The sequence below is a fragment of the Pseudomonas sp. B19(2017) genome (assembly GCF_002113165.1).
Taxonomy (GTDB): domain Bacteria; phylum Pseudomonadota; class Gammaproteobacteria; order Pseudomonadales; family Pseudomonadaceae; genus Aquipseudomonas.
Genome location: NZ_NEJR01000013.1, coordinates 1 through 57,671, shown reverse-complemented (window position 1 = coordinate 57,671; position 57,671 = coordinate 1). Strand labels below are relative to the sequence as shown.

General features: G+C 63.1%; 44 protein-coding genes and 1 pseudogene (1 of these 45 running past the window's edge). 16 read left to right on the top strand and 29 right to left on the bottom strand.

The genetic code is table 11. The annotated features are described in order from the left end of the window. The 4 genes from CAF70_RS17855 to CAF70_RS17845 form a co-directional block, all read left to right on the top strand. A protein-coding gene (locus CAF70_RS17855; protein ID WP_085626213.1) for a TonB-dependent siderophore receptor crosses the window boundary here: on the top strand, positions 1-693 show its 3' end. It extends 1,749 nt beyond the left edge of the window; 693 of the gene's 2,442 nt are visible here — the last part of the coding sequence; the start codon falls outside the window, past its left edge; the stop codon is at positions 691-693. A gap of 157 nt (positions 694-850) precedes the next feature. Beyond that, the gene (locus tag CAF70_RS17850) at positions 851-1,963 is read left to right on the top strand and encodes a PepSY domain-containing protein (protein ID WP_085626212.1); all 1,113 of its coding nucleotides are present in this window, start codon (positions 851-853) and stop codon (positions 1,961-1,963) included. Then, complete coding sequence (locus tag CAF70_RS27725) at positions 1,960-2,136, top strand: hypothetical protein (protein ID WP_178076397.1); 177 nt, start codon at positions 1,960-1,962, stop codon at positions 2,134-2,136. Before CAF70_RS17850 ends, CAF70_RS27725 begins: the two co-directional genes overlap by 4 nt. A gap of 71 nt (positions 2,137-2,207) precedes the next feature. Then, positions 2,208-5,231, top strand: coding sequence for a dermonecrotic toxin domain-containing protein (locus CAF70_RS17845; RefSeq protein ID WP_085626211.1), 3,024 nt, complete (start codon positions 2,208-2,210; stop codon positions 5,229-5,231). Here CAF70_RS17845 and CAF70_RS17840 read toward each other — a convergent pair. The 8 genes from CAF70_RS17840 to glnE form a co-directional block, all read right to left on the bottom strand. Next, positions 5,192-6,634 (bottom strand): lipopolysaccharide kinase InaA family protein, encoded by a 1,443-nt coding sequence (locus CAF70_RS17840; protein ID WP_085626210.1) that lies wholly within the window; start codon positions 6,632-6,634, stop codon positions 5,192-5,194. The two genes, CAF70_RS17845 and CAF70_RS17840, sit on opposite strands and share 40 nt — an antisense overlap. Beyond that, positions 6,634-7,386, bottom strand: a complete 753-nt coding sequence (locus CAF70_RS17835; RefSeq protein WP_085626209.1) for a lipopolysaccharide kinase InaA family protein — start codon at positions 7,384-7,386, stop codon at positions 6,634-6,636. Before CAF70_RS17835 ends, CAF70_RS17840 begins: the two co-directional genes overlap by 1 nt. Beyond that, entirely contained in the window at positions 7,383-8,117 is a 735-nt protein-coding gene (locus CAF70_RS17830) for a lipopolysaccharide kinase InaA family protein (RefSeq protein WP_085626208.1), read from the bottom strand. The genes CAF70_RS17835 and CAF70_RS17830 overlap by 4 nt, the downstream gene beginning before the upstream one ends. After that, on the bottom strand, positions 8,117-8,923 hold the full coding sequence (gene rfaP / locus CAF70_RS17825; RefSeq protein ID WP_085626207.1) for a lipopolysaccharide core heptose(I) kinase RfaP: 807 nt from the start codon (positions 8,921-8,923) through the stop codon (positions 8,117-8,119). Before rfaP ends, CAF70_RS17830 begins: the two co-directional genes overlap by 1 nt. Continuing rightward, positions 8,920-10,044: a glycosyltransferase family 4 protein gene (locus tag CAF70_RS17820; RefSeq protein WP_085626206.1), complete on the bottom strand. Its 1,125-nt coding sequence runs from the start codon at positions 10,042-10,044 to the stop codon at positions 8,920-8,922. The genes rfaP and CAF70_RS17820 overlap by 4 nt, the downstream gene beginning before the upstream one ends. Beyond that, positions 10,044-11,102 (bottom strand): lipopolysaccharide heptosyltransferase I, encoded by a 1,059-nt coding sequence (gene waaC, locus CAF70_RS17815; protein WP_085626205.1) that lies wholly within the window; start codon positions 11,100-11,102, stop codon positions 10,044-10,046. Before waaC ends, CAF70_RS17820 begins: the two co-directional genes overlap by 1 nt. Then, on the bottom strand, positions 11,103-12,152 hold the full coding sequence (gene waaF / locus CAF70_RS17810; RefSeq protein WP_085626204.1) for a lipopolysaccharide heptosyltransferase II: 1,050 nt from the start codon (positions 12,150-12,152) through the stop codon (positions 11,103-11,105). Positions 12,153-12,354: 202 nt separating this feature from the next. After that, complete coding sequence (glnE, locus tag CAF70_RS17805; protein WP_085626203.1) at positions 12,355-15,288, bottom strand: bifunctional [glutamate--ammonia ligase]-adenylyl-L-tyrosine phosphorylase/[glutamate--ammonia-ligase] adenylyltransferase; 2,934 nt, start codon at positions 15,286-15,288, stop codon at positions 12,355-12,357. A 383-nt stretch (positions 15,289-15,671) separates the two neighbouring features. Here glnE and aceE point away from each other — a divergent pair, with 383 nt between their 5' ends. From aceE to CAF70_RS17775, 5 genes are all read left to right on the top strand, one after another. Continuing rightward, on the top strand, positions 15,672-18,317 hold the full coding sequence (gene aceE, locus CAF70_RS17800; protein WP_046614465.1) for a pyruvate dehydrogenase (acetyl-transferring), homodimeric type: 2,646 nt from the start codon (positions 15,672-15,674) through the stop codon (positions 18,315-18,317). A 13-nt stretch (positions 18,318-18,330) separates the two neighbouring features. After that, entirely contained in the window at positions 18,331-19,968 is a 1,638-nt protein-coding gene (aceF, locus tag CAF70_RS17795; protein ID WP_085626202.1) for a dihydrolipoyllysine-residue acetyltransferase, read from the top strand. 381 nt (positions 19,969-20,349) lie between these two features. After that, on the top strand, positions 20,350-23,040 hold the full coding sequence (locus CAF70_RS17785) for a bifunctional diguanylate cyclase/phosphodiesterase (RefSeq protein ID WP_085626200.1): 2,691 nt from the start codon (positions 20,350-20,352) through the stop codon (positions 23,038-23,040). 165 nt (positions 23,041-23,205) lie between these two features. After that, positions 23,206-23,874: a peptide-methionine (S)-S-oxide reductase MsrA gene (gene msrA / locus CAF70_RS17780; RefSeq protein WP_085626199.1), complete on the top strand. Its 669-nt coding sequence runs from the start codon at positions 23,206-23,208 to the stop codon at positions 23,872-23,874. Positions 23,875-23,877: 3 nt separating this feature from the next. Beyond that, the gene (locus tag CAF70_RS17775; protein ID WP_085626198.1) at positions 23,878-24,501 is read left to right on the top strand and encodes a glutathione S-transferase; all 624 of its coding nucleotides are present in this window, start codon (positions 23,878-23,880) and stop codon (positions 24,499-24,501) included. A gap of 96 nt (positions 24,502-24,597) precedes the next feature. Here CAF70_RS17775 and CAF70_RS17770 read toward each other — a convergent pair whose 3' ends face one another. Next, positions 24,598-25,098, bottom strand: coding sequence for an ATP-dependent zinc protease (locus tag CAF70_RS17770; RefSeq protein ID WP_085626197.1), 501 nt, complete (start codon positions 25,096-25,098; stop codon positions 24,598-24,600). A gap of 182 nt (positions 25,099-25,280) precedes the next feature. Between CAF70_RS17770 and CAF70_RS17765 the strand changes: the two genes are divergently transcribed. Then, positions 25,281-26,168 (top strand): acyltransferase, encoded by an 888-nt coding sequence (locus tag CAF70_RS17765; protein ID WP_085626196.1) that lies wholly within the window; start codon positions 25,281-25,283, stop codon positions 26,166-26,168. 245 nt (positions 26,169-26,413) lie between these two features. After that, the gene (locus CAF70_RS17760) at positions 26,414-27,763 is read left to right on the top strand and encodes an APC family permease (RefSeq protein WP_085626195.1); all 1,350 of its coding nucleotides are present in this window, start codon (positions 26,414-26,416) and stop codon (positions 27,761-27,763) included. Between the two features lie 247 nt (positions 27,764-28,010). Here CAF70_RS17760 and CAF70_RS17755 read toward each other — a convergent pair whose 3' ends face one another. Then, positions 28,011-28,592, bottom strand: a complete 582-nt coding sequence (locus CAF70_RS17755) for a DUF2780 domain-containing protein (RefSeq protein WP_085626194.1) — start codon at positions 28,590-28,592, stop codon at positions 28,011-28,013. Positions 28,593-28,754: 162 nt separating this feature from the next. On the opposite strand from CAF70_RS17755, the gene CAF70_RS17750 reads away from it, so the two are divergent. Continuing rightward, positions 28,755-29,708 carry an RHS repeat-associated core domain-containing protein gene (locus CAF70_RS17750; protein ID WP_085626193.1) on the top strand — a complete coding sequence of 318 codons (954 nt, stop codon included), beginning with the start codon at positions 28,755-28,757 and terminating at the stop codon, positions 29,706-29,708. Positions 29,709-29,794: 86 nt separating this feature from the next. On the opposite strand, the gene fdhA is transcribed toward CAF70_RS17750, so the two are convergent. The 7 genes from fdhA to CAF70_RS17715 form a co-directional block, all read right to left on the bottom strand. Then, positions 29,795-30,994 carry a formaldehyde dehydrogenase, glutathione-independent gene (gene fdhA, locus CAF70_RS17745; RefSeq protein ID WP_085626192.1) on the bottom strand — a complete coding sequence of 400 codons (1,200 nt, stop codon included), beginning with the start codon at positions 30,992-30,994 and terminating at the stop codon, positions 29,795-29,797. 269 nt (positions 30,995-31,263) lie between these two features. Further along, entirely contained in the window at positions 31,264-32,121 is an 858-nt protein-coding gene (gene purU / locus CAF70_RS17740; RefSeq protein WP_085626191.1) for a formyltetrahydrofolate deformylase, read from the bottom strand. Between the two features lie 11 nt (positions 32,122-32,132). Then, positions 32,133-32,765 carry a sarcosine oxidase subunit gamma gene (locus CAF70_RS17735; RefSeq protein WP_013970521.1) on the bottom strand — a complete coding sequence of 211 codons (633 nt, stop codon included), beginning with the start codon at positions 32,763-32,765 and terminating at the stop codon, positions 32,133-32,135. Positions 32,766-32,935: 170 nt separating this feature from the next. Continuing rightward, positions 32,936-35,953, bottom strand: a complete 3,018-nt coding sequence (locus tag CAF70_RS17730) for a sarcosine oxidase subunit alpha (RefSeq protein WP_085626190.1) — start codon at positions 35,951-35,953, stop codon at positions 32,936-32,938. Continuing rightward, positions 35,950-36,285 (bottom strand): sarcosine oxidase subunit delta, encoded by a 336-nt coding sequence (locus tag CAF70_RS17725; protein ID WP_039613194.1) that lies wholly within the window; start codon positions 36,283-36,285, stop codon positions 35,950-35,952. The genes CAF70_RS17730 and CAF70_RS17725 overlap by 4 nt, the downstream gene beginning before the upstream one ends. A gap of 14 nt (positions 36,286-36,299) precedes the next feature. Continuing rightward, positions 36,300-37,550: a sarcosine oxidase subunit beta family protein gene (locus CAF70_RS17720; protein WP_085626189.1), complete on the bottom strand. Its 1,251-nt coding sequence runs from the start codon at positions 37,548-37,550 to the stop codon at positions 36,300-36,302. 15 nt (positions 37,551-37,565) lie between these two features. Next, positions 37,566-38,819 carry a serine hydroxymethyltransferase gene (locus CAF70_RS17715; RefSeq protein ID WP_085626188.1) on the bottom strand — a complete coding sequence of 418 codons (1,254 nt, stop codon included), beginning with the start codon at positions 38,817-38,819 and terminating at the stop codon, positions 37,566-37,568. A gap of 312 nt (positions 38,820-39,131) precedes the next feature. Here CAF70_RS17715 and CAF70_RS17710 point away from each other — a divergent pair, with 312 nt between their 5' ends. Further along, entirely contained in the window at positions 39,132-40,172 is a 1,041-nt protein-coding gene (locus CAF70_RS17710; protein ID WP_085626187.1) for a low specificity L-threonine aldolase, read from the top strand. A 106-nt stretch (positions 40,173-40,278) separates the two neighbouring features. On the opposite strand, the gene CAF70_RS28205 is transcribed toward CAF70_RS17710, so the two are convergent. The 4 genes and pseudogenes from CAF70_RS28205 to CAF70_RS17695 form a co-directional block, all read right to left on the bottom strand. Next, positions 40,279-41,007, bottom strand: coding sequence for a methyl-accepting chemotaxis protein (locus tag CAF70_RS28205; protein WP_371915958.1), 729 nt, complete (start codon positions 41,005-41,007; stop codon positions 40,279-40,281). A 135-nt stretch (positions 41,008-41,142) separates the two neighbouring features. Beyond that, positions 41,143-42,171, bottom strand: a pseudogene (locus tag CAF70_RS28200) (cache domain-containing protein); the annotation flags it as partial. A gap of 224 nt (positions 42,172-42,395) precedes the next feature. After that, entirely contained in the window at positions 42,396-42,698 is a 303-nt protein-coding gene (locus CAF70_RS17700) for a cell division protein ZapA (RefSeq protein WP_003257516.1), read from the bottom strand. Then, a complete protein-coding gene (locus CAF70_RS17695) occupies positions 42,695-42,925 on the bottom strand; it encodes a hypothetical protein (RefSeq protein ID WP_085626185.1) in 231 nt (76 codons plus the stop codon). The genes CAF70_RS17700 and CAF70_RS17695 overlap by 4 nt, the downstream gene beginning before the upstream one ends. Positions 42,926-43,200: 275 nt before the next feature. On the opposite strand from CAF70_RS17695, the gene CAF70_RS17690 reads away from it, so the two are divergent. Continuing rightward, complete coding sequence (locus CAF70_RS17690) at positions 43,201-44,826, top strand: methyl-accepting chemotaxis protein (RefSeq protein ID WP_085626184.1); 1,626 nt, start codon at positions 43,201-43,203, stop codon at positions 44,824-44,826. Positions 44,827-44,952: 126 nt separating this feature from the next. Here CAF70_RS17690 and gbcB read toward each other — a convergent pair whose 3' ends face one another. Beyond that, positions 44,953-46,053, bottom strand: a complete 1,101-nt coding sequence (gbcB, locus tag CAF70_RS17685) for a glycine-betaine demethylase subunit GbcB (RefSeq protein WP_085626183.1) — start codon at positions 46,051-46,053, stop codon at positions 44,953-44,955. 294 nt (positions 46,054-46,347) lie between these two features. Between gbcB and gbcA the strand changes: the two genes are divergently transcribed. Continuing rightward, positions 46,348-47,640 (top strand): glycine-betaine demethylase subunit GbcA, encoded by a 1,293-nt coding sequence (gene gbcA / locus CAF70_RS17675; protein ID WP_085626181.1) that lies wholly within the window; start codon positions 46,348-46,350, stop codon positions 47,638-47,640. A gap of 13 nt (positions 47,641-47,653) precedes the next feature. Here the strand turns inward: gbcA and CAF70_RS17670 are convergent, their stop codons facing one another. The 7 genes from CAF70_RS17670 to CAF70_RS17640 form a co-directional block, all read right to left on the bottom strand. Next, positions 47,654-48,478 (bottom strand): RHS repeat-associated core domain-containing protein, encoded by an 825-nt coding sequence (locus tag CAF70_RS17670; protein ID WP_085626180.1) that lies wholly within the window; start codon positions 48,476-48,478, stop codon positions 47,654-47,656. A 679-nt stretch (positions 48,479-49,157) separates the two neighbouring features. Next, the gene (locus CAF70_RS17665; protein WP_003257512.1) at positions 49,158-49,928 is read right to left on the bottom strand and encodes an electron transfer flavoprotein subunit beta; all 771 of its coding nucleotides are present in this window, start codon (positions 49,926-49,928) and stop codon (positions 49,158-49,160) included. 10 nt (positions 49,929-49,938) lie between these two features. Next, entirely contained in the window at positions 49,939-51,171 is a 1,233-nt protein-coding gene (locus CAF70_RS17660) for an electron transfer flavoprotein subunit alpha/FixB family protein (RefSeq protein WP_085626179.1), read from the bottom strand. Beyond that, positions 51,171-53,123 (bottom strand): dimethylglycine demethylation protein DgcB, encoded by a 1,953-nt coding sequence (dgcB, locus tag CAF70_RS17655; RefSeq protein ID WP_085626178.1) that lies wholly within the window; start codon positions 53,121-53,123, stop codon positions 51,171-51,173. Before dgcB ends, CAF70_RS17660 begins: the two co-directional genes overlap by 1 nt. A 173-nt stretch (positions 53,124-53,296) precedes the next feature. Next, on the bottom strand, positions 53,297-55,357 hold the full coding sequence (dgcA, locus tag CAF70_RS17650) for a dimethylglycine demethylation protein DgcA (RefSeq protein ID WP_025337383.1): 2,061 nt from the start codon (positions 55,355-55,357) through the stop codon (positions 53,297-53,299). 15 nt (positions 55,358-55,372) lie between these two features. Then, positions 55,373-55,903 (bottom strand): DUF5943 domain-containing protein, encoded by a 531-nt coding sequence (locus tag CAF70_RS17645; protein WP_046614486.1) that lies wholly within the window; start codon positions 55,901-55,903, stop codon positions 55,373-55,375. A 78-nt stretch (positions 55,904-55,981) separates the two neighbouring features. Continuing rightward, positions 55,982-56,959 carry a dipeptidase gene (locus tag CAF70_RS17640; protein WP_085626177.1) on the bottom strand — a complete coding sequence of 326 codons (978 nt, stop codon included), beginning with the start codon at positions 56,957-56,959 and terminating at the stop codon, positions 55,982-55,984. Between the two features lie 285 nt (positions 56,960-57,244). Between CAF70_RS17640 and CAF70_RS17635 the strand changes: the two genes are divergently transcribed. Further along, positions 57,245-57,646: a lysozyme inhibitor LprI family protein gene (locus tag CAF70_RS17635; protein ID WP_085626176.1), complete on the top strand. Its 402-nt coding sequence runs from the start codon at positions 57,245-57,247 to the stop codon at positions 57,644-57,646. Positions 57,647-57,671: the final 25 nt, after the last annotated feature.

Genomic DNA, 57,671 nt, shown 5'->3' with positions numbered 1-57,671 from the left:
GGCTTTGTGCCCTACCTGTCCTATGCCGAGTCGTTCCAGCCCGCCAGCAAGGCCGACGCAGATCCGACGAACTCGTTCAAGCCAACCGAGGGCAAGCAGTGGGAACTGGGTATCAAGTACCAGCCGCCAGGCTCCAGCACGCTGCTTTCGGCTGCGGTGTATGACCTGACCCAGAAGAACGTACTGGTCACCAGCAACGATGGAAACACCAGTGTCACCAGCCAGACCGGCGAAGTGAAAGTCCGTGGTCTGGAGCTTGAAGCAGTTTCCGATGTAACCGAAAACCTGAAGGTAATCGCCGCCTACACCCTGGCCAAGTCAGAAGTGCAGGATGGCCAGTTCAAAGGCAACCGCCTGCAGCTGATGCCGAACCAGCAGGCATCGGTGTGGGGCGACTACACCTGGCACTCTGGCGTGCTCGACGGCTTCGGCATTGGCCTGGGTGCGCGCTATACCGGCAATACCTATGGTGACCAGGCCAATACCTACCTGGGCAAGGCCAATGCCTATACGGTGTTCGATGCAGCAGTGCACTACGATCTGGGTCGCCTGAGTGGCAGCCTCGAGGGGGCGTCGGTCGCGGTCAACGCAACCAACTTGCTGAACAAGGATTACCTCTCAACGTGTGACTCGTACTACTGCTATTACGGCGACGAGCGCAGCGTTGTGGCCAGCGCCACCTACAAGTTCTGAGTGAGCAAAGGCTGCTTCGCAGCCCAATCGCCGGCAAGCCGGCTCCCACAGATTCAGCGCATTGCCCGAGACCTGCGCTGGCCTTGTGGGAGCTGGCTTGCCGGCGATTGGGCCGCACTGCGGCCCCAGGTTCCAACAGGCAAACACCGGTACCGTGATGAAAAGCCCAACCATTCGCCGCTGGTCCAAAATCCACACCTGGAGCAGCCTGGTCTGCACCCTGTTCCTGCTGTTGCTGGCAGTCACCGGCCTGCCGCTGATCTTCCACCACGAACTCGAACACCTGCTCGGCGACGCGCCCGAACTGCGCGAAATGCCGGCAGGCACCCCACACCTCGACCTGCAGCAGCTGGTGATCAAGGCTGAACAGCACCGCCCCGGCGAAGTCCTGCAGTACTTCGGCTATGACGAAGACGAACCAGACGGCGTGGTCGCCATCACCGCCGCCACCGCCGGCACCGACCCCAACTTGTCGCACACCTTCATGCTCGACGCACGCACCGGCGAAGCCGTGGCCATGCCGGCCGCCAACGGCGGCTTCATGATGCTGATGCTGCGCCTGCACGTGGACATGTTCGCCGGCCTGCCAGGCAAGCTGCTGCTGGCCTTCATGGGCGTGCTGTTCGTCGTGGCGATCATCTCCGGCACCGTGCTCTATGCGCCGTTCATGCGTCGCCTGGACTTCGCCACGGTACGCCACGGCAAATCCCGCCGCCTGCGCTGGCTCGACCTGCACAATCTGATCGGCGTGGTCACCCTGGCCTGGGCCTTGACGGTGGGCATAACCGGTGTGATCAGCGCGCTGTCCGACCTGGTCATCGCCGCCTGGCGCAACGACAGCCTGGCCGCCATGGTCGCGCCTTACCGCGACGCGCCACCGCTCACCCAGCGTGCAACAGCCACTCGCCTGCTGGAGATTGCCGAACAGGCCGCCCCGGGCATGCGCCCGGACTTCATCGCTTTTCCAGGTACGCGCTTTTCCAGCGAACACCACTATGCAGTGTTCATGAACGGCGCCACGCACTTGAGTTCGCACCTGTTCACACCCGTGCTGATCGACGCCCGTACCCTGCAAGTGACTGCAGTCGGTGAACGCCCCTGGTACATGGATGCCATGGGCCTGTCGCAACCGCTGCACTTCGGCGATTACGGAGGCCGACCGATGCAGATCCTCTGGGCAATTCTCGACGTGCTGACCATCATCGTGCTCGCCAGTGGCCTGTATCTGTGGTGGGGCAAACAGCGCAAAGCCAAGGAGGCGCGCGCATGAGCCACAAGTCACGACCCGCTTGGCGCATTTTCGCCTGGCCGGCGCTTATTGCATTGCTGGGAGCCCTGGGGCTGTTCGCCGCCTTGCTCGGAGATGGCTGGTGGGATGGGCTGGCCTGGCTAGGTCTGGGCCTGCCCGCGTGGTTTTCGCTACGGGGCCTGTGGCGCCGCTGAGGTAGCCCGCTAACACAGTAGCCCTGGCGCCTTGGCGCAGCATGGTCCGCCCCTGCTACAGGAGACTGACCATGCCGATCCCCCCCCTTTTCCAGACTCTGGATAACCAGCTTGATGCACTGCTCCCACCTATCGAGGGGGTCGAGCACAACCTGGACCTGACGCTTGCGCGACTTTTCCCAGGCCTTTCCCTCAACGCCGGCACGCTGTACTTTGGGTCCCAGCCACTGTTGCAGCTAATGGGTTTCCATCTGTTCGATGGCGGCACCTTCCGCCTGCCCGCAGGCAGTCCGATCAGGCATGCCGACTACCCGGCGCTCACCCTGCCAGTCGATTTCAACGGCCATATCGACAGCTTTTGCAAAACCATTCGTCAGACGCTTCATGCCCGCCTGGCCGCGTACTGGCTGGAGCCGGACAACAAAGGCCTGACCCGTACCGTGCGCCTTGCCGTGCTGTACCGTGAGCAACTGGATGCGGAGATCCGCCTGCGCACCACCGATCAGACCCTGTCAGCGGCGCATGTGCAAATATTGAGAACCTACCTGGAACTGCCGCAGCCCTGGCAACGTCGCCACTTGCCGACCACCGCGCGTCCCCAGGCCTATCGCCTGTTGCTCGACAGTACGGCGCCTAACTGGCGCGGCCACGTGCCAGGTTTCCTGGTGCTCACCGAATACGGCGCCGAAGGGCGAATGCTCGATAACCTTGAGCAGGTTGGCCGGGTACTGCTGTGCAGTGCCGCACACGGCATCGAGGCCTTCGACAACCTGGCCGACCTGCACACGGAGGTATGCGAGCGCCTGGAAGACCCGCAGCAGAGCGAACACTTGCTGCAACTGATGATTGACCCCGACAACCAGCAAACCGCCCGTCGTTCAGAGCGCCTGCGCTACGACTGGTATACAGAAGACCTGGCCGAATACCTCGCCTCGACCCTGCGCGATGCCCAGGCCAGGCAACTGAGCTACAGCTGGCAACAGGCCTGGAAGCTCGGCAAACAGCGCGATATCGAGCAGCTGGATCTGGCCCTTGCTGCGGCACTCGACATACGGCGCTCCGTCGGAAGCCGCGGTCCGCTAGCCAACCGCTACGGCCTGCTACTCGAAAAGCATCTACCCAACTGGTTACGCACCACTTCGCAGCAGGGCGTCGCCCACATCATGCAGACCCTGCAGGAGCTGATCGTGGCCATCGAAGCGGCCAGCGCTCCCGGCATCCTCAGCCTGGAACAGTTCAACCACAGGCATTCCCTGCTGAACTGGGTCAACCTTCGCCTGCGCGAATACCTGCAACGCGAACCGGGCCTGGACTGCGACCCGCGTGACATTACCATCAGTGTGACCCTGGCTCGACAGGTCGGGCCGATCATCAACCCGCTACCCCTGGGAAGTACCACGGGCTACGTTCCGGTAGCCAGCCGGCGCCAGGCAGGCGATACCATCGAGTTGGTCAGGCATACCTACCGGCTGGATGAGCTGGCATTGCTGAACATCGCCTGGTTCGACGTGGACTACTGGCTGACCGCGCATGTCCACCTGCACGGTGAAGCGCTGCCAGCGCTGACACCCCTGCGGGTTAAACAGATCGTGCGACGCCTGAATGCGGGCAGTGGCTATCAGGCTTACCTGCGCACCCAGCTGCTCGATTCGCCCGAAGGCCGTTGGCGCCAGACGGCCCATGCACAGATCACCCGCGCACGGATGAATGCCGAAGCAGTGAAAGCACGCTATGTCGGCCACTTTCTCACCGACACACTCGAACAGGGCTATGGCTGGGCCAGCACGGTCATCAGCGCCCCGGACAGCCGCGCCCGCCCCTATTTCAACGAGCAGCGCGTGACAGTCCAGCAGCTACTGGTGCAGGGCGACACGCTGATGGGCGTATTGCTGCTGGTTTCGCCAGACCACTCGAAACGTATCGTCGTCTACTGCCCCGACGTTCCGGACCGGCGCTACTGGCGCGAATACAGTGATACCAAGGCGCTGATCCGAGCCATTCGCAGTGACCCAGCATTGCAAGACTACCTGGTCCAGCGCCTGCCACGGGCCAGCGGGAAAAAACTCAACGAACGGTTGCAGAAAGGCCGGCTGGGCGCGTTGATCACTCGCGATGCCATAACCGGCAATCTGTATCAGGCGCTTTACCGCGCCGAGGTGCAAAGCCTGATGGCCCACACCGATACCGTCACCCGCAGCAATGAAGAACTACTGGGCGAATTCTCGGTCAACGTGCTCAGGCTCGTGCTGGACATAGTCACGTTCATACTGCCGCAACGGGCATTGATCACCCTGGCATTCGGCCGCATGGCGATCTCCATATGGGACGGCTTCGAGGCCTACGAGCAGGACGACCACGCAAGCGCCTTGCACCATGCTGTCGCTGCCCTTGGCCATGCCACCGCCGGGCTGAACGAAATGGCAGGCTCCAGCCTGATGCGCCGTGCCTTGCGAGGGCTGCCCAAACCACCACCGGTGCCGCTGCCAGGCCATTACGAAACAGCGCCAGTCGCTGCCAGGCTGCGCTACCGGATCGATTCGGCGCATGGCGAGGCCGTCTATGAACAACCGTCAACTTCCCCGGGGCTGAGCCAATACTTTGTACGGGATAGCCTGGGCCGTTACTTCAATGTCAGTTTTGACGGCGCGCGCTGGCGCGCCACCGACCCCGACCAGCCTTACGCCTACCTGAAGCTGCCGATCAGGCGTAACCAGGATGGCAACCTGGTCGTTGATTCTCCGCTGCTCTGGCACGACGGCTTGCCAGACATCGCGCACCTGCTCGAGCAGTGCCGGCTGAAAACACTGCTTGAGGGCGCTGCGGATGGCACGGACAACAACTTGTTCAGCTACAACGGCACGTACTACCTGCAGCTGCACAACCAGCAACTGCCGGTGCGGCGCCATCTGCTGGCCGGGCATTATCACCTGATTCTCCCCGACGCCTTGTCTGGCGCAGTACCCGCCTGGGCGGTGCTGCGTCATCAGGACGGCGAATGGCGCATCCGGGTCCGCCAGACCGGCCGCGGCAGCGACTGGCTGGCATTACCCGCGGATTATTCGGCCAGCCTGGGCAGCAGCCGGTCCAGCCGCTGATGCAAGGCACTGCCACTTGGCCAGTTGCGCAGCAACCGCGCCCGGTCACGGGCGTAGGCCGGGGCGAAGCTGAGCTGGGTGGCGTGCTGGCACATGGCATCGAGGTCGATCAGCGACCACTGGCCGTTGTGCCAGAACAGGTTGTGGCCCTTGAAGTCGCCGTGGCTGATGCGTTCGCGGATCAGTTGCTGCATCAAATGGACCAGCGCGTCCACCTGCTCTTCCGGTGCTTCACCATTTTCCACATAGGGCGCGAAGCACTCGGCCAGGTCCGGGCCATCGACATACTCGGTGACCAGGTAGGCACGGCTGCGCAGGCCCATCACCCGCTGCTCAAGCACCGCCAACGGGCGCGGCGTTGCGATGTCGAGGAATTCCAGGCGGTGGCCCTCGATCCATGAATGCCAGGCCCGGCTCGGCCGCCAGAAGCGCTTGAACCAGTGCGCGGTGTTCTTGATGTTGTAGCGTTTGAGCACCAGCGAGCGGCCACCCACTTCAATACGCGCCACACTGGCCGCGCCACCGGTCTTGTACAGGTGGCCCTGGTCGATCAACGCGTCGGCCTGCTCCAGCACCGGCAGCATGGCTTCGACCTCGTTGCGGCGGACCGCCCGTAAGCCGGAAAGGCTGCGCTCGACACTGAACAGGCTGCATTCACGGCCAGCCTTTTCCAGGTAGTCCTTCTGGCGCCAGCTGCGCACCTTGTCCACTTGCTTCTGCAAGGCCTCCAGCGGCAGCGCATGTTCGGCGTTGGCCAGCAGGTAATGCACCAGCAGCTCTTCGATGAACGGTTCCAGGCGCTTGGGCAGCTGGGCGAAGAACACCCCGAGGTTTTCCAGCACACGCGGGCGCGACAGCTGCTGGCCGGGCGTTTCGGCCTTGATGCCGGCGCCGTCGATCAGGTACAGCTTGCCGCCGTGGCGCAGCAGGTTGTCCAGGTGCAGGTCCTCCTGCCAGATGCCTTGGGCATGCATGTGCGCCACCGCAGTGAGCGCCTCGCCCAGCACCAGATGCTGCTCGTCGGCCAGCACCGGCTGGTTTTCCACAGCCGCCCAGGCATCAGCCAGGCTTTCGGCGCCGTCGAGGAACTCGAACAGCAGCCAGCCACCCTCACCGTCCTTGAGGCCGTCTGCCAGCAGCTTCGGAGTGGTCAGGCCTTGCTCGGCCAGCAGCTTCACGCCTTGCAGTTCGCGCTGAAAATGCCGGGCGGCGTTACCACCGACCAACAGCTTGGCCAGCACCGGTGTACCGCGCCACACGCCGGCCCCCACATAGCGCTGGCCCGGCAGCACGCGCAGCAAGCTGAGCAATTGCAGGTCGGCCGTGCCGGCGGCATCGGCCAGGGTGATGCTCAGGGGCAACGAGGGGTTGCGCCCGGCCTCTTTCAATTCAGACAAACGCATCAGCGGGCCTCTTTTTCACGACGGCGTTGCGTCAGGCGTTGCAACCAGGTGTCGACCAGCGTGCCATCGGCCGGCTGCGCCAGGTAGCTGGCCAGCAAGGTACGCACATCGCGTTCGCCCCAGACCGGGGCGCGGCGCAGCAGCGGCTCCAGGTCCTTGAGGCGGTCACGCATGCCGAACAGCAGGGGGCGGGTCTTCTCCAGATCGATCAGCTGCGCGTCCCAGCCTTCGCGGCGCTGGCGCAGGAAGATGTGCTTGGGGTAGAAGCAGCCATGTACCTGGCCGGCGCCGTGCAGGGTACGCGCCAGCTGGCCGCAGGCCTGCAGGACGCCGTTGCGTTCAGCATCGCTCAGTTGTGGCCACCGGGCCAGCAGGCTGTCGAGGTCAGCCCATTCGTCCAGGGCGCGAGTCATCAGGATCGCCCGGTGCGTGCCGCCTTGCTTGCGCTCGCCATAGAACACCGCCTGCAAGGCCGGAATCTGCAGCTTCTGGTAACGGCTGATATTGCGGAATTCGCGGGCGAAGGTCGGTTCGCCGAATGGCCGGTGCAGGGTTCGGGTCAGGTAGTCGCTCTGGCGCTTGAGGTAGTAGCCCTTGCCTTCGAGCTCCAGGCGGAACACGCTGCTCCAGCCACCGCGGCCGGTGTTCGGTTCGTCCACGGCGTCCAGTTGCAGCGCCCACAGCGCCTCGAAGTCATCCAGGCCATGGCGTTTGAGCAGCGCGAGGTCCGCGCTGGCCAGGTAATCGGTCATTCCCTTCCCTCGAAAAAGCTCACCACCTGGCGAATGCGCTTCTTGTCACGCACATTCAGCCGGTCGCGGCCACGGTATTGCAGGTAGAAACGCAGGCGCTGGGTTGCCGACAGGTGGTATTTGGCCACTTTGTCCAGGCAGGCCAGGTCCTTGATCATCCGGTGCCGCCACATAAAGCCGCGCCAGAAATCGCCGGTGGGGCAGTCGATGAAGAATAGTGTGCCCTGATCGTCGACCAGCAGGTTGCGCCACTTCAGGTCGTTATGGGCGAAATGGTGCTGGTGCATGACCCGGGTGTGGCGCGCCAGCTGGCTGCTGACATGCCCGACCCAGGCGCGATCGGCCAGGCGCGCATCGTTGCGCTCGGCCAGTGCCGACAGGTCTTCGGTGCGCGGCAGTTCGCGAGTGATCATCGCGCCCCGGCCAAAGGCCAGGCCATTGCGCTCCAGGCCCCAGGCCACCACCTCGGCCGTGGGGATGCCCCACTTGTGGAACTGCTTGAGGTTCTGCCATTCGGCCTTGATTCGCGGCCGACCCAGGTAGCGGCGCATGTGCTTGCCGGCCCCGGTGTAACGCTTGACGTAGTAATTGACCCCGTCACGCGTGATACGCACCACTTCGCTGAGCGGGTCGCGGGTCAGGCGTTCGCCTTGCAGGGCAAATACCGCATCGAGGCTGCCGAAGTCCGCCGCCAGGTGTTCGTAGCCCGGCGCCAGTGTCCACCCCGCCATCAGAGTGCATCCCCATAACGTTGCTTGCGGTCGTAGAGCTTCTGCGCCTTGCGCTCCAGCCAGGCGAGCAGCGCGGCTTCATCCTTCAGGATCTGCCGCAGCGGGCGCTGGAAGTAACCGCGCAGGAAACGCAGCTTGTCGCGCTGGGTCAGGCCGATATCCAGCGCCGAGAAGTACAGCGCGGCCAGGTCCTTGTCACGCCAGCGACGGCTGATTTTCGCCCGGGTTTGCGCGCGGTGCAGGTCGATCACCGACAGTTTGAAGTCTTCCGCCGTCACCGGGCGGTCGGTGTGCAGCAGGAAGTGGCAAATGTAGCAGTCGCGGTGGTTGACCCCGGCGCGGTGCATACCACCGGTCATCTTCGCCACCTCGGCGATCAGCGCACGCTTGAGGCGCGGCTCGGGCGGCTGCCTGACCCAGTCGATGCTGAAGTCTTCCAGGCTGATGGTTGGCGCCAGTTCTTCGGTGATGATGAACGAGTGCTGCGCGGCCGGGTTGCTGCCACGTTCGCCATAGGCGACGGCAGTCATGGTCGGCACGCCAACCTGGTGCAGGCGCTGGATGGCCTGCCATTCCTGGCCGGCGCCGAGCACCGGCAGCTTGGCGGTAAGCAGGTTCTTGAAGATCTCGCCCCAGCCGATGCCGCGGTGGATCTTGACGAAGAAGCCCTCGCCAGCGACCTCGGTGCGCAGCGTGCGGCGCCCTTCCAGCTCGCGATAGACCTCGCCTTGCAGCGCCTCCACGGCGTCGAAGGCATCACGCCCGGCCCACAGGCGCTTGAACGGGTCGGCCAGTATCAGCTTCATGCAGACTCCTGCCCCAGGATCACGTCGGCGGCATGCTGCGGCATGCTGTACAGATCGGCGGTTTCAGCAAACGCCAGGCCGTTGCGCGACCAGGTGGCGCGGGCCTGCTGGTCTTCGAGCATGCGCTGCAGGTAGCCATTGAGCTGTTCCTGCTCGAACGGCTCGTCCAGCACCAGGCCGCTGTCGGCCTCGGCAATGTAGTGGGCGTAGCCGCACACCTTGGAGACCAGCACCGGCAGGCCAGCCACCAGCGCTTCGAGCAGCACCGTGCCGGTGTTCTCGTTGTACGCCGGGTGGATCAGCAGGTCGGCGCCCAGCAGGAAGCGCGGGATGTCGCTGCGGCCCTTGAGGAACTGCACCTGCTCGCCCAGGCCCAAGGTAGCGCTTTGCAACTGGAACACCTTGGGGTCGTCCTGGCCGATCACCATCAGCTTCGTTCGCTTGCGCAAGGCAGACGGCAGTGCGGCCAGGGCCTTGAGGCTACGGTCGACGCCCTTGGTCTTGAAGCCCGAGCCAATCTGCACCAGCAGCAGGTCGTCATCGCCCAGGTTGAATTCCTTGCGGAACTCGGCGCGGATCTCGTCGGCATTGGCCGGCGCGCGGCGGTCCTGGGAAATGCCCGGCGGCAAAAGGTGAAAACGCTCCGCCGGGGTGCCGTAGTGCTTGATGAACAGCGGCTGCTGCACTTCGGAAATCATCAGTACTTCGGTGTGGGCGTCCTTGGCGAACACCGCACGCTCGTACTCGGCAAAGTGCCGGTAGCGGCCCCAGCGGCGGTACAGGCCGCCACGCAGGGTCTGCGCCTTGTCCTCGAAGCAGCCATCGGCGGCGTAGTACACGTCCAGCCCAGGCATCTTGTTGAAGCCGATCAGGCGGTCGACCGGGCGCTTGGCCAGGTCGGCGGCCATCCAGGCGCTGAGCTTCTCGTTGCGGCGGTGGTTGAAAATCGCCTTCACCGGCGCCACCAGCACTTCGAAGCCCGGCGGAATGTCACCCTCCCAGATCAGCGTGTACACGCGAATCTGGTGGCCCCGCTTCTGGCATTCCAGGGCAATGCGCATGAAGTCGCGCTGCAGCCCGCCGAAGGGGAAATATTTGTAAAGCACGAAAGCCAGTTGCATCAACGGACATCCTCAGCCAGCAGCAACGCGCTCAAGCGGCTCGCCACATGCTCGGGATTCAGGCGAGTGAAGCACAGCGGCCACTCGCGTTTCAGATCGAACCGGCGCAGGTCGTCGGCGCTCGGTTTGTAGGTGCACTTCTTCTGCAGGCAGGGCGCGCAGGGCCAGTCACTGGCCTGGTGAATCTGGGTCCGTCCGTAGGCGCCGGTCAGGCCCGGGTTGGTCGGGCCGAACAGCGAAATGGTGGGCACATCGAGTGCCGCCGCCAGGTGGCCGAGGCCGGTATCGACCGCCACGCAGGCTTTTGCCGCCGCCAACACGCGGGCAACGCCGGCAAGGTTCAATTTGGGGAGTACCTGGCAGTTGTTCAACCCCTGGGCGATGCGCTCGGCCCGTGCCTTCTCGGCCGGATTGCCCCACGGCAGGCGCACCTCCAGCTTGCGCCGGCCCATGCGCTCGGCCAGTTCGCGCCAGTAGGCTTCGGGCCAGTGCTTGGTCGCCCAGGTGGTGCCATGCAGGAACACCACATAAGGGGCGGCTGGCGGCAGTTGCAGGCGCTCAAGGTCGAGGCCGTAGTTGCCGATGCCTTCCGGCAGGTCATAGGCCAGGGCCATGGCGAACAGCTGGCGCACCCGCTCCACCGCGTGCTGGCCGGTTGCAACCGACAGGCGCCGGTCATAGAAGCGGCTGGCCCAGCCTTCGCGGGCCGAGTAGCGGTCCAGGCCAGCCACCGGCGCCTTCACATAGCGGGTCAGCCAGGCCGACTTGACCAGGCCCTGGGCGTCGATCACCAGATCGTACTTGCGCTCGCGTACCCGTTGCTTGAACGCCTTCCACTCGCCGCTCTTGATGGTTTGCCAGAGGTTCTTGCGCCAGCGGCGGATGGCCACCGGGATCACCTGGTCGACTGCCGGATGCCAGCCGGGGATTTCAGCGAAGCCTTCTTCCACCACCCAGTCGAAGCGGATGCCCGGGATGGCGTGGGCCGCATCGGTAACCGCCGGCAGGGTGTGGATCACATCCCCCAGCGACGAAGTCTTGATGATCAGTACCCGCACTTAGTCGACCTCGGCCACGGTATCGATCAGGTCCGGCCCGCTCAGGCTGTGCAGGGCGGCAATGACCTTGCCCGGTTCCAGCAGGCGCAGGCAGTTGTAGTGGCCGAAGCGGCAGGTGCGGTCGAAGCACGGGCTGCACTCGATGCCGGTGCGCACCACTTCGACGTGCTCGGCCAGCGGCGGAGTGAAGCCCGGCGAAGTCGAGCCGTAAACGGCCACCAGTGGGCGGTTCAGGGCTGCAGCCACGTGCATCAGGCCGGAGTCGTTGGACACCACTGCATCGGCACAGGACATCAGATCGATGGCTTCGGCCAACGAGGTTTCCCCGGCCAGGTTGGACGATTCTTCACGCAGCCCCGGGATCAGCCGGTCGCGGATCTGCTCGCCGACCGGGTGATCGTTCTTCGAGCCGAACAGCCATACCTGCCAGCCCTGGCGGATCATCGCATCGGCCACGCTGGCGTAGTGCTCGGCCGGCCAGCGCTTGGCCTCGCCAAATTCGGCACCGGGGCACAGCGCCAGCACCGGGCGGTCCAGCTCCAGGCCGAACTTGGCCAGGGCGGCGTCGCGGCTTTGCGCTTCGATCTGCAGGCTGGGGCGCGGGTACGGATGCGGCAGTTCGCTGCCCGGCTCATAGGCCAGGGCCATGAAGCGCTCGATCATCAGCGGGTAGCGGGCCTTGTCCAGCTTGCGCACATCGTTGAGCAGGCCGAAGCGCATTTCGCCGCGCCAGCCGGTGCGCTTGGGGATACCGGCGAAGAACGGCACCAGCGCCGACTTCAGCGAGTTGGGCAGCAGGATGGCCTGGTCGTACTGGCCGGCCAGGGACTTGCCGATGCGTCGCCGCGTGGCCAGTTCCAGCGCGCCGTGGCCGAGCGGGAAGCTCAGGGCCTGACGGACCTCGGGCATGCGTTCGAGGATCGGCCGGCTCCACTCGGGGGCCAGCACATCGATCACGCAGTCGGGGTGCTGCTGTTTCAGGCACTGGAACAAGGTCTGCGCCATCACCATGTCGCCGACCCAGCTGGGGCCAATGATCAGTATTCTCATGCTTAGTCCAGAAACGCTCGGGGAGGCTACAGGCTGCGGTACAGCCTGGCCTCCCCTCTTTATATTCAGGCTATTTGGCGGACAGTGTACCACTCACATGGCCCATTCGCGGGCACGCCCGCTCCCACAGGTATTGCACAGCCATCCAGCCCTGCGCTTTCCTGTGGGAGCGGGCATGCCCGCGAATGAAGCCAACTCGATATCAAGTCAGGCCCAACTCACCCCAGATCCGCCGCACCTCACGGCGTTCATCGGCAAACTGCGCCGCATCGATCACCCCGGCCTGCTTTTGCAGGGCCTGGCGGTGCGAAGCCGAGCGGAACGCCTTGTACACTTCACGCAACAGCACCGCGTCACTGGCCGGCATCAAACCTGCCTGCTCCAGCTCTTCCAGAATGCGGATGTTATCGGTCCATCGGAGTATGGCCGGGTGGTCGTGGGACCAGGCCAAAGCAGCGTATTGCACCATAAATTCGATATCGACGATACCGCCGGCATCCTGCTTGATATCGAACGGCACACCGGCATCGAAGGCGTTGGCCGCCGTACCGGCAGCGGTGGCCTTGGTGCCAAGGTTGTCGCGCATCTTGGCGCGCATTTCGCTCACTTCGCTACGCAGTTTTTCCAGGTCGCGGGCCTGGCCCAGCACCTTGGCACGCACGCCTTCGAATGCCGCGCCCACCTGCTGGCAGCCCACCAGTACGCGGGCCCGCACCAGGGCCTGGTGCTCCCAGGTCCAGGCTTCGTTCTGCTGGTAGCGCTCGAACGCGCCCAGCGAACTCACCAGCAGGCCCGAGGCCCCCGACGGGCGCAGGCGCATGTCCACGTCATACAGCTGGCCAGAGTTGGTCTGGGTGGCCAGCAGGTGAATGATGCGCTGGCCCAGGCGGGTGAAGAACTGCGCACTGTCGATGGGCTTGGCGCCGTCGGTTTCCGCCTGCGGGTCGCCGTCGTGGATGAATACCAGGTCCAGGTCCGAGCCGTGGCCCAGTTCCAGGCCACCCACCTTGCCGTAGCCGATGATGATGAAGCCCGGGTCGCACAGGCTGCCGTCGCTGCGCTTGGGCTGGCCATGGCGGGCCACGGTCTGGCGCCAGGCCAGGGCCAGTACCTGGTCGAGAATGGCTTCGGCCAGCCAGGTCAGGTAGTCACTGACTTTCATCAGTGGCAGGTTGCCGCTGATTTCCGAAGCGGCCACGCGCAGGCTGTGGGCCAGCTTGAAGTGGCGCAGCGCCTCCATCTGTTGTTCCAGGTCGTCCTCGGGAATGCGCGTCAGCCGTTCGCGCAGCTCGCTGGCCAGCTCTGGCGCCAGTGGCGGGCTGAACAGACGGCCTTCATTGAGCAGCTCGTCGAGCAGCAGAGGGTAGCGGGCAATCTGCTCGGCAATCCACGGGCTGGCGGCGCACAGGGTCAGCAGGCGGCGCAAGGCGCCGGGGTTTTCGGTGAGCAACACCAGGTAGGCAGAACGCCGTGCCACGGCCTCGACCAGCGGCAGCACGCGCTCAAGCACCAGATCGGGATTGTCATGCTCCACAGCCTGGGCCAGCAACCGCGGGATGAAAGCGTCCAGGCGCTCACGGCCAATCCGCTGCATCGAACGCAGCTGCGGGCTCGAGCGCAGCGCGGCCAGGCGCCGCAGAGCTTCGGCGGGCTGCTGGAAACCGGCCTCTTGCAGCTGACGGCCAGCGGCCTCTTCATCCTGCGCCTGCTCCCACAGCGGCGACCATTCGCCACCCACCACCAATTCGCCTTCGCCGTCTTCATCATCCGGATCGGCGATCACCTGACGGAAGTGCCAGTCAATGCGGCCACGCCAGTGCGTCAGCTGGTCATGGAAGCTTTGCCAGTCAGCATAACCGAGCATGTAAGCCACCCGTGCCTGATCGGTCTCGCTGTCCGGCAGCATCTGCGTCTGACGGTCGGCAATGGCCTGGATGGCGTGCTCGGTATAGCGCAGGAATTCATAACCCTCGCGCAGCTCGGCGACCACCGCCGGCGGCAGATAACCTTGGCCCTCGAGGGTGGCCAGTACTTTCAGCAACGGCCGCTGTTGCAGGCTGAGGTCGCGCCCGCCGTGGATCAACTGGAAGGCCTGGGCGATGAACTCCACCTCGCGAATGCCCCCGGCACCCAGCTTGATGTTGTCGGCCATGCCCTTGCGCCGCACTTCCTGCTGGATCAGCTGCTTCATGGTGCGCAGCGCTTCGATTGCGGAAAAGTCCAGGTAGCGGCGGTACACGAACGGCCGCAGCATCTCCTGCAACTGCGCGCCGGCTGCCTGGTCGCCGGCCACCACCCGCGCCTTGATCATCGCGTAGCGTTCCCAGTCGCGGCCCTGGTCCTGGTAGTACTGCTCCAGCGCATTGAAACTGAGCACCAGCGCGCCGGCCGAACCGTAGGGGCGCAGGCGCATGTCGACGCGGAACACGAAGCCGTCGACGGTAACCGGGTCCAGCGCCTTGATCAGGCGCTGACCCAGGCGGGTGAAGAACTCCTGGTTGTCCAGCGAGCGCTTCACCCCTTCGGTTTCGCCGCCTTCAGGGAAGGCGAAGATCAGGTCGATGTCCGATGACAGGTTCAGTTCCACCGCGCCCAGCTTGCCCATGCCCAACACCACCATGTGCTGCGGCTGGCCACTGCGGTTGCCGACAGGCGTGCCGAACTGCTGGCAATGGCGCGGGTACAGCCATTGGTAGGCTTCGTCGATGGCGGCATCGGCCAGGTCGGACAGGTCGCGGCAGGTTTCGCCCAGCGCGGCCTGGCGAGTGACGTCGCGCCAGATGATGCGCAGCTGTTGGCGGTTGCGCTCGCGGCGCAGGTTGCGTGCCAGCTCGTCCTCGCTCTGCGCCGCCTTGGCGGCGGCTGCGACGTGGCCGCGCAGTTCACCCGCGGCGTAACGCCGGTCCAGCTCGCCACTGGCCAGCAGGCCGAACAACATGGCCGGCTCGCGCCGGGCCAGGCCGAGCACGAAGTCGCTGGCGGCGGCCACCTGGTCGAACTGCTGCCGGTGCAGCGGGCTCCAGGCCTGCAGGTCGAGTTCCGGGTGGGCAGCCACGGCATCGCTGATGAATTGCTGGTTGCGCGCGACCAGTGGTTGCAGGGTAGCGGGCAGATCGGACGGCAAAGGTAGGCGCATGGTCTATCCTTGATCGGCGTGAAATAGAGGGGAAGAAGCGGCCAAGGGGAAGCCGGACCACGGTTGGACTGTCGTACAAAAGTTGGAAATAGCTGAAATGAACGAAAAAATGGCAACAACCATCAAGAATTACCCGCTCGCGACACAACGCCAACCAACATGAACGTTTTTCCTCACAAGCCAGCATGCGACGAAACGTCGCACAAATGTAGTTTTACTACTACCCGTGTCGTGTAAAAGCATGAAATGCGAAAGCAAATGTAGTAAAACTACACGGCGCCGGAGGACACCCCGGTAATCCAAGAATTCACGACGTCTGCCCATAAGGCCAGTCGCAACTTCAGGCAATCGATTCTGGTTGCCTTTCCGCCCTGGAGCAAGCCATGCAAGACCTCGATCCAATCGAAACCCAGGAATGGCTGGATGCCCTGGAGTCGGTCCTCGACAAAGAAGGCGAAGACCGCGCTCATTACCTGATGACCCGTATGGGCGAGCTGGCCACCCGTAGTGGCTCCCAGCTGCCGTATGCGATCACCACGCCATACCGCAACACCATCCCTGTCACCCACGAAGCACGCATGCCTGGCGACCTGTTCATGGAACGCCGCATTCGCTCGATGGTGCGTTGGAACGCCTTGGCCATGGTCATGCGTACCAACCTGAAAGACTCGGACCTGGGCGGACACATCTCCAGCTTCGCCTCCAGCGCCACCCTGTACGACATCGGCTTCAACTACTTCTTCCAGGCCCCGACCGAAGAACACGGCGGCGACCTGATCTTCTTCCAGGGCCACGCCTCGCCAGGCGTCTACGCCCGTGCCTTCATGGAAGGCCGCATCAGCGAAGACCAGATGAACAACTTCCGTCAGGAAGTGGATGGCAACGGCCTGTCTTCGTACCCGCACCCGTGGCTGATGCCTGACTTCTGGCAGTTCCCGACCGTATCGATGGGTCTGGGCCCGATCCAGGCCATCTACCAGGCACGCTTCATGAAGTACCTGGAAGCGCGCGGCTTCATCCCGGCCGGCAAGCAGAAGGTCTGGTGCTTCATGGGCGACGGCGAGTGCGACGAGCCGGAATCCCTGGGTGCGATCGCCCTGGCCGGCCGCGAGAAGCTGGACAACCTGATCTTCGTCATCAACTGCAACCTGCAGCGCCTCGACGGCCCGGTTCGCGGTAACGGCAAGATCATCCAGGAACTCGAAGGCGTGTTCCGTGGCGGTGGCTGGAACGTCAACAAGGTCGTCTGGGGCCGTTTCTGGGACCCACTGTTCGCCAAGGACACCAACGGTGCCCTGCAGCGCCGCATGGACGAAGTCATCGACGGCGAGTACCAGAACTACAAAGCCAAAGACGGCGCGTACGTTCGCGAGAACTTCTTCAACACCCCAGAGCTCAAGGCCATGGTCGAAGACCTGTCCGACGAAGAGATCTGGAAGCTCAACCGTGGCGGCCACGACCCGTACAAGGTCTACGCGGCGTACCACCAGGCGGTCAACCACAAGGACCAGCCTACCGTCATCCTGGCCAAGACCATCAAGGGTTACGGTACCGGTGCCGGCGAAGCCAAGAACACCGCGCACAACACCAAGAAGGTCGACGTCGACAGCCTGCGTCACTTCCGTGACCGCTTCGACATCCCGGTCAAGGATGCCGACCTGGAGAACCTGCCGTTCTTCAAGCCGGAAGAAGGTTCTGCCGAAGCCAAGTACCTGGCCGAGCGCCGTGCTGCCCTGGGCGGTTTCGTGCCACAGCGCCGCGCCAAGAGCTTCAGCGTACCGACCCCGCCACTGGAAACGCTGAAAGCGATCCTGGACGGCTCGGGCGACCGCGAAATCTCCACCACCATGGCCTTCGTGCGTATTCTGGCGCAGCTGGTCAAGGACAAGGAAATCGGCCAGCGCATCGTCCCGATCATCCCGGACGAAGCCCGTACCTTCGGTATGGAAGGCATGTTCCGCCAGTTGGGCATCTACTCGTCGGTCGGCCAGCTCTACGAGCCAGTCGATAAAGACCAGGTGATGTTCTACCGCGAAGACAAGAAGGGCCAGATCCTCGAGGAAGGCATCAACGAAGCCGGCGCCATGTCGTCGTTCATCGCTGCCGGTACCTCGTACAGCTGCCACAACCAGCCGATGCTGCCGTTCTACATCTTCTACTCGATGTTCGGCTTCCAGCGCATTGGCGACCTGGCCTGGGCCGCTGGCGACAGCCGCACCCGTGGTTTCCTGATCGGCGGTACCGCCGGCCGTACCACCCTCAACGGTGAAGGCCTGCAGCACGAAGACGGCCACAGCCACATGATGGCGGGCACCATCCCGAACTGCCGCACCTACGATCCGACCTACGGCTACGAGCTGGCGGTGATCATCCAGGACGGCATGAAGAAGATGACCGAAGAGCAACAGGACATCTTCTACTACATCACCGTGATGAACGAATCCTACCAGCAGCCAGCCATGCCGGCCGGTGTCGAGGAAGGCATCATCAAGGGCATGTACCTGCTGGAAGAAGACACCCGCGAAGCCGCGCACCACGTACAGCTGATGGGCTCCGGCACCATCCTGCGCGAAGTGCGCGAAGCGGCGAAGATCCTGCGTGAAGAGTTCAACGTCGGTGCCGACGTGTGGAGCGTCACCAGCTTCAACGAACTGCGTCGCGACGGCCTGGCCGTGGAACGCGCCAACCGCCTGAAGCCTGGCCAGAAGCCACAGCAGACTTATGTCGAGCAGTGCCTGAACGGTCGCAAGGGCCCGGTCATCGCCTCCACCGACTACATGAAGCTGTTCGCCGAGCAGATTCGCCAGTGGGTACCGAGCAAAGAGTTCAAGGTCCTGGGTACCGACGGTTACGGTCGCAGCGACAGCCGCAAGAAGCTGCGTCACTTCTTCGAAGTTGACCGCCACTTCGTGGTGCTGGCTGCCCTGGAAGCCCTGGCTGACCGCGGCGAGATCGAACCAAAGGTTGTTGCAGACGCTATCGTCAAGTTCGGTATCGACCCGGACAAGCGCAACCCACTGGACTGCTGAGGAGTATTTTTAAGTGAGCGAACTCATTCGCGTACCTGACATCGGCAGCGGTGAAGGTGAAATCATCGAGCTGTTCGTCAAGGTCGGTGATCGTATCGAGGCTGACCAGAGCCTGCTGACCCTGGAGTCCGACAAGGCCTCCATGGAGATCCCGGCACCGAAGGCCGGCGTGATCAAGGAACTGAAGGTCAAGCTGGGCGATCGCCTGAAAGAAGGCGACGAGCTGCTGGTCCTGGAAGCCGAGGGCGCCGCTGCTGCGGCCCCTGAGGCTCCTGCTGCCGCTCCGGCCCAGGCTGCTGCACCGGCTCCTGCCGCTGAAGCCGCCCCTGCCCCAGCTCCGGCCGCAGCCCCGGCTGCCGCCAGCGTGCAGGACATCCACGTGCCGGACATCGGCTCGTCGGGCAAGGCCAAGATCATCGAAGTGCTGGTCAAGGTCGGCGACACCGTCGAAGCTGACCAGTCGTTGATCACCCTGGAGTCCGACAAGGCCTCCATGGAAATCCCGTCGCCGGCTGCCGGCGTGGTCGAAGAAGTGCTGTGCAAACTGGAAGACGAAGTCGGCACTGGCGACCTGATCTTCAAGCTCAAGGTTGCTGGCGCCGCGCCTGCTGCCGCTCCGGCCGCCGCTGCTGCCCCGGCCAAGGCTGAGGCGGCTCCGGCCGCCGCACCTGCCGCAGCCGCTCCGGCTGCTGCTCCTGCACCGGTCGCTACCGCACCGGCTGCCGGCAGCAACGCCAAGGTTCACGCCGGCCCGGCAGTACGCCAGCTGGCCCGTGAATTCGGCGTCGACCTGGGCGCGGTTGCCGCGACCGGTCCGCACGGCCGCATCCTGAAAGAAGACGTGCAGGTCTACGTCAAGGCAATGATGCAGAAGGCCAAGGAAGCTCCGGCAGCCGCCGGTGCGACCGGCGGCGCCGGCATCCCGCCGATCCCTGCCGTGGACTTCAGCAAGTTCGGTGAAGTGGAAGAAGTGGCCCTGACCCGCCTGATGCAGGTCGGTGCTGCAAACCTGCACCGCAGCTGGCTGAACGTGCCGCACGTTACCCAGTTCGACTCCGCCGACATCACCGAGCTGGAAGCCTTCCGCGTTGCGCAGAAGGCCGTGGCCGAGAAGGCTGGCGTGAAGCTGACCGTGCTGCCACTGCTGCTCAAGGCCTGTGCGTTCCTGCTCAAGGAACTGCCGGACTTCAACAGCTCGCTGGCGCCAAGCGGCAAGGCCATCATCCGCAAGAAGTACGTGCACATCGGCTTTGCCGTGGACACCCCGGACGGCCTGCTGGTGCCTGTGATCAAGAACGTCGACCAGAAGAGCCTGCTGCAACTGGCTGCCGAAGCGGCTGCGCTGGCCGAAAAAGCCCGCACCAAGAAGCTGTCGGCCGACGAGATGCAAGGCGCTTGCTTCACCATCTCCAGCCTCGGCCACATTGGCGGCACCGGCTTCACGCCGATCGTCAACGCGCCGGAAGTGGCTATCCTGGGCGTCTCCAAGGCGACCATGCAGCCGGTCTGGGATGGCAAGGCCTTCCAGCCGAAGCTGATGCTGCCGCTGTCGCTGTCCTACGATCACCGTGTGATCAACGGCGCTGCCGCCGCGCGCTTCACCAAGCGCCTGGGCGACGTGCTGGGCGATATCCGCACCATGCTGCTGTAAGGCAGCACACTGCCCCTCCTTGCGAGGGGCAGTACCCTTTCGAGCTGCCACGCTCGTACCTCAACCCCGTCGCTTGGCGGGGCTTTTTTTTGCCTGGCAAAAGGCACATTGGGGCTGCTTTGCAGCCCTTCGCGGGCTTGCCCGCTCCCACAGGAACCGCGCATTTTCTGAGGCCGACGCCACACCTGTGGGAGCGGGCAAGCCCGCGAAGGGCCGCAAAGCGGCCCCAAAAACTTCAACAAATCTACAGATTCCACCCCACCAGCCGATAACCCGTCCACAGCATCACGCATGGCTGCTTGCCAGCCCCCGGGACATGATGCAACCTTGCCGAATCCGCCGCCGCCCCAAAGCCGCGTTACCTCTTCAAGCGAGTCTTCGATGAAAAGCCAACCCGATGCCGCCAGCCGTGTGGTGGCCGAGGTCGTCACGCAGTTACCCGTGCCCTCGCGGCTCGGCATGCTGCGTTTCGAAAGGCTCAACGAAGCCACCTGGGCCATGCTCTACCTCGACCCGGCCTGCGAGCGCCAGTTCGGCCTGCATGCCAGCGACCTGTGTGCCCTTGTAGACGCGCCCTATGCCAGCCTGATGGAGCCCGAGGCCCGCTACCGGCTGCACGACGAGATCCAGCTGCAACTGGCCCAGCGCGGCTACTACCGCGTGCGCTACACCTTGCACACGCCAACTGCATCGCTACGCCTGCTGGAGGCCGGGGAAGCCTACAAGCAGCACAATCGCCACCTTTTGCGCGGCTACCTGAGCGTGCTCGACGACCACGCCGAGGATACCGGCGAAGCCCCTGCCAGCGACCTGGAATCGCGCAACAACCGGCTGCAACTGGCGCTGCAACTGAACCAGCGCGCGCAGCAGGAACAACTCGAGCACCTGGAGCGGGTACGCGGCCAGCAGGACCTGATCCTGCGCCTGGCCCGCCAGCGCTACAGCGTCGGGAATTCATTGCGGGAAGCCGCCCAGCTGATTACCCGGAGCGCCTGCGAGATCTACAAGGTCGACATTGCCAGCATCTGGCACCTGGAAGACCAGCGCCTGGAGCCGATCACCGCCTGGTACCGGGAAGCGCAAGAGCACCGCCAGCCCGAAGCCATAGATGCCAGCCGCTTCCCCGATTACCTCGACGCGCTGCACACCAGCCGCGCCATCGATGCCCATAATGCCGGCCACGACCCGCGCACCCGCGCCCTGGCACAAAGCCTGTACCCGGAAAACAAGGCGATGCTTGATGCCAGCATTCGCGTCGATGGTCAGGTAGTCGGTGTGCTGTGCCTTGAGCAGACCGGCCAGACCCGGGCCTGGCAGTCGGACGAAATCGCCTTTGCCGGCGAGCTGGCCGACCAGTTCGCCCAGGTCATCACCAACCATAACCGGCGCACCGCCGCCAGCGCCCTGCACCTGTTCCAGCGGGCGGTCGAGCAGAGCGCCAGCGCCTTCCTGCTGGTCAACCGCGACGGCGTGGTGGAGTACGTCAACCCCAGCTTTACCGCCATCACCCAGTACAGCACCGAGGAAGTGCAAGGCCGCCACCTGGGCGAGCTGCCGGCGCTGGAGAACCTCAGCGAACTGCTGTTCGACTCGCCGTCGAGCCTGGCCATGGGCAACAGCTGGCAGGGTGAATTCAAGAGCCGGCGCAAGAACCTCGAGCCCTACTGGGGCCAGCTGTCGATATCCAAGGTCTACGGCGACAACCGCGAGCTGACCCACTACATCGGCATCTACGAGGACGTCACCCAGACCAAGCTGGCCCAGCAGCGCATCGAACGCCTGGCCTACACCGACAACCTGACCAACCTGGGGAACCGCCCGGCGTTCATCCGCAGCCTGGACGAGCGCTTTGCCCGTGATGGCGAGAACTCGATGTGCCTGCTGCTGGTGGACATCGACAACTTCAAGCGCATCAACGACAGCCTCGGCCACCAGACCGGCGACAAGCTGCTGATCAGCCTGGCCCGTCGCCTGCGCAACAGCCTCCATGCCGGCGGCATCCTGGCACGCTTTGCCAGTAACGAGTTCGCCGTGCTGCTCGACGACACCCGCCTGGAAGATGGCCAGGGTGTCGCACAGCAATTGCTGAACACGCTCGACAAGCCGATGTTCGTCGACAACCAGCTGATCAACGTCACCGCCTCGGTGGGCCTGGCCTGCGCGCCACTGCACGGCGCCGACCCGGCCAGCCTGATGAAAAATGCCGGCCTGGCGCTGCACAAGGCCAAGGCCAACGGCAAACACCAGGTGCAGGTGTTTACCGAAGTACTCAATGCCGAAGCCAGCTACAAGCTGTTCGTCGAAAACAACCTGCGTCGCGCCCTGACCCAGAACGAGCTGGAGGTGTTCTACCAGCCCAAGCTGTGCCTGCGCAGTGGCCGCCTGCTGGGGCTGGAAGCGCTGCTGCGCTGGAACCACCCCGAGCGCGGCATGATCCGCCCCGACCAGTTCATCAGCGTGGCGGAAGAGACCGGCCTGATCATCCCCATCGGCAAATGGGTGGTGCGCCAGTCGTGCCGCATGAGCCAGCAACTGCGCGAGGCCGGCATGGGCAACCTGCATGTAGCCATAAACCTGTCGCCCAAGCAGTTCTCCGACCCGGACCTGGTGGCGTCGATCAGCACCATCCTCAAGGAAGAAGCCCTGCCCCCGCACCTGCTGGAGCTGGAGCTGACCGAAGGCCTGCTGCTGGAGGCCAGCGAAGACACCCACCGCCAACTGGATGAGCTGAAGGCCCTGGGCCTGACCCTGGCCATGGACGACTTCGGCACCGGTTATTCGTCGCTGAGCTACCTGAAGAAGTTTCCGATCGACATCCTCAAGATCGACCGCAGTTTCATCAATGAAATCCCGGACAACCAGGACGACATGGAAATCACCTCGGCGGTGGTGGCCATGGCGCACAACCTCAAGCTGAAAGTGGTGGCCGAGGGTATCGAGACGCCGGAGCAGCTGGCGTTCCTGCGCCGGCACCGCTGCGACGTGGGCCAGGGCTACCTGTTCGACCGGCCGATTCCGGGGCGCGAGCTGGCTGAACGGCTGAAGCGTTACCCGCGTGGCCCACTGGCCTGACAGCCGCGTAAACCTCGGGCACTATAGAAACCATTCGGGCCCTTTCGCGGGCACGCCCGCTCCCACAGGTATCCCACAACATTCAAATCCTGTGGTGACCCTGTGGGAGCGGGCATGCCCGCGAAGGCCCCAACACCTATTCAACTGCCATACAGAGGAACGGCCATGGTCCTGCGTTCGGAAATCCTGGTGAACAAAAACGTCATGCCTACCGCGGAGCAGGCCCTGCCTGGCCGCGAAACGCCAATGAAGCTGCCCGAGTTCCATTACGTGTTCAAGGACACGCCTCTGCTCGGCCCCTTCTTCGAAGGCGCCATCGACTTCGCCATCTTCGGTCTGGGCTGCTTCTGGGGCGCCGAGCGCCGCTTCTGGCAGCGTGAGGGCGTGGTCAGCACGGTGGTTGGCTACGCCGGCGGCTTCACCCCCCACCCCACCTACGAGGAAGTGTGCTCGGGCCTGACCGGCCATACCGAAGTGGTGCTGGTAGTGTTCGACAAGGACAAGGTCAGCTACCGCGAGCTGCTGGCGATGTTCTGGGAACTGCACAACCCGACCCAGGGCATGCGCCAGGGCAACGACATCGGCACCCAGTACCGCTCGGCCATCTACTGCACCAGCCCGGAACAGCTGGAACAGGCCAAGGCCAGCCGCGACGCGTTCCAGGCCGAACTGACCAAGGCTGGCTTCGGCGAGATCACCACCGAAATCGACCAGGCGCCGACCGTGTACTTCGCCGAGGCCTACCACCAGCAGTACCTGGCCAAGAACCCGGACGGCTACTGCGGCATCGGCGGCACCGGTGTGTGCCTGCCACCGAGCCTGCAGGGTAACTGACGCATGAGCACGATGACCCTGTTCCACTCGCCATTGTCGCCATTCGTGCGCAAGGTCATGGTGGTGTTGCACGAGACTGGCCAGCTTGAGCGTGTAAAGCTGCAGCCGGTGAACATCAGCCCGGTCAGCGGCGACCTGCAACTGAACCAGGACAACCCGATCGGCAAGATCCCGGCCCTGCGCCTGGCAGACGGGACCGTACTGCACGACAGCCGGGTGATCTGCGAATACCTGGACCTGCAGCACGTCGGCCTGCCGCTGCTGCCGCGCGAAGGCTCGGCGCGTTGGCGCCGCATGACGCTGGTGTCGCAGGCCGATGCGATCATGGATGCGGCGGTGTCGTCGCGCTATGAAAGCTTCCTGCGGCCTGAAGACAAGCGCTGGGACGGCTGGCTGCAGGCACAGGGCGACAAGATTCGCCGTAGCCTGGCCAACCTGGAGCAGGAGCATTTGCCTGAGCTGATGTCCGGGTTCGACCTGGCAGCGATTGGCGTGGCCTGTGCGCTGGGGTATCTGGATTTGCGCCAGCCCGGGTTCGGCTGGCGTGAGCAGCAGCCTGGGTTGGCGGCGTGGTATGCCGAGGTGGTCAAGCGGCCTTCCATGGTTGCCACCGCGCCGGTAGCCTGAAGGGCCTCTTCGCGGGTACGCCCGCTCCCACAGGGTATGCGCCATACCTGTGGGAGCGGGCGAGCCCGCGAAAGGGCCGCTACAGGCGCCTCGCCATCAGCAGCCCGGCTTGCCGGCGGTAAACTTCTTCGCCGGGTTTACCGCCGCCTTGAACTCGCGCAATGCCTTGGCCCCCACCAGCAGCGGGTAGTTGAAGCTGCTGCGGTCCACCAGGTTAACCTCGACGGTGCGTTTCACGTCACCCAGGCACAGCTCCAGGTCGACCACCGGGCGCTTGGAGATTTCCGGCGCATCGCCTTCGTCTTCTTCATCGGCACGGCCCTTGATCTTGCTGATGCGCGAGACCTTGTGCTCGTACACCTTGCCGTCCGAATCCTTGGTCGCCAGGCGGAAGCGCACCCACTCGTCACCATCGCGGGTGAACAGCTCGATATCCTTGGCCGAAAGCGACGCGGTAAAGGCGCCAGTATCCATCTTGGCTTTCAGGGTTTCGCCCAGTTCGGGCAGGGCTATGTTCTCGTAACGGCCATAGAGGGTGGGCTCGGCGGCCATGACCGGCAGCGCCAACAACGACAACAGGGCAAGCAGAGATTTCACAGGCAGGCTTCCTTGAGGAGTGTCAGTGCTTAGACTGCACTGGCAGGATAGGTTCGCTGTCACAAGGTTAACCAACAAATTGTGAAACATTTGTCTGCGCCGCCGGGCATGGGAAATTTGGCGTTGGCCAGCGCCCTGCTTATCATTGCCAACCGTTTATCTCCCACAACAAGAGTCTCTTTATGCGTCGCCTGCTGACCGGCATTCTCACTACCACCCTGCTGCTGCTCAACACCCTGGTGTTGATCTGCCCGCTGCTGGTCTTCGCCCTGCTCAAACTGGTGCTGCCGGGCCGCGGCCGTGACTATGCCTCGTGGGCAGTGATGTGGGTGGCCGAGACCTGGTCGGAGATCGACAAGGCCATCTTTGCCCTGTGCATCCCTACAAAGTGGGACATCCGCGGTGTCGAGAACCTGCGCAAGGACACCTCATACCTGGCCGTGAGCAACCACCAGACCTGGGTCGATATCCCCGCACTGATCGAAAGCCTCAACCGCCGTACACCGTTCTTCAAGTTCTTCCTGAAGAAGGAACTGATCTGGGTACCGTTGCTGGGCCTGGCCTGGTGGGGGCTGGATTACCCGTTCATGAAGCGCTACAGCAAGGCCTTCCTGGAGAAGCACCCGGAGCTGAAGGGCAAGGACCTGGAAATCACCAAGGCCGCCTGCGAGCTGTTCAAGCGCCAGCCGGTGACCGTGGTGAACTACCTGGAAGGCACCCGGTTTACCGAGGCCAAGCGCCTGGAGCAGCAGTCGCCGTATCGTTACCTGCTCAAGCCAAAGGCGGGTGGCGTGGCGTTCGTGCTGGCGGCATTGGGTGAGCAGCTGGATGCCTTGCTCGACGTGACCATCGTCTATCCCGGCAACAAGGCGCCGGGGTTCTGGGACCTGCTCAATGGCAGCATCAACCGGGTGATTATCGACATTCAGGTGCGCGAGCTGGACCCGGCGCTGTGGGCGGGGGATTACGAGAATGATCCTGAGTTTCGTCAGACCGTGCAGGCTTGGGTGAACCAGTTGTGGGTGGAAAAGGACTTGCGGATCGAGCAGCTGCGGGCGGAAATGGGCTGAAAGCTCTATTGCCTGTGCCGGCCTCTTCGCGGGCTCGCCCGCTCCCACAGGGGCGGCGCCACCTTCAGGGGCTGTGGTAATCCTGTGGGAGCGGGCGAGCCCGCGAAGAGGCGGGTACAGGTATCACAGACTTCCGATTAAAACCCAGGCTAATAATCAGCATTAGGATTACTTCTTTGTCACACCCCACCTAAGTGGATAAAAATCGACCAAAGCACAACTACAAAAACGCTCTGGATCGAACGATGGCCAACCCACCCAGCTCCACCCCCGCCCAGCTCCGCCGTGTCCTCGGCCTGCCCGCCCTGGTGTTTTTCGGCCTGGTGTACATGGTCCCGCTGACCATTTTCACCACCTACGGCATCGTCACCGAGCTTACCGGCGGTCGCACTGCCGGCGCCTATATGGTCACGCTGGTGGCCATGCTGTTCACCGCCGCGTCCTACAGCTTCATGGTCAAGCGCTTCCCGGTCGCGGGTTCGGCGTACTCCTACACCAACATGGCCTTCGGCCCAAACGTCGGCTTCCTCGCCGGCTGGTCGCTGCTGCTGGATTACCTGTTCCTGCCAATGATCAACTACCTGCTGATCGGCCTGTTCCTCAACATCGCCTTCCCGGCCATCCCGGCGTGGTCGATCGCGCTGGCCTCGATTGCCCTGGTGACCGTGCTCAATGTGGTCGGCATTCACTCGGTGGCCAAGACCAGCAACCTGATCGTTGGCGCGCAGATCGTGTTCATCGTGGTGTTCGTCGCGCTGTCCTGCCAGTCGCTGGCCGGCCAGCCGCTGGACCTGCTGACGCCGCTGATGGGCGATGGCTCCAAGCCCGGTTTCGGCCCGATCATGGCCGGCGCGGCGGTGCTGTGCCTGTCGTTCCTTGGCTTCGATGCCGTATCGACCTTGGCCGAAGAATGCCGCGATGCCCGCCGCGACGTGCCACGGGCGATCATCCTCACAACCCTGTTCGCCGGCTTGCTGTTCACCGTGCTGGCCTATGTCAGCCAGCTGGTGTTGCCGGGCAGCACATTCGCCAATGCCGATGCGGCGGCCAACGAGGTGATGTTCAAGGCGGGCGGGCAATTCCTGGCCAACTTCTTCACGGCGGCGTATGTGGCCGGCAGCCTGGGCTCGGCGCTGGCCTCGCAGGCAGCGGTGTCGCGCATCCTGTTCACCATGGGGCGCGATAACGTACTGCCTCGGCGCAGCTTTGGTTACCTGTCGCCGCGCTTTGGTACCCCGGTGTTTGCCATTGCGCTGGTGTCGGCATTTTCGCTGCTGGCGTTGGTGATCGACCTGGCTACCCTCGCCTCGCTGATCAGCTTTGGTGCGCTGGTGGCGTTTTCGGCGGTGAACCTGGCGGTGGTGAAGACTCACCTGATGGACGATGGTGCACAGCGTAACCTCAAGGGGCTGCTGTGCTATGGCGTGGTGCCGTTGGTGGGGTTGGCGCTGACCTTGTGGCTGTGGACCAGCCTGTCGGCACTGACTTTGGTGATTGGCCTGTGCTGGTTTGCGCTAGGCCTTGCGTATCTGGCAGTACTGACCGCCGGCTTCCGTCGTCCGGTGCGGCTGGTGGACTTCACCGAAGCTGCCTGACTATCGGCCCGACGCAGATCTGCTTATGTTCTGTGGGAGCGGGCGCGCCCGCGAAGAATCCAGCGCGGTGTAGGCCACCGGCTTCGCCGGTGTTCGCGGGCATGCCCGCTCCCACAAAAACTGCGCAGGCGCTTGAATCTTGATCAAGACAGTTGCCCCACAACTACAGCGTCAGCCCTGAAGTCTGTGATAACCCTGTGGGAGCTGGCTTGCCGGCGATTGGGCCAGCACTGTCCCTTCAAAACCCTCAGACCGAAGGCTGAGCCAACGGCGCCGGCACCGGCGTCGTCCACAAACTCCCCAAATTCTGCAACAATGACCCGGCAATCCCCTGCTGCCCCAGGTACTGCAGCAGCAACGGCGCAAACTGCCCGATCATCCCGGTATCCATGCCCAGCGCCTTGAACGCATTGTCCAGGTCGCTGCGGTTCTCCACATTGCCACCCAGCGCATTGCTCAATGCCGACGGGTTCTCGCTGTTCTTGCCCAGCAAATCCCCCAACCCACTCAACCCACCCAGCGCACCGGCCCCTGCCAGCAGGTCCAGCCCCGGCACTGCCTTGGTCAACTGGCCATAGTCCTCACTGCTGAGGTTGTTACGCGCCAACCCCAACATCGCCCCCGCCCCGCCCACGGCCTGTTCGGGGGTGATGTTCAATTGGCTACCCAGGGTATTGAGCAGATTGGCTTGCGCTGCGGGCGCCTGCACCTGGCCTTGCGGTTGCTGGCTCTGCATGGCGGACACGGCGTTGGCGGCATCGCTGAGGTTGAAGGCGAACACCGGGCTTGCGGCCAGGGTCATCAGGGTTGCCAGGGTGATTGCTTTCATCGGGAGGGACCTCGTTGGCCGGGATGGCCTGGGAAACGAGGGGTTTGACTGACGATTTGCAGGTTTGTTCCTACCCTACGTTACCTAGCAAAATTGCTAGTTGATGCCAATGGTGCGCGGCCCCAAAGTAAGCCGAAATTACGACATTACCGAGGTGGGATCATGACAAACCAAACTGCAAACGACATCGGACCGAGTCATGCATTCTTACAGGAACAGGGCAGTTCACCGCAGCATCGTGCCATGCATTTTTATCAAAACGACCACCTCTCTGCCCGGCTCTCGGAGCAGGGCAATTATCACCGTATGCTATGGGCAGAAGGAACGCCGATCGTTCAGTTTGAAGAAGGACAGACGGCCAAAACTCTAAAGGTTGACCAGGCTAGCTCTGTACTGGGCGTAGCACATGACATGGTGGCATATTCGCCTTATGGCTTCTTGAAATCGGAAAAAATCGCAGCGCTTATTGCATTCAATGGACAATGCTTCGACCCGTTTTCACTAGCGTACGCTTTGGGAATTGGATACAGGCTTTTCAGCCCTTTACGTCGGCGCTTTAACAGCCCCGACAGCCTTAGCCCTTTTGACAGTGGCGGTTTTAATGCTTATGCCTATTGCGAGAATGACCCAATAAACTTCACTGACCCATCGGGCCACGTTAGGCTCTTCCGAGGCGTCCAAAAAATCCTAAAATCGCGCAAGCACCCTCAAGTTTACATAAAAGACAAACACTCCACACTCTTACTCAGCAAGGAAAAAGATTTAAAACTCAAAGCAGAAACCTTAAAAAACAGCATAGCTCGAGATAAGCAAAGCCTAATTAAACAGCGAAGAGAACTGCCACACTTAGAAAGCGCTGCGCTTGATGCTCAACTCAACAACAGACCATTAACTCCAGATCCCAGCGAATGGGCTGATAAAAGACGTGTCAAGGCAATGAACCAGAGGTTGGCTCTCGAGGCTCAGGAAGCCAATTCAAGACTGTCAGTCGCCCTAAATAATGAAAAATTCCTATCAAAAAATATAGAACTACGTACAGAAGAACTTTCCAGGATCAAGAAAGAAATTAAAAATGAAATTCAAAATATTAACAATTTCGTCAGGCGTGGGCTTTGATAATTTTTTATGATAAGCATTAGTCAGCCGAGCAAACTCTCATAAAAAAGCCCCTCACTTGAGGGGCTTCGCTGAGGCTGTGCGTATTACGCCGCACCCCACATCTTGTGCGGATCGATCACAAACTTCTTCGGCACACCCGCATCAAACTCGCCATACCCTTCCGGCGCCTGATCCAGGTTGATCACCTGCACGCCCACCACTTCGGCGATGTTGATGCGGTCCCACATAATCGCCTGCATCAGCTGGCGGTTGTACTTCATGGTCGGGGTCTGGCCGGTGTGGAAGCTGTGCGACTTGGCCCAGCCCAGGCCGAAGCGGATGCTCAGCGCGCCGATCTTGGCAGCAGCATCGACCGCGCCCGGGTCTTCGGTCACGTACAGGCCCGGGATACCGATATTGCCGGCAACGCGGGTAACCTGCATCAGCGAGTTCAGCACGGTGGCCGGGGCTTCGTGCTTGGCACCTTCGTGGCCATGGCCGCGAGCCTCGAAGCCTACGGCGTCTACGGCGCAGTCCACTTCCGGCTCGCCGAGGATGTCGACGATCTGCTCGTGCAGCGGGGTGTCCTTGGACAGGTCGACCACTTCGAAGCCCTGGGCCTTGGCGTGAGCCAGACGAGCCTGGTTCAGGTCGCCAACAATCACGCAGGCGGCGCCCAGCAGGCGCGCCGAGGCAGCGGCGGCCAGGCCGACCGGGCCGGCACCGGCAACGTACACAGTGCTGCCCGGGCCGACGCCAGCAGTCACGGCACCGTGGTAGCCGGTCGGCAGGATGTCGGACAGGCAGGTCAGGTCACGGATCTTCTCCATGGCCTTGTCGCGCTCTGGCAGTTTCAGCAGGTTGAAGTCGGCGTATGGCACCAGCACGTATTCGGCCTGGCCGCCGGTCCAGTCACCCATGTCGACGTAGCCGTAGGCACCGCCTGCGCGGGCCGGGTTGACGGTGAGGCAGACACCGGTGTGCATCTCTTTGCAGGAGCGGCAACGGCCGCAGGCGACGTTGAACGGTACCGAGACCAGGTCGCCGATCTGCATGCGCTCGACGTCGCGGCCCTTCTCGACGATTTCACCGGTGATTTCGTGGCCCAGGACCAGGCCGACCTGGGCGGTGGTGCGGCCGCGAACCATGTGCTGGTCGGAGCCGCAGATGTTGGTGGAGACCACCTTCAGGATCACGCCGTGCTCGATTTTCTTGCCGCGTGGGTCCTGCATTTTCGGGTAGTCGATCTTCTGCACCTCGACCTTGCCGGCGCCGAGATATACCACTCCACGATTGCCAGACATGCTCTTACCTCGCTTGATTTTTATTTATGCAGCGGTGGTTGAACGCGCCGCCATCCGGGGCGGCATGTGTTTCTGGAATGCAGGGAATTGTGGGCCTGATACGGCGGGATGCACTGACTGGAAGCGACAGGGAGATGCCTTTTAACGGCAGGTGAAATTGTGTTGGGCCATTCGCGGGCACGCCCGCTCCCACAGGTACCGCGCTAGCCTTGAGAGCAGCGCAACACCAGTGGGAGCGGGCATGCCCGCGAAGAGGCCGGTACAGGTTATTACAGAACTACCGTCCGGTTGGCGTTGAGGAACACACGCCGCTCGATGTGATACCCCACCGCCCGCGCCAGGGTCAGGCACTCGATGTCGCGCCCTTTGGCAATCAGATCTTCAGGGTAATGGCTGTGGTCCACCACCTCCACGCCCTGGGCGATGATCGGGCCTTCGTCCAGGTCGTTGTTGATGTAGTGCGCCGTGGCGCCAACCATCTTCACGCCCTTGTTGTAAGCCTGGTGATAAGGCTTGGCGCCCTTGAACCCGGGCAGCAACGAGTGGTGAATGTTGATCGCCCAACCATCCAGGCGCCGGCACAGCTCCGGCGACAGCACCTGCATGTAACGGGCAAGCACCACCAGCTCCGCGCCGGTTTCTTCGATCACCTGGATCACCTTGCGCTCTTGCGCCGGCTTGTCCTTCGGGTCGAGGGCGAAGTGGTAGTAGGGAATCTTGTGCCAATGCGCCAACGGCTCGAGGTCCGGGTGGTTGGACACCACCGCGACAACGTCCATGGCCAGCTGACCGATGCGCTGCCGATACAGCAGGTCATTAAGGCAATGGTCGGCCTTGGACACCATGATCACCACCTTGGGGCGATGATTGGGTGCAGTCAGCTCAAACGTCATGCCGAACGCATCGCTGCGCTCGGCAAGGCCGGCACGGAAGCCGGCTTCGTCGAAATCGTCCGGCTGGCGGAACTCCACGCGAATGAAGAAACGCCCCGACAACCGGTCATCGAAGGAGTGGTGCTCCGTCACGTAGCAGCGCTGCTCGAAGAGGTAACGCGTCACCACGTCGACGGTGCCGAGCATGCTCGGGCAGTCGGCGGTGAGAATCCAGGTATCCGGTGCCCGACTCATGTTCGCTCTCCTTAAGCCTCGATGCTCAGACCGTACTCGGCCGAAGCGTCTTGCAGCCACAGCCACCAGTAGTCGGCGAAGCTGCGGCGAATCACCAGTTCCCAGGTGTCTTCGGCGGTGCGGCGGATCACCAGTTGCGACTTGGCGAATACGGTGCCGACGGCCTTGCCTACCGGGAAGTTGTTCGGGTGAACATCATAGCTGGTGGATTTCATCAGCACTTCGCGCACGTTCGGGCCGCGCAGTTCCAGCAGGCTTTGCCCGCCGCTGACATTGACTACCTGGATGTGCTGGCCTTCGAGGGCTGCGCGCAGCTTCTGCTCGACGGCAAACTCCTGGCCGCCCGGGACGATCAGCAGCCACTCGTCCGGCCCCATCCATTGCAGCGACATTTCGTTGTTGGCGACCACGGTCAGGGCCACTGGCAGCTCCAGGCCCAGGGCCTTGTGCACGCCGGCGGCGAATTCCGGGTCGTGGCCGTCGCCACGGATGGTCAGGTGGCCGAGGAACTTGCGTTCACGCAGGGTCACGCCTGCGTTCTTGCGGCCTTTGCCAACCAGGCTGGCCAGGTCGGCGTGGTGCAGTGGCGACTGGGCCTTGGCCTCGGCGCCGGGGTTTTGCTGGAAGACGTTGATAGCGCTCATTTCTTACCTGCCTTGAATTCTGGATTCGACCACGATGCCTGCGGGAGACGATCATCCTGTGGGAGCGGGCATGCCCGCGAATGCGATGGTGGATTCACCGCCTTCTTCGCGGGCACGCCCGCTCCCACAGAGACCTCATTCCAAACCGGGCATCAGTTGGTACCGGGGCCTTAGACGTTCTGCCGCTCACCCTTCGGATCGAAGAACACCGAAGACACGATCTCCGCCTCGATCACGCTGCCATCGGCCTGCGGCGAGTAGACACGCTCGCCCATGCGCTTGAGGCCGCCCTTGACCACACCCATCGCGAACGAGTAGCCCAGCGAGTTGGACGCGTAGCTGGAGGTGACGTGGCCAACCATGTCCATCGGGATCGGCTGCTTCGGATCGAACACTAGCTGGGCACCTTCCGGCAGCCACTTGGTCGGATCGATCGGCTTCAGGCCTACCAGCTGCTTGCGGTTCTCGCGCACGCAGTCTTCGCGGTTCATGCCACGCAGGCCGATCCACGAGTACGGCTTGTTGCGGCCCACGCACCAGCTCATGTTCAGGTCGTCCGGGGTCATCGAGCCGTCGGTGTCCTGGCCAACGATGATGAAGCCCTTCTCGGCGCGCAGTACGTGCATGGTTTCGGTGCCGTACGGGGTCAGGTTGTACTTCTTGCCCGCCTCGATGATCTGTTCCAGCACGCCCATGGCGTAGTTGGCCTGCACGTTGACTTCGTACGACAGCTCGCCGGTGAACGAGATACGGAACACCCGGGCCGGTACGCCGCCGACGTTGCCTTCCTTCCAGGTCATGAACGGGAAGGCTTCCTTGTCCATGTCGATGTCGGTCAGTTCGCTGAGCAGCTTGCGGCTGTTCGGGCCGGACAGGGTCATGGTCGCCCAGTGGTCGGTGACCGAGGTGAAGTACACCTTCAGCTCCGGCCATTCGGTCTGGTGGTACAGCTCCATCCACTGCAGTACACGCGCGGCGCCGCCAGTGGTGGTGGTCATGATGAAGTGGTTGTCGCCGACGCAGGCGGTCACGCCGTCGTCGAAGACCATGCCGTCTTCCTTGCACATCAGGCCGTAGCGGGCCTTGCCCACGTCGAGCTTGGTCCAGGCGTTGGTGTAGATGCGGTTGAGGAACTCGCGCGCGTCCGGGCCCTGGATGTCGATCTTGCCCAGGGTCGAGGCGTCCAGCAGGCCGACGCTGTCACGCACGGCCTTGCATTCGCGGGCCACGGCAGCATGGATGTCTTCACCGGCTTTCGGGAAGTACCAAGGGCGCTTCCACTGGCCGACGTCTTCGAACTCGGCGCCGTTCTTCACATGCCAGGCATGCAGGGCGGTGAAGCGCACGGGTTCGAACAGGTGACCACAGTGGCGGCCCGCTACTGCACCGAAGGTAACCGGCGTGTAGTTGGGGCGGAACATGGTGGTACCCATTTCCGGAATGGTGATGCCGATCGAACGGGCGGCGATGGCCAGGCCGTTGATGTTGCCCAGTTTGCCCTGGTCAGTACCGAAGCCCAGCGCGGTGTAGCGTTTTACGTGCTCGACCGACTCGAAGCCTTCGCGGGTGGCCAGTTCGATGGCGGCTGCGGTGACGTCGTTCTGCTGGTCAACGAACTGCTTGGGTGCGCGGGCAGTGCCTTTGTCGTGCGGCACCTGGAACAGCGCCACGGTGGCCTCCTCCTTGCGCGCAACGGTTTTCGGCAGGCTGCCAACGGTGGCCTTGAAGCCTGCTTCGGTGGCTGCGCGAACGCCGCCTTCGAAGCCATCGGCGATCACGTCGCCCAGGGCATAGACGCCGTTGATGCCACCCACGCATTCGCGTTTCTGCGGCGCATCGCCCGGTACGAAGCCGAGGATGTCTTCACGCCATACCGGGCGACCACCCAGGTGCGAAGCCAGGTGCACGATCGGGCTGTAACCACCGGAGGTAGCGATCAGGTCGCACTCGAGGGTTTCGCCCGGGCTGGTGACCTTGTGTGCCTGTACGTCGATGGCGGCCACGCGGGCGCCGGTAACGTGCTTGGTGCCCTTGGCCTCGATCACGGCGCTGGAGGTAAGGATGCGGATGCCTTTGGCACGTGCTTCTTCGACCAGCGAGCCACGCGGATTGTGGCGGGCGTCGGCGATGGCGACCACTTGCAGGCCGGCATCGTGCCAGTCCAGCGCGGCGCGATAGGCGTGGTCGTTGTTGGTCGACAGCACCAGCTTGCGGCCCGGGGCCACGCCGTAGCGGCGCACATAGGTGGACACGGCACCGGCCAGCATGTTGCCCGGCACGTCGTTGTTGCCGTACACCAGCGGGCGCTCGTGGGCACCGGCGGCCAGCACTACGCGCTTGGCACGCACGCGGTGCACGCGGTGGCGCACCTGGCCGATCGGGGCGCGGTCGCCGAGGTGGTCGGTGAGGCGCTCGTGAATGGTCAGGAAGTTATGGTCGTGGTAGCCGTTGACCGTGGCGCGTGGCAGCAGGGTCACTTCCGGCAGGCTTTCCAGCTCTTTGACCACGGCGTTGACCCACTCGGTGGCAGGCTTGCCGTCGAGGGTTTCGCGGGTGTCGAGCAGGCTGCCGCCGAACTCTTCCTGCTCGTCAGCCAGGATCACACGGGCACCGCTGCGGGCAGCGGCCAGGGCCGCGGCCAGGCCAGCAGGGCCTGCACCGACGATCAGCACATCGCAGTGCTGGTTCATGTAGTCGTAGCTGTCCGGGTCGTTCTGCAGCGGCGCGCGGCCAAGGCCGGCGGCTTTGCGGATGTACTTCTCGTAAGTCATCCAGAACGATTTCGGGTACATGAAGGTTTTGTAGTAGAAGCCCGGCGGCATCATGCTGCCGCCCACCTTGCCAAGGATGCCCATGACGTCGTTGTTGACGTTCGGCCAGCCGTTGGTGCTGGTGGCTACAAGCCCTGCATACAGCGCCTGCTGGGTGGCTCGCACGTTGGGGATCTGGGTGGCTTCGCTGGAGCCGATCTGCAGGATGGCGTTCGGTTCTTCGGTACCGGCGGCAATGATGCCGCGTGGACGCGAATACTTGAAGCTGCGGCCAACGATATCAACGCCGTTGGCCAGCAACGCGGCGGCCAGGCTGTCACCGGCATAACCCTGGTAGGTCTTGCCGTTGAAGGTGAAGTTCAGGACCTTGCTGCGGTCGATACGGCCGCCGCTGGCGAGGCGATAGGTCTGGCTCATACTTTTTCCCCTTGGCCTTTGACGGTCGACGCGGCGCTGCTTTGCTTGCCGCTGGCGGTCACTTGCGGCTTCTCGCCAATCTTGTAGGTTTCCAGAATTTCGTAGGTCACGGTATCGCGGGTGACGTTGAAGTACTGGCGGCAGCCGGCAACGTGGTCCCACAGTTCGTGGTGAATACCGCGCGGGTTGTCACGGTAGAACATGTAGGTACCCCACTCCTCGTCGGAGCAGGCGTTGGGGTCCAGCGGGCGGGCGATGTGCGCCTGGCCAGAGGCGTGGAACTCTTCTTCGGAGCGCAGCTCGCCGCAGTGGGGACAGAAAATATGCAACATGACGGTGTCTCCGGTTAGTGGGCGACGGCGGCGGCGCCGTGTTCGTCGATCAGTGCGCCGTTGTAGAAGCGGTCCATGGAGAACGGCGCGGCCAGTGGGTGCATTTCGCCCTTGGCCAGGCTCGCGGCGAAGACGTTGCCCGAACCGGGGGTCGCCTTGAAGCCGCCAGTACCCCAACCGCAGTTGAAGAACATGTTCTTGACCGGGGTCTTGGTGATGATCGGGCAGGCGTCCGGCGAGGTATCGACGATGCCGCCCCACTGGCGGTTCATGCGCACGCGTGAGAGGTTGGGGAACATCTCGACGATAGCCTGCAGGGTGTGCTCGATCACAGGGTACGAACCGCGCTGGCCGTAGCCGACCCAACCGTCGATACCGGCACCGATCACCAGGTCGCCCTTGTCGGACTGGCTGATGTAGCCGTGCACGGCGTTCGACATGATCACGCTGTCGATGATCGGCTTGATCGGCTCGGATACCAGGGCTTGCAGCGGGTGCGACTCCAGCGGCAGGCGGAAGCCGGCCAGCCTGGCCATGTGCCCGGAGTTACCGGCGGTGACCACGCCGACGCGCTTGGCGCCGATGAAGCCTTTGTTGGTTTCCACACCGATGACCGCGCCGTTTTCCTTGCGGAAGCCGATCACTTCGGTCTGCTGAATCAGGTCCACGCCCAGGGCGTCGGCAGCACGGGCGAAGCCCCAGGCCACGGCGTCGTGACGGGCCACGCCACCACGGCGCTGCACGGTGGCACCGAGGATCGGGTAGCGGGTGTTCTTCGAGCAGTCCAGGTACGGGATCTCGGCCGCGACCTGGGCAGTGTTCAGCAGCTCGCCATCGACGCCGTTGAGGCGGTTGGCGGAGACGCGGCGCTCGGAGTCACGCATGTCCTGCAGGGTGTGGCACAGGTTGTAGACGCCGCGCTGGGAGAACATCACGTTGTAGTTGAGGTCCTGGGACAGGCCCTCCCACAGCTTCATGGCGTGCTCGTACAGGTGCGCCGACTCGTCCCACAGGTAGTTGGAACGCACGATGGTGGTGTTACGGGCGGTGTTGCCGCCGCCCAGGTAACCCTTCTCGATCACCGCGACGTTGGTGATGCCGTGTTCCTTGGCCAGGTAGTAGGCGGTTGCCAGGCCATGGCCGCCACCGCCGACGATAACCACGTCATAGACCTTTTTAGGGGTTGGCGTGCGCCACATGCGCTGCCAGTTCTCGTGGTGGCTGAGGGAGTGCTTGAAAAGGCCGAAGCCCGAGTAACGTTGCATGGTGTGGGACCCCACTCAGCGGTAAACAGGGAAATCTGCGCACAGGGCCGCGACGTTCTTCGCCACATCGGCTTCGACGTCAGCGTCACCGAGGTTGTCGAGGATGTCGCAGATCCAGCCGGCAAGGGCCACGCACTGAGCGACCTTGAAGCCGCGGGTGGTGACGGCCGGGGTGCCGATGCGCAGGCCCGAGGTGACGAATGGCGACTGCGGGTCATTCGGCACGGCGTTCTTGTTGACGGTGATGTGCGCGCGGCCAAGGGCGGCGTCGGCATCTTTGCCGGTGAGGCCCTGGCGAATCAGGCTGACCAGGAACAGGTGGTTGTCGGTGCCACCGGAAACCACGTCGTAGCCGCGGTCGATGAACACCTGGGCCATGGCCTGGGCGTTTTCGATCACTTGTTGCTGGTAGGCCTTGAAGCCAGGCTCCAGCGCTTCCTTGAAGCACACGGCCTTGGCGGCGATCACGTGCATCAGCGGGCCGCCCTGGGCGCCAGGGAATACCGCGGCGTTCAGCTTCTTCTCGATCTCTTCGTTGGCCTTGGCCAGGATCAGGCCACCGCGCGGGCCGCGCAGAGTCTTGTGGGTAGTGGTGGTCACCACATCGGCGAACGGGATCGGGTTCGGGTACAGGCCAGCGGCAACCAGGCCGGCCACGTGGGCCATGTCGACGAACAGCAGCGCGCCGACCTTGTCGGCGATGGCACGGAAGCGTGGGAAGTCGAGGGTCTTGGAGTAGGCCGAGAAGCCGGCAACGATCATCTTCGGCTTGTGCTCGACAGCCAGGCGCTCGACTTCGTCGTAGTCGATCAGGCCGGTGTTGGTGTCGATGCCGTACTGCACAGCGTTGTACAGCTTGCCCGAGGACGACACCTTGGCGCCGTGGGTCAGGTGGCCGCCGTGGGCCAGGCTCATGCCGAGGATGGTGTCACCGGCCTGCAGCAGGGCCAGGTAGACCGCGCCGTTGGCCGAGGAGCCGGAGTGCGGCTGGACGTTGGCGTAGTCGGCACCGAACAGCTGCTTGGCGCGTTCGATGGCCAAGGCTTCTACCTTGTCCACGTGCTCGCAGCCACCGTAGTAGCGCTTGCCCGGGTAGCCTTCGGCGTACTTGTTGGTCAGGCCGCTGCCTTGGGCCTGCATCACGCGCTTGGAGGTGTAGTTTTCCGAGGCGATCAGCTCGATGTGGTCTTCCTGGCGCTGTTCTTCGGCATTCATCGCCGCCAGCAGTGCATCGTCGTAACCCTGGATCTGGTCTTGCTTGCTGAACATCGTGTATCTCCCGGCAGCGATCATTTTTTGTCGTGGGGCACTGTGGCCCTTTGTGGCGATGTTATGACTGGGCGGGGCGGGTCAGATGCCTGCGCACGCCTTGCAATGGCGCGTTTACGACATTCGTTGTGGTGTTGGCTTCTTCGCGGGCACGCCCGCTCCCACAAGGATCTGCACAGGCCTGTGGGAGCGGGCGTGGCCGCGAAAAGGCCAGCACATACGCCAGAGCAATCTGCCGATGCACAGCTTGTATAGGCAACTGCTGAATCGATGGTTTAGAGTGCTGTTCTGCGTCGTTCACAGGACAGTGCCATGACAGACAAGAGCCAACAATTCGCCAGCGACAACTATTCCGGTATCTGCCCCGAAGCCTGGGCGGCGATGGAGAAGGCCAACCGTGGCCACGACCGCGCCTACGGCGACGACCAGTGGACCGAACGCGCCGCGGAATACTTCCGCAACCTGTTCGAAACCGACTGCGAGGTGTTCTTCGCCTTCAACGGTACCGCCGCCAACTCCCTGGCCCTGGCCTCGCTGTGCCAGAGCTACCACAGCGTGATCTGCTCCGAGACCGCCCACGTCGAAACCGACGAATGCGGCGCGCCGGAGTTCTTCTCCAACGGCTCCAAACTGCTGACCGCGCCCAGCGTCAACGGCAAGCTGACGCCGCAGTCGATCCGGGAAGTGGCGCTGAAGCGCCAGGACATCCACTACCCAAAGCCACGGGTGGTGACCATTACCCAGGCCACCGAGGTCGGTACCGTCTACCGCCCCGACGAGCTGAAGGCGATCAGCGCCACCTGCAAGGAGCTGGGGCTGAACCTGCACATGGACGGCGCACGCTTTAGCAATGCCTGCTCGTTCCTGGGTTGCAGCCCGGCCGAGCTGACCTGGAAGGCCGGCGTCGATGTACTGTGCTTTGGCGGTACAAAAAACGGTATGGCGGTGGGCGAAGCGATCCTGTTCTTCAACCGCCAGCTGGCCGAGGATTTCGACTACCGTTGCAAGCAGGCCGGGCAGCTTGCATCCAAGATGCGTTTCTTGTCGGCGCCTTGGGTGGGCCTGCTGGAAGATGGCGCCTGGCTGCGCCATGGCAATCACGCCAACCATTGCGCGCAGTTGCTTGCCTCGCTGGTGAGTGACTTGCCGGGGGTCGAGCTGATGTTCCCGGTGGAGGCCAACGGGGTGTTCCTGCAGATGCCAGAGCACGCGATCGAAGCGCTGCGCGGCAGGGGTTGGCGGTTCTATACCTTCATTGGCAGTGGCGGGGCGCGGTTCATGTGCTCGTGGGATACCGAGGAAGAGCGGGTGCGCGAGTTGGCGGCGGACATCCGCGCCATCATCGGCGCCTGACAGGCCGCATTCGCGGGCATGCCCGCTCCCACAGGAATATCGTAGCCGTCGAGCGCTGCGCAGTACCTGTGGGAGCGGGCAAGCCCGCGAAGAAACCAACACTGATCTAAAGCCTGAAACCACCCATCTGCCGCGCCAGGTCATCCGCCAAGCCACGCAGCGCCTGGCACTCTTCGCGACAACCCTGCACCTCCGCCGCGGTCTCCCGCGCCAGGTCAGAAATCCCCTGCACCGTACGATTGATCTCTTCGGTCACCGCCGACTGCTCTTCGGTCGCAGTAGCCACTTGATGGTTCATGTCGCTGATGTGCTCCACCTGGTCAGTGATCGCCCCCAATGACGCCCCGGTGCGCTGGCTCGACGCCACCCCGCTACCCGTCGCTTGCTGCCCCGCCTGCATCGAACTCACCGCCGAACCCGCGCCCTGTTTCAGGCGCTGGATCATCTGCTGCACTTCGTCGGTGGACAGCTGCGTGCGCCGTGCCAAGGTACGCACCTCATCGGCCACCACGGCAAACCCACGCCCCATTTCCCCAGCCCTGGCCGCCTCGATGGCGGCATTCAGCGCCAGCAGGTTGGTCTGCTCGGAAATACTACGAATCACCGCCAAGACTTCATCGATCGAGGCTACTTCATCGGCCAACTGGCTGACCGCTTCGGCCGCCTTGCCGATATCACCCGACATACCCTCGATACCCCGGATCGAACGCTGCACCACCTCACGCGCCTGCAATGCCTCATCCCGCGCCGATTGCGAGGCCTGCGCCGCATTGCCGGCGTTGCGGGCAATGTCCTGCACGGTCAACCCCATTTCGTGCACGGCGGTAGCGACCATTTCGGTCATTTCCTGCTGGCGCCCGGAACGCTCGGCGGTGTTGTCCACCACCTGTGTCACCTGCTCGACCGCCAGGTGCAGCCGCTCGGAAGTGTGCAGTACCTCGCCGATCAACCGGCGCTGGCTGTCGAGGAAGCGGTTGAAACCACGCGCCAGGTCGCCCAGTTCGTCCTGGCGTGAATCGTCCAGCCGGTGGCTGAGGTCACCCGCGCCGCTGCCAATCTGCACCAGCGCCGCTGTGACGCGGCGAATCGGCCGCACCAGGCCACGCGCCAGCAGCACCACCAGCAGCAGCGACACCAGGGCCACGGCACCACCGATCAGGCTGGTCAGCCATACCGCCTGTTGCATTGGTGCGTAGATTTCCTCCTCCGGCACCTCGGCCACCAGGGTCCAATTGAGATCGCGCAGGGGCAGGCCGAGAGCCAGGTAGCTTCCGCCGTCACGGCTGAAGCGGCTGCTGCGCAGGCCTTCGCCGCCGGTCATCAGCGCCTTGGCAGCATCCGCGCCCAGCTGTTCGGTGAGCTGGCGTTTACCGCTGAAGGCAGCGTCCGGATGAACCTGGATCAGGCCATCGTTACGCACCAGAAACACCTTGCCGTGCTCGCCGAATTTGAAGTCATGGATCAGCTTCGACAGCTCGGTCATGCGCAGGCCCATGCCGGCCACGCCGACCAGTTGGCCATTCTTTTCCACACGGTAGTCGATGAACAGCGCCAGCTCGCCCGTGGCACCGTCAATGTCGATGTTGATCAGGCGCTCGGCACCGCTGTCGATGTAGCCGTAGAACCATTTGTCCTTGGGGTTGCTGCGACTGAGGGTACGGTCCAGGCCATTCTCGCTGTAGTAATGGCCGGTTTCGGTCGATACGAACAGCGTGGTGAAGGCCTGGTTGCGCTGCTTGGCGGCAGCCAGATACTCGATGAATGGTGCGCTCTGGGCAGGGTCTTCACCGGCGGCAAGCCAGTCGCGCAGCAAGGTGTTGCCGGCAATGTCAGCCGCTGCCACCAGCGGCTGGCCTAGCATGCGCTCGATGTCGTTGCGAATGGCCTCGATGCTGGCGGGTAGCGCAGTATCGACCAGGTAGCGTTCGGTGAGGCGGTTGAGCGCCACCGTGAAGATGATGACCACCACCAGGATGCTCGCCAGCAAGGCGGCACCCATGCTGGTGATCAGCTGCCACTGGATGCTCTTACGCCAGATACGCATGCCCCTACTCCCCGCAAATTATTGTTTTGCGAAAAGTGTATACACTTGCGTATCCAGTTAATCCAGTACTCTGAAGCAATCCGCCGCCCCTGTGGGAGCGGGTTCACCCGCGAATGCGATGGTGAAGCCACTGACGTATTCGCGGGTAAACCCGCTCCCACAGGGACCAGTGCAGGGCCTTATTGTTCAGCAATGGTCCGCACGATGGCGTCCACCGTGGCGTCGATCTGCGCCTGGGTACGCTCCAGTGTCTTGCGGTGCTCATCCTGCAATTCGATCTGCCGCGAACACAGGTTCAGCGCGGCCAGCACCAGCAGCTTGTCGCCGATCAGGGTCGGGTACTGACGCTTGGTCTGGGCCAGGGCAGTGTTGAGCATCTGCACCGCCTGGGCCAGGGTTGCTTCCTGGCCTTCAGGCGCCTTGATCGAATAGTCGTTGCCGAGGATCGACACAACATTGATCGGCTGTGCTCGCAGTGTCATGCGCCTACGACGCCGGCGTTGGCGCGCTCGACCAGGGCTTGCAGGCGCGCGGCGGTGCTGCCGTTCTTCTCTTCCTGCTCCATCAGCGACAGTTGCAGGGTCTCGTTCTCTTCCTTGGCCTGGGCCAGTTCCTGGCCGAGGGCGGAGTTCTGCTCGGTGAGTTGGGCGTTCTTCTGCAGCAGGTCGTTGACCAGTTGCTCGATTTGATTCAGGGAGGATTCCAGCATGGGTCTATCTCAGGTTGTTGCGAGGGGCGCACACGATAAAGAAAAGTGCAGCCCATCGCCATTAAATATCGGATTCACGAAGTGTCTAACCCGCAGATTGACAGAGGATCCACACCCTTGTTCCGACCTGGGTCAACCGCCGGTCAGGAAACGCCTGCAACCGCACAATTTTCGCCGGGCGCCCTCAAGCGTGACTCGGCCCGACCGATATCCCGGAGAGTCATATTCCGTCGCACTGACTGCGTCACCCTCACTAGCCTGGATCTGCCCATACCATGTCACTACGCAACATGAACATCGCCCCGCGCGCGCTGCTCGGCTTTGCCCTTATAGGCCTGCTGATGCTCGGCCTCGGTATCTTCTCCCTGGTGCAGATGGGCAACATCCGCCAGGCCGGCCTGGTCATCGAGCAGATCAGCGTGCCCAGCATCAAGGTTCTCGATGAGATCAATGCGCTGAACCTGCGCCTGCGCAGCCTCTCCTACCGCCTGCTGGTGAACCGCGAGGCGCAGACCCAGCAGGAGACCCTGAGCCTGCTGGACCAGCGCAACCTCGAGATCGACCGTGCCCGCCAGGTATACCTGCCGCTGATCAGCGCCGCCGACGAACAGGCCGCGTACGATCAATACGTCCAGCTACTCACCCAATACCGCCAGCTTGAGTCGCGCATGCGCAGCCTGAGCCAGGCCGGCCGTATCGACGAATTGCGCGACCTGCTCAACCGCGACCTACTGGCCAACTCCGAGCAGATCAACAAGATCATGGAGACCTTGGTGCGCATCAACACCGAGCAGACCCGCGCCACCAACCAGACAGCTGCCAGCCAGTACAGCACCGCCTTTACCCTGGTCATCAGCCTGCTGGTCACCGCCACCGTGCTGACCTTGCTCTGTGCCTTCCTGCTGACCCGCAGCATCGTCAAGCCGATCGAAGAAGCCCTCAAGAGCGCCGAGCAAGTTGCCGATGGCGACCTGACCCACATCATCCGCGCCGAAGGCAGCGACGAAGCCGCCCGCCTGCTGCGGGCCATGGCCCGCATGCAGGACAAGCTGCGCGATACCCTGCAGCAGATCGCCGGCTCCGCCACCCAGCTGGCCTCGGCTGCCGAAGAGCTGAACGCCGTCACCGACGAAAGCGCCCGTGGCCTGCAGCAGCAGAACAACGAAATCGAACAGGCCGCCACGGCGGTGACCGAGATGACCAGCGCCGTAGAGGAAGTGGCGCGCAATGCAGTCAGCACCTCGGAAGCCTCCAGCGAAGCCAGCCGTTCGGCTGGCGATGGCCGCGACCTGGTAATGGAGACCGTGGGCGCCATCGAGCGCATGAGCGGCGACGTACAAGCCACCGCCAAGCTGATCACCCACCTGGCCGAACAGTCGCGTGATATCGGCAAGGTGCTCGACGTGATCCGTGGCCTGGCAGACCAGACCAACCTGCTGGCACTCAACGCGGCGATCGAGGCGGCACGTGCCGGCGAGGCAGGCCGTGGTTTTGCCGTGGTCGCCGATGAAGTGCGGGCGCTGGCCCACCGTACCCAGCAGTCGACCAGCGAGATCGAGCGGATGATCGGCAGCATTCAGGGCGGTACCGGAGAGGCCGTGGAGTCGATGCGCACCAGCACCGAACGTGCCGAATCGACCCTGAATATCGCCCGTGGCGCGGGCTTGGCGCTGGATACCATTGCCGGGGCGGTGGCGCAGATCAACGAACGCAACCTGGTGATTGCCAGCGCTGCGGAAGAGCAGGCGCAGGTGGCGCGGGAAGTGGACCGCAACCTGGTGAACATCAATGATCTGTCGGTGCAGAGTGCTACCGGGGCGCATCAGACCAGTGCGGCGAGTGCGGAGTTGTCGCGGTTGGCGGTGGACCTCAATGGCCTGGTGGCCCGATTCCGTACTTGAAACCATAGGGGCCGCTTTGCGGCCCATCGCCGGCAAGCCAGCTCCCACACCGACCGCGCTATACAGTACCTGTGGGAGCTGGCTTGCCGGCGATGGGCTGCAAAGCAGCCCCCCTGCAATTTCAGATCAGTAATCGATCCGTACATCCCCTTTCGGCACGCTGCAGCACGACAGGATGTAGCCCTCGGCTTCGTCCTCTTCGGTAATGCCGCCGTTGTGCTCCATCTCTACTTCACCGCCCAGTTTGAGTACCTTGCAGGTACCGCAAATACCCATGCCGCAGGCTTTCGGGATCATCAGGCCAACCTTCGCCGCCGCCGCATGCACGGTCTCGCCCGGGGCAATGCGGATGCTCTTCTCGCTGCCGATGAACTCCACCAGGTTGAGGTCGGCCGCGTCCAGTTCCGGCGCGTCGGCAGCCTGCTCTGCGTGCTCCACCGCATCGGCCTTGGCCTCGGGCGGGGTCGCACCAAACGATTCCTCGTGGTAGTTCTTCATGTCGAAGCCGACCGCTTCGAGCATGCGCTTGACCGCGCTCATGTACGGCGTCGGGCCACAGCAGAACACCGTGCGCTCCATGTAGTCCGGCGCGATCAGCTCCATCAGACGCTGGTTGAGATAACCGCGATAACCCGCCCACGGCTCACCCAGGCCATGCTTTTCACAAATGATGTGCAGGCTGAAATTGGGGATGCGCGAGGCCATCTGCTCCAGCTCGCGGTGGTAGATGATGTCCTTCGGCGAACGGGCGCTGTGCACGAAGACCATGTCGACATTGCCGTTGGTGTCGTAGAACCAGCGTGCCATCGACATGACCGGGGTGATACCGACACCGCCCGAGAGGTACAGCACCTTCTGCGCAGGGAAGTCGATGGCGTTGAACAACCCCACCGGGCCGTGCACCGGCAGCTCGGCGCCTTCGTGCATGGTGTCGTGAAGGAAGTTGGACACCAGGCCACCCGGTACACGCTTGACGGTGATCGAAAAGCTGTAGGGCACCGACGGTGAGCTGGAGATGGTGTAGGAACGCATTACCGGCTTGCCTTCGATCTCCAGCTCCAGGGTGACGAACTGCCCTGGCTTGAAGAAGAACATGATCGGCTGGTCGGCCATGAAGCAGAACGTGCGCACGTCCCAGGTCTCCTGGATGACCTTGACGCAGCGCACGATGTGGCGGCCGTTGGCCCAGGTCTGGGTGGTGACCGGATTGAGGAAGGTATCGGACATGTTCATCTCCAGCAGCCGACTATTGGCCTTTTATGGCTTGGATAATGCGCAAGCTGAAGACGACGTACATTCCTGCCAGCGACATCGGCGTGCTTATCGCGACCAGCCCCGCGCTGCAAGGGCTGGCGCGTCGTAATTCAAATCGGCCATGTCGCCCATGGATACGGTTCATGGCGCCTTCGGACGCACACTCCACGGCAAAACAACCAGCTGTTTCTTGATGAGCAGCCTTGCGGCACCACAACAACGATTAGCCACCTTTTGCCGGCCGCACACGGCCCCGAGGAATACACGATGGACGTCACCGCAACCCTGAGCCTGGGCGATCCACTGGAACCAGCACGCAAGGCAACCGCCGAGATGCTGCAGACCCGCGAGCGCACCTACTCGCTGCCCCAGCCTTTCTACAACGACGAGCGTCTGTTCCAGATCGACATGCAGGAGATCTTCCATAAGGAGTGGCTGATCGCCGGCATGACTTGCGAGATCCCGGCCAAGGGCAACTACATCACCCTGCAAATCGGCAAGAACCCGATCATCGTGGTGCGTGGCGCCGAAGGTAAGGTGCATGCCTTCCATAACGTCTGCCGCCACCGTGGCTCGCGCCTGTGCGTCAGCGAGAAGGGCAAGGTGGCCAAGCTGGTCTGCCCTTACCACCAGTGGACCTACGAGCTGGACGGTCGCCTGCTGTTCGCCGGCACCGAAATGGGTGCCGACTTCGACATGAACCAGTACGGCCTGAAGCCGGTGAACGTGAAGGTCGCCGGTGGCTACATCTTCATCAGCCTGGCGGAAAACCCGCCCGCCATCGACGAGTTCCTGGCCACCCTGGACCATTACATGGAACCGTACGACATGGAAAACACCAAGGTGGCGGTACAGACCACCTTGATGGAAAAGGCCAACTGGAAGCTGGTGCTGGAAAACAACCGCGAGTGCTACCACTGCAACGGTTCGCACCCGGAGCTGCTGCAAACCCTGCTGGAGTGGGACGACACCAACGACCCACGCGCCAGCCAGGAATTCAAGGACCACGTGGCCGCCTCCGCTGCCGCCTGGGAAGCCGAGAAAATCCCGTACCTGCACAAGAGCCATGGCCTGCGTAACCGCATCGTGCGCATGCCGCTGCTCAAGGGCACCGTGTCGATGACCATGGACGGCAAGCAGGCCTGCCAGAAGCTGATGGGCCGCATCAAGAACCCGGACCTGGGCTCGATGCGCATCCTGCACCTGCCGCACTCGTGGAACCACTGCATGGGCGACCACATGATCGTGTTCACCGTATGGCCGATCAGCGCCCAGGAAACCATGGTCACCACCAAGTGGCTGGTGCACAAGGATGCCGTGGAAGGCGTGGACTATAACCCTGAGAACATGCGCAAGGTATGGGACGCGACCAACGACCAGGACCGTCGCCTGGCCGAAGAGAACCAGCGTGGTATCAACTCCACCGCTTACCAGCCAGGGCCGTACTCGAAGACCTACGAGTTTGGCGTGGTCAACTTCATTGACTGGTACAGCCAGCGTCTGCTGAACAACCTGGGGGCGGAGCCGGCGCCTTACCTGAAAGAAGTGCAGGCGCAGTAAGCGTACTGCGGGGCTATACCTGCAAAACGTGAGGTGCAGCAGGGCGGGTCGACCTTATCCGCCGTGCTGCTCCCTGGACCCCCCTGCCTACTGCGGACAACATTTCGTCCACCATTGTAAGGTCCACAATTGTTTCCGAGGCCACTGACACAATTTCACGTGGCTGATCTCGCAAGTATCCGAACGCTTCTCGCCCTGCTGCAGAACTCCCTATCAAACCACCGCTCAGGTTGGCGACCGTATTACCTGCCGCAAACACATCCGTGAGTGTTTGCATGGTCGGGTTAACGCCGTATGCAGCAGCAGTTACTTGCCCGGCTACACCGAAAGCGCCCGTCATGGCGAACTGCTGATTGGCTACCCTCAACTCAGGGGCCAGGTCTTGATGCACAAAAGGCGTGTTGTTATGGGTACTTTCCCGGATAGCAACCCTACGCCCCACGATATTCCTCATGGTGCGAACAATTGCACCAAACAAGGTGGCGCTACTGGACGCCAGGCCGACGACTCTGAGCAGAACATTCAGCCAAGCGGCACCACTTGGATCATGGCGGTTCACCGGGTCAGCGCCACAGTAGACGTACCCGTTGATACCTCCCTTCGAGAACGGACTCAGGGAGTCAAATGCCATGAATCGCATCAGGGTTGGGCTGTAAAAGCGTCGGCCATTTCCCAACGGGTAGCCACCCGTCAGCGGATCACGATACTGACCACAGAACGCCAGCCCAGGCACAGCAGCAGCTGCCATGACGCCATAGGGTGAATAAGCATTCACTTGAAAAGGAATGCTGCTCAAAACCGAATGCTGCCGATAAGTCCCCAACAAACGTCTAGCCATGATTTATCCACAATATGGCGCTTTCGTGGATACGCTATCGAGAGCCTGCAAGATTTGATACTGGCAAAAATACCAGGCCGTACATTGATCATTATTTGATCATAACGGCCAAAGCGGCGTCATTCCTGGGCTACAGCGGAGTTCGTACACCTTGTCCACAGAGACACCAACAGAGTTTGTGAGCAACCGACGAATTTTTTTCAGTCAGGTTGTGGATAAGCGACTCAAGGCCCTGATTATCAAGGATTGAGCAGGATCAAGACGAGATTGATCACTTTTTGATCAAACCTGCCGAAGCCTTTGAATACGTGACTCCTAGAAGACGCCAAACAGATTATCCACAGACCGGCTAACAGTGATTGTGGGCAAAATCGGGAAGAGGCTTGAGCGCGCGCATGCGCGGGTCGGGATAATGACTGGTCGTTTTTTGATCAAAACCTTGAAGCCACCGTCATACAAGGCCTGCAGCCATGCGCCAACACTTTATCCACACCTTGGCGAACAGATTTGGTGGGCAAAAACATCAGGGCGATGCTGAACATTGAATGCAGGAGCGGCCTTGTGTCGCGATGGGCCGCAACGCGGCCCCCAGCATCTCCACTACGACTCAAGATTGCCGGGGCTGCTGCGCAGCACATCGCGACACAAGGCCGCTCCTACACGGGGACGGCGTAAGGCTTCAGCGCAGCACGCCCTCTTCCACCAGCAGCTTGAGGATGGCCTCGGCGCCCTCCTGTGGCGAAACGTCCTTCAGCACCTTGCCTCCGCCGCCACTGGCCTTGGCCGTTGCAGCCTTCATCCGGTCGGCGCCGCTCTTGGCCTTGATCACCTTCAAGCGCTTGGGCCGTGGGCGGGCCGGTTGCAGCTCGGCTTCAGCCAGCAGCTCGTCTTCGACGATGGCCACGTTGCGCGCCGCCAGCACACCCCGACGCGCCGGCCCGAAAGCACTCTGGCGTGGCTTGGGCGCGGCGTTGTCCACAGTCGCCAGCAACGGCAGGCGCACCTTCAGCCGACGCCGCTGACCGCGTGGCAACGCCTGCAACACCTGGGCGGTGCCGTTGTCGATCGACTCCACTTCAGCCAGCCCCACAATCAGCGGCCAGCCGAGCTTTTCGGCCAGCAGGAACGGCAACATGCCCGACCCTTCGCCAGTCTCGGCCTGGCTGCCGGTCAGCACCAGCTGGGCGCCAGCATCGCGAAGGTAGTCCCCAAGCACGCCCAGCACATCGGCACCGGCCGGCTGCTCCAGCACGTCCAGATGGTCCAGGCCCATGCCCAGGTAGGCGCGCAGCGCCTCTTCCCGTGGGTCGCCTGCATGCACCACCTGCAAGTTATCCCCAGCCAGCTGCAAACCCAGCTCCACCGCGCGGGCATCCTGCTCGGCGCGGCGGGCGCGGCCAGAGCTTGGGTGGGCACCGATGGAAACCAGGCTGATCACTTTCGTACTCATGCTCGTGCCCTTATGCCGCGTCGCGCTGGCCGCCGCTGCGGTAGTTGTCCACAGCCTCGATCAGTGCCTTCAGAATCGCCGAACTGTCGCCAATCACCGACAGGTCGGCCCGTTTTATCATGTCGCAGCCCGGGTCCATGTTGATCGCCACCACCTTGTCGCAGGCGCCGATGCCTTGCAGGTGCTGGATAGCGCCCGAGATACCCACAGCCACGTAAACCCGCGCGGTAACCCAGGTACCGGTGGCACCCACCTGGCGGTTGCGCGGCATGAAGCCGTCGTCCACCGCCACCCGCGAGGCGCCTTCGGTGGCGCCGAGGGCCGCGGTGGCCTTGTGGTAAAGGTCCCAGTCCTTGACGCCGTTGCCGCCCGAAACGATGAACTCTGCCTCGGCCATGGCAATGGTGGCCGGGTCGACGGCCACCGAGCCAAGGTCTTCGATGCGCGACAGGCTGCGCGCCACGCTTGTGGACAACTCCACCGGCAACGCTTCGTGACGGGTTTCGCTGACCGGCTCGGCGCACTCGGCCGCCGCCAGGATCAGGCGTGGTACGGCGCGCTGCAGGTCTTGCTGGCCGGCGCCGGCGCGGCCGATGCACTGGCCTTCCTTGACCTGCCATACCCGAGTCGCCGGGCGCTCGCCCAGTGCCGCGCCCAGGCGCCGGCCCAGTTCGCCGCCACCGGTGCGGCTGTCGGGCAGCAGCCAGTGGCGCGGGGAGAACTGGTTATCCACAGCCCGCAGGCCTTGAACGAGTTGCTCCGGTGCATAACCTTCGAAAGCCTCGCCTTCGATGACCAGCAGGCGGTCGACCCCGGCTGTGGAAAAGTTGCTTTCCTTGTGTTCGCCAAACACCACCGCCAGCACCGCACCGTCGCTGCCGGCCAGGCTGTGGGCCAGGCCGAGCAGGTCGCGGTCGTGGCTGCTCAGGCGGCCGCCGACCATGTCCGGCACCACGGCAATGTAGAACGCCGGCGCCGGTACCTGGTGCAGCGGCAGCTTGACCTCGGCCGCCGCCGTGCGCCGCCCGCCCACCGCGGTGCCCTGCTGGGCGCCGCTGCGGTCGATGCGCTTGATGCCGGCCGGGCCGATGAAGCCTGCGGCGATCGCATGAGGGTTCTTGCGGATGAGGCCGTTGGGCCCCATCCAGCTGGTCTGCTGCGTCTGCATCGCTGCATGCAGCGGGTGCAGACGGTTACGGGCGATCCACTCGGCGCGTGGGTCGCGGCGGATAATGTCGCTCATCAATGCACCTCCGCAGGTTCACGTTTGGCCGTTTGCGGCTTTGGGGCCGAAGGCGCGTCCTCTTCGATCAGCACGTCAGCCACCAGCTCGGCCAGGTCCTTGATCTGTGGGCGCGGTTCGACCACGCCTTCGAGCATGGCGGTGCACTGTGGGCAACCCACGGCCACCAGCTCGGCTTCGGTCTGGCGGATGTCGTCCATGCGCATGTCCGGAATACGCTGCTTGCCCGGGATGTCGGTGATCGGCGCACCGCCGCCACCGCCGCAGCAGCGGGAGCGGAAGCCCGAGCGCTCCATCTCGCGCACCTCGATGCCCAGCGCTTTGAGCACTGCACGCGGGGCTTCGTACTCGCCGTTGTAACGGCCCAGGTAGCACGGGTCGTGGTAGGTGACGCTGCCGCCCTTGTGCTGGCCAAGGTTGAGCTTGTTGGCCGCAATCAGTTCGGCGATGTAGGTACTGTGATGCTGTACCTGATAGTCGCCGCCCAGGGCGCCGTACTCGTTCTTCAGCACATGGAAGCTGTGCGGGTCGCAGGTAACGATGCGCTGGAACTTGTACTTGGCCAGGGTCTGGATATTGCGTTTGGCCAATTGCTGGAAGGTCGCTTCGTCACCCAGGCGGCGTGCCACGTCGCCGCTGTCGCGTTCTTCCAGGCCGAGCACGGCAAAGTCCACGCCCGAGGCCTTGAGCACTTTGACGAACGAACGCAGGGTGCGCTGGTTACGCATGTCGAAGGCACCGTCACCGACCCAGAACAGCACCTCGGTGGTTTTCACCTCCGACAGCAGTTGCAGGTTGAGGTCGGCGGCCCAGTTCATGCGCCCGCCGGGGGCGAAACCGCCCGGGTTGTCGGTGGCGATCAGGTTGTCCAGCACCTCGGCGCCCTTGTTCGGGGTGGCGCCCTTTTCCAGGGTGAGGTGGCGGCGCATGTCGACGATGGCATCGACGTGCTCGATCATCATCGGGCATTCCTCGACGCAGGCCCGGCAAGTAGTGCACGACCACAGCGTTTCGGCGTCGACCAGGCCGTTGACGATCGGCTGGTGCGGGTGGCCACCGTGCTCACCGATCGGTTTGCCCGGGTACGGGCTGCCGGCGAACTGCGCGTCGGTGCCGCCGGCCAGGCCGATGACCATGTCCTGGATGAGCTTTTTCGGGTTCAGCGGCTGGCCGGCGGCAAAGGCCGGGCACATGGCTTCACATTTACCGCACTGCACGCAGGCATCGAAGCCCAGCAGCTGGTTCCAGGTGAAGTCCGCCGGCTTTTCCACGCCCAGCGGCGCATTCGGGTCTTCCAGGTCCAGCGGCTTGAGGCCGGTGGAGCGGCCGCCGCCGAAGCGTTCGGCGCGGCGATGCCAGGCCAGGTGCAAGGCACCGGCAAAGGCGTGTTTCATCGGGCCGCCCCAGGTCATGCCGAAGAACAGCTCCGACACGCCCCACAGCACGCCCAGGCCGAGAATGCCGACCATCACCCAGCCACCGGTGTTGGCCGGCAAAATGCCGGCGACCGGCAAGGTGGCGATGAAGAAGCTCGCGGCAAACGCCAGCAGGCTCTTCGGCAGGCGCATCCATGGGCCCTTGGACAGGCGCGAAGGCGGGTTGAGGCGGCGTTTGAAGACGAAGATGGCGCCCGTGAACATGATCACCGTGGCCACCAGCAGCGCATAGCCGAGGATCTTGCTCTGCAGACCAAAACCATGCACCAGGATCGCCAGGGCCGCCGACAGCACGAAGCCGCCCGCAGTGGCCACGTGGGTCTTGGACATGTACTTGTCGCGCTCGACCACATGGTGCAGGTCCACCAGGTAGCGGCGCGGCATGGCCAACAGGCCGCCGATCAGGTTGACCTTGGACGGCCGGCCACGGCGCCACATGCGCACACGGCGCAGCGCGCCGAGCACCGCCAGGCCAAGGGCAGCGAACAGCAGGATGGGTAGAAGGGTGTTCAACATGGGAGGCTCCCACAACAGCGGTTGCAAGGGGTTCAGGCCCCTGGAATCCTGCACCGGCCCTGTGGGAGCGGGCGTGCCCGCGAATGCGTCAGATCAGACAACTCTGTTGTTCATGCTGACGCTTTCGCGGGCGCGCCCGCTCCCACAGGGGCCGGTGTGTGCCGACAGTGCGATCAGAAGTCCTTGCACAGGCGCAAGGCGTCGTAGATCGCCGCATGCACGTTGCGCTGGGCCACGCAGTCGCCGATGCGGTACAGCAGGTAGCCTTCGCCCGGCTGGCTGAGGATCGGCTGTGGCTTGATGGCGAACAGCGCCTCCACATCGATCTGGCCTTTGTTGCGCGAACCTTCCTTCAGTGCGTAGTACAGCTGCTCGTCAGGACGCACGCCGTTCTCTACCACCACCTGGTCGACCACGCGCTCTTCCTTGGCGCCGGTGTATTCGTTCTCCAGCACCGCCACCAGCTTGTCACCTTCGCGGTAGACCTTTTCCAGCATCATGTCGCCGGTCATGATCACTTCTTTCGGGTACATGCTGCGGTAGTAGGTCGGGAACGTCGTACCACCCATGGCCACGCCCGGCTTGATATCGTCGGTGACGATCTCGACCTGGCTGCCCTTGTCGGCAATGAAGTCCGCCACCGACATACCGGTGAACTCGCAAATGGTGTCGTACACCAGCACGTTCTTGCCCGGTGCCACCTTGCCGTCGAGCACGTCCCAGCTGCTGACCACCAGCCCTTCGGCGGCGCCCCAGTGCTCGTTCTGCTCCAGGAAGGAATGCCCACCCACGGCCAACACGATAATGTCCGGGCGCAGGTCCTGGATGGCGGCCACGTCGGCGGCAGTGCCCAGGCGCAGGTCGACCTTCAGGCGCGCCAGCTCCAGCTGGTACCAGCGGGTGATACCGGCGATCTGGTCACGCTGCGGCGCCTTGGCGGCGATGGTGATCTGCCCGCCGATCTGCTCCTTCTTCTCGAACAGGGTCACGTCATGGCCACGTTCGGCAGCCACACGAGCCGCTTCCATGCCGGCCGGGCCGGCGCCAACCACCACCACCTTGCGCTTGGCACCGGTGGTCTTCTCGATGATGTGCGGCACGCCCATGTATTCACGGGAAGTCGCGGCGTTCTGGATGCACAGCACATCCAGACCCTGGTACTGGCGGTCGATGCAGTAGTTGGCACCGACACACTGCTTGATCTGGTCGATCTGGCCCATCTTGATCTTGGCGATCAGGTGCGGGTCGGCCATGTGCGCACGGGTCATGCCGACCATGTCCACGTAGCCGCCTTCCAGAATGCGCGTGGCCTGGTTCGGGTCCTTGATGTTCTGCGCGTGCAGCACTGGTACCTTGACCACTTCCTTGATGCCGGCCGCCAGGTGCAGGAACGGCTCCGGCGGGTAGCTCATGTTCGGGATGACGTTGGCCAGGGTGTTGTGGGTGTCACAACCCGAGCCGACCACGCCGATGAAGTCGAGCATGCCAGTGGCGTCGTAGTACGCGGCGATCTGCTTCATGTCCTCGTGGCTGAGGCCGTCCGGATGGAATTCGTCACCGCAAATGCGCATGCCCACGCAGAAGTCGTCACCGACTTCGGCGCGCACGGCCTTGAGCACTTCCAGGCCGAACTTCATGCGGCCTTCGAAGGTGCCGCCCCATTCGTCGGTACGCTTGTTGACCCGCGGGCTCCAGAACTGGTCGATCATGTGCTGGTGCACGGCCGACAATTCCACGCCGTCCAGGCCGCCTTCTTTGGCGCGGCGGGCAGCTTGTGCGTAGTTGCCGATCACGCGCCAGATCTCTTCCACCTCGATGGTCTTGCAGGTGGCGCGGTGCACGGGTTCACGGATACCCGACGGCGACATCAGGGTTGGCCAGTTGAAGCCGTCCCAGCGCGAGCGACGACCCATGTGGGTAATCTGGATCATGATCTTGGCGCCATGCTTGTGCATGGCGTCGGCCAGGTTCTGGAAGTGCGGGATGATGCGGTCGGTCGACAGGTTGACCGATGCCCACCACTCTTGCGGGCTGTCGATGGCCACCACCGACGAGCCGCCGCAGATCGCCAGGCCGATACCGCCCTTGGCCTTTTCTTCGTAGTACTTCACGTAGCGGTCGGTCGTCATGCCGCCGTCAGTGGCGTAGACCTCGGCGTGCGCGGTGCTGAGCACACGGTTACGGATGGTCAGCTTGCCGATCTGGATCGGCTGGAACATTGCTTCGAATGCCATGACGCTATCTCCGGCTTACAACGGCTTGACGACGAACAGGCCATCTTCGTGGCCTTCTTCAGACCCGCCATAGACCTGTTCGGCCACGGTGCGAATCGAGCTGCCGCGGGCAGCGAGAATCTGGTCCATGGCGCCGGCGAACCAACCGGTGAACATGTAGTCGACCTTGCGGCCGCACTTGCCATAGACGTACACGAATGCGGAGTGCTTGAGCTTGACGCTGCAGGTGCCTTTGTCCAGGTCGATGTCCTGGATCTCGAACAGGCCCCAGCCGCGCTGGCTCAGGCGCTTCATGTAGTGCTCGAACACCGCCACGCCTTCCAGGCCGTGGCACTCGGCTTCTTTTTCACACCAGTGCCAGGCGGACTTGTAGCCGGCCTTGTAGAGGATCTCGGCGTACTTGTCAGCGCCCAGGACTTCTTCGATGCCCATGTGGTTGTTGACGAAGAAATGGCGCGGCACATACAGCATCGGCAAGGCGTCGCTGGTCCAGACACCGGTCTCGCTGTCGACTTCGATTGGCAATTGCGGGGCGATCTTGGCCATGGAAACTCAACTCCATAAAATTTTTTGTTTAGGATGCCCCGGCGTTGCTGGCAGGGGCTTTCAGGCTTGGAGAGCGGCTTATTCGCCCCACACGTCCTTGAGGACGTTGACCCAGTTCTCGCCCATGATCTTGCGCACCACGCGCTCGGAGTGGCCGCGCTTGAGCAAGGTTTCGGTGAGGTTGGGGAATTCGCCCACGGTACGGATGCCCAGCGGGTTGATGATCTTGCCGAAGTTGGTCAGGCGACGGGCGTAGCCCTTGTCGTGGGTCAGGTACTCGAAGAATTCCTGGCCGTGACCTTGGGTGAAGTCGGTACCGATACCGATAGCGTCTTCACCGACGATGTTCATGGTGTACTCGATGGCCTCGGCGTAGTCGTCGATGGTCGAGTCGATGCCCTTGGCCAGGAACGGCGCGAACATGGTCACGCCGACAAAGCCGCCGTGGTCGGCGATGAACTTCAGCTCTTCGTCCGACTTGTTGCGCGGGTGCTCTTTCAGGCCCGATGGCAGGCAGTGCGAATAGCACACCGGTTTTTTCGATTCGAGGATGACTTCTTCGGAGGTCTTGGAGCCGACGTGGGACAGGTCGCACATGATGCCGACGCGGTTCATTTCCGCCACGATCTCGCGGCCAAAGCCCGAAAGGCCGCCGTCACGCTCGTAGCAACCGGTGCCGACCAGGTTCTGGGTGTTGTAGCACATTTGCACGATGCCCACGCCCAGCTGCTTGAACACGTCGACGTAGGCGATCTGGTCTTCGAAGGCGTGGGCGTTCTGGAAGCCGAACAGGATGCCGGTCTTGCCCAGCTCCTTGGCCTTGCGGATATCGGCGGTGGTGCGCACCGGCATCACCAGGTCGCTGTTGTCGCGGATCAGCTTCTGGCTGGCAGCGATGTTGTCGACGGTAGCCTTGAAGCCTTCCCAGACCGACACCGTGCAGTTGGCCGCAGTCAGCCCGCCTTTGCGCATGTCCTCGAACAGCTCGCGGTTCCATTTGGCAATGATCAGGCCGTCGATGACGATGCTGTCGGCGTGAAGTTCGGCTGGGCTCATCAGGCTGTCCCCTTTTATTGAATGGGTTTGCGCCAAACCTTGTGCCGGCGCTTTAGGGCCAGCATATGCCTGTGCCCAAAGGCGCCCCGATGCAAAAACGACAGGGGGTTTGCCGAAAGCGTCAATGCGCGACAACAGGCCTTCTGGCACGGTGTCTGGCGATGAGACACAGTCTCGATAACGACGTTTCCGGCGGCTTTATGAACATTTCGTCAGGGAGCTACCGCCTTGCCTTCGGCTGAGCGAGAATCCCTGCGATTCGTCAGCCTGTTGAGGAGAAAATGGATGAAATCAATGGCATGGCTGGTACTGCTGGCTGTCGTATCGGGCGCCCAGGCCGGCGAGGAAGAAAGCACCCCGTGCGACAATGTCGACACCGATCAGCAGACCTACGCCTGCGCGGCTTTCAACAAGCAGACCGCCGAGCGCGAGCTGAAAGCGGCGTATGACGACCTGCTCCAGCGCATTCGCGACCAGTATGCCGATGAAGGCGACAAGGCTACCGCGCTGGTCGGGCGCATGGAGGCAGCCGAGAAGCTGTGGGTGCAGCTGCGCGATGCCGATTGCAACGTCGAGACCTTTGCCGAGAAGCCCGGCAGCAAAGCGTTCCAGGCGGCCTGGGATACCTGTGTGGCGCAGCGCAGTGATGACCGCTCGGAGTACCTGCAGTCCATCGGCCAGCAGTAAGCCTGTACCGGCCTCTTCGCGGGCA

Bases quoted from the DNA above. Each gene is read 5' to 3' on its own strand.
- CAF70_RS17820 (WP_085626206.1), bottom strand. From the start codon at position 10,044: ATGCAACTGGCTTTCGTGCTTTACAAATATTTCCCCTTCGGCGGGCTG.
- CAF70_RS17735 (WP_013970521.1), bottom strand. From the start codon at position 32,765: ATGAGCGCTATCAACGTCTTCCAGCAAAACCCCGGCGCCGAGGCCAAG.
- rfaP (WP_085626207.1), bottom strand. From the start codon at position 8,923: ATGAAGCTGATACTGGCCGACCCGTTCAAGCGCCTGTGGGCCGGGCGT.
- CAF70_RS17730 (WP_085626190.1), bottom strand. From the start codon at position 35,953: ATGAGCCAGACCTATCGCCTCGCCAGCGGCGGCCGTATCGACCGCAGC.
- CAF70_RS17710 (WP_085626187.1), top strand. From the start codon at position 39,132: ATGACAGACAAGAGCCAACAATTCGCCAGCGACAACTATTCCGGTATC.
- CAF70_RS17755 (WP_085626194.1), bottom strand. From the start codon at position 28,592: ATGAAAGCAATCACCCTGGCAACCCTGATGACCCTGGCCGCAAGCCCG.
- CAF70_RS17695 (WP_085626185.1), bottom strand. From the start codon at position 42,925: ATGCTGGAATCCTCCCTGAATCAAATCGAGCAACTGGTCAACGACCTG.
- dgcA (WP_025337383.1), bottom strand. From the start codon at position 55,357: ATGGCATTCGAAGCAATGTTCCAGCCGATCCAGATCGGCAAGCTGACC.
- CAF70_RS17765 (WP_085626196.1), top strand. From the start codon at position 25,281: ATGCGTCGCCTGCTGACCGGCATTCTCACTACCACCCTGCTGCTGCTC.
- CAF70_RS17785 (WP_085626200.1), top strand. From the start codon at position 20,350: ATGAAAAGCCAACCCGATGCCGCCAGCCGTGTGGTGGCCGAGGTCGTC.
- CAF70_RS17845 (WP_085626211.1), top strand. From the start codon at position 2,208: ATGCCGATCCCCCCCCTTTTCCAGACTCTGGATAACCAGCTTGATGCA.
- CAF70_RS17635 (WP_085626176.1), top strand. From the start codon at position 57,245: ATGAAATCAATGGCATGGCTGGTACTGCTGGCTGTCGTATCGGGCGCC.
- CAF70_RS17850 (WP_085626212.1), top strand. From the start codon at position 851: ATGAAAAGCCCAACCATTCGCCGCTGGTCCAAAATCCACACCTGGAGC.
- CAF70_RS17690 (WP_085626184.1), top strand. From the start codon at position 43,201: ATGTCACTACGCAACATGAACATCGCCCCGCGCGCGCTGCTCGGCTTT.
- msrA (WP_085626199.1), top strand. From the start codon at position 23,206: ATGGTCCTGCGTTCGGAAATCCTGGTGAACAAAAACGTCATGCCTACC.
- waaF (WP_085626204.1), bottom strand. From the start codon at position 12,152: ATGAGAATACTGATCATTGGCCCCAGCTGGGTCGGCGACATGGTGATG.
- CAF70_RS28205 (WP_371915958.1), bottom strand. From the start codon at position 41,007: ATGGTCGCTACCGCCGTGCACGAAATGGGGTTGACCGTGCAGGACATT.
- CAF70_RS17720 (WP_085626189.1), bottom strand. From the start codon at position 37,550: ATGCAACGTTACTCGGGCTTCGGCCTTTTCAAGCACTCCCTCAGCCAC.
- aceE (WP_046614465.1), top strand. From the start codon at position 15,672: ATGCAAGACCTCGATCCAATCGAAACCCAGGAATGGCTGGATGCCCTG.
- CAF70_RS17715 (WP_085626188.1), bottom strand. From the start codon at position 38,819: ATGTTCAGCAAGCAAGACCAGATCCAGGGTTACGACGATGCACTGCTG.
- dgcB (WP_085626178.1), bottom strand. From the start codon at position 53,123: ATGTTGAACACCCTTCTACCCATCCTGCTGTTCGCTGCCCTTGGCCTG.
- CAF70_RS17830 (WP_085626208.1), bottom strand. From the start codon at position 8,117: ATGGCGGGGTGGACACTGGCGCCGGGCTACGAACACCTGGCGGCGGAC.
- CAF70_RS17750 (WP_085626193.1), top strand. From the start codon at position 28,755: ATGACAAACCAAACTGCAAACGACATCGGACCGAGTCATGCATTCTTA.
- purU (WP_085626191.1), bottom strand. From the start codon at position 32,121: ATGAGTCGGGCACCGGATACCTGGATTCTCACCGCCGACTGCCCGAGC.
- gbcB (WP_085626183.1), bottom strand. From the start codon at position 46,053: ATGTCCGATACCTTCCTCAATCCGGTCACCACCCAGACCTGGGCCAAC.
- CAF70_RS17725 (WP_039613194.1), bottom strand. From the start codon at position 36,285: ATGTTGCATATTTTCTGTCCCCACTGCGGCGAGCTGCGCTCCGAAGAA.
- gbcA (WP_085626181.1), top strand. From the start codon at position 46,348: ATGGACGTCACCGCAACCCTGAGCCTGGGCGATCCACTGGAACCAGCA.
- CAF70_RS17840 (WP_085626210.1), bottom strand. From the start codon at position 6,634: ATGCGTTTGTCTGAATTGAAAGAGGCCGGGCGCAACCCCTCGTTGCCC.
- glnE (WP_085626203.1), bottom strand. From the start codon at position 15,288: ATGCGCCTACCTTTGCCGTCCGATCTGCCCGCTACCCTGCAACCACTG.
- fdhA (WP_085626192.1), bottom strand. From the start codon at position 30,994: ATGTCTGGCAATCGTGGAGTGGTATATCTCGGCGCCGGCAAGGTCGAG.
- CAF70_RS17775 (WP_085626198.1), top strand. From the start codon at position 23,878: ATGAGCACGATGACCCTGTTCCACTCGCCATTGTCGCCATTCGTGCGC.
- CAF70_RS17640 (WP_085626177.1), bottom strand. From the start codon at position 56,959: ATGAGCCCAGCCGAACTTCACGCCGACAGCATCGTCATCGACGGCCTG.
- CAF70_RS17835 (WP_085626209.1), bottom strand. From the start codon at position 7,386: ATGACCGATTACCTGGCCAGCGCGGACCTCGCGCTGCTCAAACGCCAT.
- CAF70_RS17645 (WP_046614486.1), bottom strand. From the start codon at position 55,903: ATGGCCAAGATCGCCCCGCAATTGCCAATCGAAGTCGACAGCGAGACC.
- CAF70_RS17760 (WP_085626195.1), top strand. From the start codon at position 26,414: ATGGCCAACCCACCCAGCTCCACCCCCGCCCAGCTCCGCCGTGTCCTC.
- CAF70_RS17660 (WP_085626179.1), bottom strand. From the start codon at position 51,171: ATGAGCGACATTATCCGCCGCGACCCACGCGCCGAGTGGATCGCCCGT.
- CAF70_RS17665 (WP_003257512.1), bottom strand. From the start codon at position 49,928: ATGAGTACGAAAGTGATCAGCCTGGTTTCCATCGGTGCCCACCCAAGC.
- CAF70_RS17670 (WP_085626180.1), bottom strand. From the start codon at position 48,478: ATGGCTAGACGTTTGTTGGGGACTTATCGGCAGCATTCGGTTTTGAGC.
- CAF70_RS27725 (WP_178076397.1), top strand. From the start codon at position 1,960: ATGAGCCACAAGTCACGACCCGCTTGGCGCATTTTCGCCTGGCCGGCG.
- CAF70_RS17700 (WP_003257516.1), bottom strand. From the start codon at position 42,698: ATGACACTGCGAGCACAGCCGATCAATGTTGTGTCGATCCTCGGCAAC.